This window comes from Nocardiopsis sp. CNR-923, assembly GCF_001942255.1.
Lineage (GTDB): Bacteria > Actinomycetota > Actinomycetes > Streptosporangiales > Streptosporangiaceae > Nocardiopsis.
In genome coordinates this window covers 1-57671 of the sequence record NZ_MKKC01000073.1, presented here as the reverse complement: position 1 = coordinate 57671, position 57671 = coordinate 1, and the positions used below count along the sequence as shown (strand labels likewise).

Annotated in this window: 33 protein-coding genes and 15 pseudogenes (1 of these 48 running past the window's edge); 23 read left to right on the top strand and 25 right to left on the bottom strand. The window is 73.1% G+C overall.

Annotated features, from left to right (window positions below; genetic code table 11):
• Positions 1–287 (bottom strand): annotated as a pseudogene (locus BJF83_RS09865) (substrate-binding domain-containing protein) (it extends 1470 nt beyond the left edge of the window).
• Positions 288–623: 336 nt separating this feature from the next.
• The gene (locus BJF83_RS09860; RefSeq protein WP_075926050.1) at positions 624–2360 is read right to left on the bottom strand and encodes a substrate-binding domain-containing protein; all 1737 of its coding nucleotides are present in this window, start codon (positions 2358–2360) and stop codon (positions 624–626) included.
• Between the two features lie 418 nt (positions 2361–2778).
• Here BJF83_RS09860 and BJF83_RS09855 point away from each other — a divergent pair, with 418 nt between their 5' ends.
• From BJF83_RS09855 to BJF83_RS09835, 5 genes are all read left to right on the top strand, one after another.
• Positions 2779–3309 (top strand): hypothetical protein, encoded by a 531-nt coding sequence (locus BJF83_RS09855; RefSeq protein ID WP_075926049.1) that lies wholly within the window; start codon positions 2779–2781, stop codon positions 3307–3309.
• A 161-nt stretch (positions 3310–3470) separates the two neighbouring features.
• Positions 3471–4289, top strand: coding sequence for an RNA methyltransferase (locus BJF83_RS09850; protein ID WP_075926048.1), 819 nt, complete (start codon positions 3471–3473; stop codon positions 4287–4289).
• Between the two features lie 252 nt (positions 4290–4541).
• On the top strand, positions 4542–5462 hold the full coding sequence (locus BJF83_RS09845; RefSeq protein WP_075926047.1) for a 2-hydroxyacid dehydrogenase: 921 nt from the start codon (positions 4542–4544) through the stop codon (positions 5460–5462).
• A gap of 48 nt (positions 5463–5510) precedes the next feature.
• Positions 5511–7181, top strand: a complete 1671-nt coding sequence (locus BJF83_RS09840; protein ID WP_075926046.1) for a bifunctional 3'-5' exonuclease/DNA polymerase — start codon at positions 5511–5513, stop codon at positions 7179–7181.
• Between the two features lie 164 nt (positions 7182–7345).
• Positions 7346–8506, top strand: a complete 1161-nt coding sequence (locus BJF83_RS09835; RefSeq protein WP_075926045.1) for a C40 family peptidase — start codon at positions 7346–7348, stop codon at positions 8504–8506.
• 456 nt (positions 8507–8962) lie between these two features.
• On the opposite strand, the pseudogene BJF83_RS09830 reads toward BJF83_RS09835, so the two are convergent.
• The 3 genes and pseudogenes from BJF83_RS09830 to BJF83_RS09820 all read right to left on the bottom strand — a co-directional run bounded on the left by BJF83_RS09830 (position 8963) and on the right by BJF83_RS09820 (position 12739).
• Positions 8963–10761, bottom strand: a pseudogene (locus BJF83_RS09830) (gamma-glutamyltransferase family protein).
• Between the two features lie 501 nt (positions 10762–11262).
• Entirely contained in the window at positions 11263–11880 is a 618-nt protein-coding gene (locus BJF83_RS09825; protein WP_075926044.1) for a hypothetical protein, read from the bottom strand.
• A gap of 145 nt (positions 11881–12025) precedes the next feature.
• The gene (locus tag BJF83_RS09820) at positions 12026–12739 is read right to left on the bottom strand and encodes a hypothetical protein (RefSeq protein WP_075926043.1); all 714 of its coding nucleotides are present in this window, start codon (positions 12737–12739) and stop codon (positions 12026–12028) included.
• 257 nt (positions 12740–12996) lie between these two features.
• On the opposite strand from BJF83_RS09820, the pseudogene BJF83_RS09815 reads away from it, so the two are divergent.
• The 5 genes and pseudogenes from BJF83_RS09815 (at position 12997) to BJF83_RS09795 (ending at position 18614) form a co-directional block, all read left to right on the top strand.
• A pseudogene (locus BJF83_RS09815) lies at positions 12997–13964 on the top strand (glycerophosphodiester phosphodiesterase).
• A gap of 189 nt (positions 13965–14153) precedes the next feature.
• Positions 14154–15398 carry an alanine racemase gene (locus BJF83_RS09810; protein ID WP_075926042.1) on the top strand — a complete coding sequence of 415 codons (1245 nt, stop codon included), beginning with the start codon at positions 14154–14156 and terminating at the stop codon, positions 15396–15398.
• A gap of 673 nt (positions 15399–16071) precedes the next feature.
• Positions 16072–16962 carry a DMT family transporter gene (locus tag BJF83_RS09805; RefSeq protein WP_187347121.1) on the top strand — a complete coding sequence of 297 codons (891 nt, stop codon included), beginning with the start codon at positions 16072–16074 and terminating at the stop codon, positions 16960–16962.
• A 10-nt stretch (positions 16963–16972) separates the two neighbouring features.
• The gene (locus BJF83_RS09800) at positions 16973–18196 is read left to right on the top strand and encodes a glycosyltransferase (RefSeq protein WP_075926040.1); all 1224 of its coding nucleotides are present in this window, start codon (positions 16973–16975) and stop codon (positions 18194–18196) included.
• A 97-nt stretch (positions 18197–18293) separates the two neighbouring features.
• Positions 18294–18614, top strand: a complete 321-nt coding sequence (locus BJF83_RS09795) for a hypothetical protein (protein ID WP_075926039.1) — start codon at positions 18294–18296, stop codon at positions 18612–18614.
• Positions 18615–18756: 142 nt separating this feature from the next.
• Here BJF83_RS09795 and BJF83_RS09790 read toward each other — a convergent pair whose 3' ends face one another.
• A complete protein-coding gene (locus BJF83_RS09790; RefSeq protein ID WP_075926038.1) occupies positions 18757–19719 on the bottom strand; it encodes a LysR family transcriptional regulator in 963 nt (320 codons plus the stop codon).
• Between the two features lie 132 nt (positions 19720–19851).
• On the opposite strand from BJF83_RS09790, the gene BJF83_RS09785 reads away from it, so the two are divergent.
• Positions 19852–21177 carry a pyridoxal phosphate-dependent aminotransferase gene (locus BJF83_RS09785; RefSeq protein ID WP_075926037.1) on the top strand — a complete coding sequence of 442 codons (1326 nt, stop codon included), beginning with the start codon at positions 19852–19854 and terminating at the stop codon, positions 21175–21177.
• A 149-nt stretch (positions 21178–21326) separates the two neighbouring features.
• On the opposite strand, the gene BJF83_RS28860 is transcribed toward BJF83_RS09785, so the two are convergent.
• Positions 21327–21635: a glycosyltransferase gene (locus BJF83_RS28860; RefSeq protein WP_075926036.1), complete on the bottom strand. Its 309-nt coding sequence runs from the start codon at positions 21633–21635 to the stop codon at positions 21327–21329.
• 106 nt (positions 21636–21741) lie between these two features.
• Positions 21742–21924 (bottom strand): annotated as a pseudogene (locus tag BJF83_RS30990) (glycosyltransferase family 1 protein); the annotation flags it as partial.
• A 228-nt stretch (positions 21925–22152) separates the two neighbouring features.
• Here BJF83_RS30990 and BJF83_RS09770 point away from each other — a divergent pair.
• Both BJF83_RS09770 and BJF83_RS09765 read left to right on the top strand, forming a co-directional pair.
• Entirely contained in the window at positions 22153–22407 is a 255-nt protein-coding gene (locus tag BJF83_RS09770) for a DUF6457 domain-containing protein (protein WP_075926034.1), read from the top strand.
• Positions 22408–22601: 194 nt separating this feature from the next.
• Positions 22602–24018, top strand: a pseudogene (locus tag BJF83_RS09765) (alanine/glycine:cation symporter family protein).
• 108 nt (positions 24019–24126) lie between these two features.
• Here the strand turns inward: BJF83_RS09765 and thiD are convergent.
• The 3 genes from thiD to BJF83_RS09750 form a co-directional block, all read right to left on the bottom strand.
• The gene (gene thiD, locus BJF83_RS09760; protein WP_075926033.1) at positions 24127–24930 is read right to left on the bottom strand and encodes a bifunctional hydroxymethylpyrimidine kinase/phosphomethylpyrimidine kinase; all 804 of its coding nucleotides are present in this window, start codon (positions 24928–24930) and stop codon (positions 24127–24129) included.
• A 185-nt stretch (positions 24931–25115) separates the two neighbouring features.
• Entirely contained in the window at positions 25116–26045 is a 930-nt protein-coding gene (locus BJF83_RS09755; protein ID WP_075926032.1) for a DUF368 domain-containing protein, read from the bottom strand.
• Positions 26046–26437: 392 nt separating this feature from the next.
• Positions 26438–28120 (bottom strand): acyl-CoA synthetase, encoded by a 1683-nt coding sequence (locus tag BJF83_RS09750; RefSeq protein WP_075926031.1) that lies wholly within the window; start codon positions 28118–28120, stop codon positions 26438–26440.
• 373 nt (positions 28121–28493) lie between these two features.
• Here BJF83_RS09750 and rocD point away from each other — a divergent pair, with 373 nt between their 5' ends.
• Complete coding sequence (gene rocD, locus BJF83_RS09745) at positions 28494–29768, top strand: ornithine--oxo-acid transaminase (RefSeq protein WP_075926030.1); 1275 nt, start codon at positions 28494–28496, stop codon at positions 29766–29768.
• A gap of 83 nt (positions 29769–29851) precedes the next feature.
• Here rocD and BJF83_RS09740 read toward each other — a convergent pair.
• Both BJF83_RS09740 and BJF83_RS09735 read right to left on the bottom strand, forming a co-directional pair.
• Positions 29852–31143: pseudogene (locus tag BJF83_RS09740) on the bottom strand (SGNH/GDSL hydrolase family protein).
• A gap of 46 nt (positions 31144–31189) precedes the next feature.
• The gene (locus BJF83_RS09735) at positions 31190–32446 is read right to left on the bottom strand and encodes an 8-amino-7-oxononanoate synthase (RefSeq protein ID WP_075926029.1); all 1257 of its coding nucleotides are present in this window, start codon (positions 32444–32446) and stop codon (positions 31190–31192) included.
• Positions 32447–32825: 379 nt separating this feature from the next.
• On the opposite strand from BJF83_RS09735, the pseudogene BJF83_RS09730 reads away from it, so the two are divergent.
• The 3 genes and pseudogenes from BJF83_RS09730 (at position 32826) to BJF83_RS09720 (ending at position 35678) form a co-directional block, all read left to right on the top strand.
• A pseudogene (locus tag BJF83_RS09730) lies at positions 32826–34162 on the top strand (adenosylmethionine--8-amino-7-oxononanoate transaminase).
• A pseudogene (gene bioD, locus BJF83_RS09725) lies at positions 34159–34886 on the top strand (dethiobiotin synthase). The pseudogenes BJF83_RS09730 and bioD overlap by 4 nt, the downstream one beginning before the upstream one ends.
• A gap of 51 nt (positions 34887–34937) precedes the next feature.
• The gene (locus BJF83_RS09720; RefSeq protein ID WP_075926028.1) at positions 34938–35678 is read left to right on the top strand and encodes a bifunctional 2-polyprenyl-6-hydroxyphenol methylase/3-demethylubiquinol 3-O-methyltransferase UbiG; all 741 of its coding nucleotides are present in this window, start codon (positions 34938–34940) and stop codon (positions 35676–35678) included.
• 54 nt (positions 35679–35732) lie between these two features.
• Here the strand turns inward: BJF83_RS09720 and BJF83_RS09715 are convergent, their stop codons facing one another.
• The 3 genes from BJF83_RS09715 to BJF83_RS09705 all read right to left on the bottom strand — a co-directional run bounded on the left by BJF83_RS09715 (position 35733) and on the right by BJF83_RS09705 (position 36788).
• Positions 35733–36002, bottom strand: coding sequence for a type II toxin-antitoxin system RelE/ParE family toxin (locus BJF83_RS09715; protein WP_075926027.1), 270 nt, complete (start codon positions 36000–36002; stop codon positions 35733–35735).
• Positions 35999–36202: a hypothetical protein gene (locus tag BJF83_RS09710; RefSeq protein ID WP_075926026.1), complete on the bottom strand. Its 204-nt coding sequence runs from the start codon at positions 36200–36202 to the stop codon at positions 35999–36001. Before BJF83_RS09710 ends, BJF83_RS09715 begins: the two co-directional genes overlap by 4 nt.
• Positions 36203–36311: 109 nt before the next feature.
• Positions 36312–36788 (bottom strand): DUF3291 domain-containing protein, encoded by a 477-nt coding sequence (locus tag BJF83_RS09705; protein ID WP_075926025.1) that lies wholly within the window; start codon positions 36786–36788, stop codon positions 36312–36314.
• A gap of 121 nt (positions 36789–36909) precedes the next feature.
• Here BJF83_RS09705 and BJF83_RS09700 point away from each other — a divergent pair, with 121 nt between their 5' ends.
• Positions 36910–38385: a PLP-dependent aminotransferase family protein gene (locus BJF83_RS09700; RefSeq protein ID WP_083678473.1), complete on the top strand. Its 1476-nt coding sequence runs from the start codon at positions 36910–36912 to the stop codon at positions 38383–38385.
• A gap of 171 nt (positions 38386–38556) precedes the next feature.
• Here BJF83_RS09700 and BJF83_RS09695 read toward each other — a convergent pair whose 3' ends face one another.
• Entirely contained in the window at positions 38557–39168 is a 612-nt protein-coding gene (locus BJF83_RS09695; protein ID WP_075926023.1) for a superoxide dismutase, read from the bottom strand.
• Positions 39169–39657: 489 nt separating this feature from the next.
• Here BJF83_RS09695 and BJF83_RS27845 point away from each other — a divergent pair, with 489 nt between their 5' ends.
• From BJF83_RS27845 to BJF83_RS09675, 4 genes and pseudogenes are all read left to right on the top strand, one after another.
• Positions 39658–39987 carry a hypothetical protein gene (locus BJF83_RS27845; RefSeq protein ID WP_075926022.1) on the top strand — a complete coding sequence of 110 codons (330 nt, stop codon included), beginning with the start codon at positions 39658–39660 and terminating at the stop codon, positions 39985–39987.
• A 273-nt stretch (positions 39988–40260) separates the two neighbouring features.
• A complete protein-coding gene (locus tag BJF83_RS09685; RefSeq protein ID WP_075926055.1) occupies positions 40261–41289 on the top strand; it encodes an O-methyltransferase in 1029 nt (342 codons plus the stop codon).
• 67 nt (positions 41290–41356) lie between these two features.
• A pseudogene (locus BJF83_RS09680) lies at positions 41357–43370 on the top strand (glycosyltransferase).
• Positions 43367–45022: pseudogene (locus BJF83_RS09675) on the top strand (glycosyltransferase). The pseudogenes BJF83_RS09680 and BJF83_RS09675 overlap by 4 nt, the downstream one beginning before the upstream one ends.
• A gap of 53 nt (positions 45023–45075) precedes the next feature.
• Here BJF83_RS09675 and BJF83_RS09670 read toward each other — a convergent pair.
• The 4 genes and pseudogenes from BJF83_RS09670 to BJF83_RS09655 all read right to left on the bottom strand — a co-directional run bounded on the left by BJF83_RS09670 (position 45076) and on the right by BJF83_RS09655 (position 49572).
• Entirely contained in the window at positions 45076–45531 is a 456-nt protein-coding gene (locus tag BJF83_RS09670; RefSeq protein WP_075926021.1) for a MaoC family dehydratase, read from the bottom strand.
• Between the two features lie 75 nt (positions 45532–45606).
• Positions 45607–46796: pseudogene (locus BJF83_RS09665) on the bottom strand (enolase C-terminal domain-like protein).
• A gap of 237 nt (positions 46797–47033) precedes the next feature.
• Positions 47034–48155, bottom strand: a complete 1122-nt coding sequence (ald, locus tag BJF83_RS09660) for an alanine dehydrogenase (protein WP_075926020.1) — start codon at positions 48153–48155, stop codon at positions 47034–47036.
• Positions 48156–48312: 157 nt separating this feature from the next.
• The gene (locus BJF83_RS09655; RefSeq protein WP_075926019.1) at positions 48313–49572 is read right to left on the bottom strand and encodes an amidohydrolase family protein; all 1260 of its coding nucleotides are present in this window, start codon (positions 49570–49572) and stop codon (positions 48313–48315) included.
• Positions 49573–49939: 367 nt separating this feature from the next.
• Here BJF83_RS09655 and BJF83_RS09650 point away from each other — a divergent pair.
• Positions 49940–52087 (top strand): annotated as a pseudogene (locus BJF83_RS09650) (cytochrome c oxidase assembly protein); the annotation flags it as partial.
• A 150-nt stretch (positions 52088–52237) separates the two neighbouring features.
• Here the strand turns inward: BJF83_RS09650 and BJF83_RS28855 are convergent.
• From BJF83_RS28855 to BJF83_RS09630, 4 genes and pseudogenes are all read right to left on the bottom strand, one after another.
• On the bottom strand, positions 52238–52666 hold the full coding sequence (locus BJF83_RS28855; protein ID WP_075926018.1) for a hypothetical protein: 429 nt from the start codon (positions 52664–52666) through the stop codon (positions 52238–52240).
• Positions 52667–52713: 47 nt separating this feature from the next.
• Positions 52714–55693 (bottom strand): annotated as a pseudogene (locus tag BJF83_RS09640) (AAA family ATPase).
• A pseudogene (locus BJF83_RS09635) lies at positions 55693–56849 on the bottom strand (exonuclease SbcCD subunit D). The pseudogenes BJF83_RS09640 and BJF83_RS09635 overlap by 1 nt, the downstream one beginning before the upstream one ends.
• Before the next feature lie 58 nt (positions 56850–56907).
• A pseudogene (locus BJF83_RS09630) lies at positions 56908–57566 on the bottom strand (O-methyltransferase).
• Between the last annotated feature and the right edge of the window lie 105 nt (positions 57567–57671).

Here is a 57671-nt window from a genome sequence, read left to right as displayed (position 1 = left end):
ATCTCGGCGCTCACGCACCGCCCGTCCACGGTGTTCACCTGGGCGTTGAAGTCCGCGGCCAGGGTGTCCAGGGCGGGGGCGAGTTCGGGGCTGACCGCCACGTCGAGCTCGATGTCCGAACCACGGCAGCCGTCGGCCTGTTCGAACATGTACACGCCCGCCACGGCCAGGCCGACCACGATCACCAGTGCGGCGGCCAGGGCGGCGAAGGCTCCGCCGCGCCCGCGACGGCGCCGGTTCCTGCGGCGGTCGGGCTCTTCTGCGTATCTTCCGCGGTGACGTCCCACAGCTTTCCTCACGGGGGTGGTGTACGGACGGGCGTCGGGGCCGGCGACTGGTACGGCTCGCACACGCCCGGTGTCCGATGTGTCGGGATCGGCCGGGTGTTACTGGTCGGAACAGTACTCAACCGGTCGGGGCGGGCGGGGGCCGCCTCGGTTGGGCCGATGGGGTTCCGATGGTGTCTGTTCGGTGTGATCGGGGTCGCTATTCGGGTCATGCTGGAGGAATTCGGGCGGATCGGTTGGGTTGACGTGCCCGGGTTCGGCTGGACCGAAAAGCCCATCCGATACCGAATCGCAACCGGCCCGCGTCTGTTCGGAACCAGGACGCGGGCCGGATGGTCAGTTGTCGCAGTTGGGAACGCACAGCCGCCGGGAGATCGAACTCAGGAAGATGTCTCCGATCTCGTCGGGGTCGTCGGTCACGAACAGGGAGCCGCTCGTGGCGGCGGCGATCTGGCGCAGCTCGGCCTCCTCGGACTGAGCCCCGAAGGCGATGATGAACATGCTGACCGGGCGCTCCGGGTCGAACCGGTCCTGCAACGCGGCGACGAGCTCCGCGTGCGAGATATCGCTCGAACCGCCGTCCCGCCCGGCGGTGAGCAGGATGACGCTGTTGATCTTGTCCTCGTGGAAGTTGTCCCGCACCAGGTCGTAGGCGTCCAGGATGTTGTCGTACAGCCGGGACCCGCCGCCGCGCACCGTGATCCCCTCGGCGACTTCGATGAGCTCCTGGCGCCGGGTGGTCTCGTCCTCCCCGTCCGACTCGCCCAGCAGGAGCATCTCGGCGGCCTCGTCGCGGCCCTGGTCGTCGTACTCGTCCGACATCAGCCACAGGCCCATGTCGGTCTCGTCGGGGAACAGGGACAGTCCCAGCAGGGCCGCTCGTTGGGCGACCTCCATCCGGCTGGGTCCGCCGTCGAGGTCCGCGGTCATGTTCTCGGAGGTGTCGGCCAGCACCAGGGAGCGACTGGGCATCGACAGCCGGTTCCAGTCCGTGACGGAGGCGAGCAGGGCGTCCCCGGTCAGGTCGCCGTGCGTCGTCGGCTCCTCGGGGACGTCCCAGGGCTGCGCGGCCAGGGCGGGCGGGGCGTTGCCCCCCGGACCGCGGAAGCCCAGGTCGAGCAGGCGCGTGCGGTGTCCCTCCTCGCCCAGCACCTCGTACAGGTCGGCGGACGCCGACCGGAGCGCGGGGTCGTCGGTGGCGGTGACGTAGGGGTAGTCGAGGCTGACCGTGCCCTCGTCCGGGTAGAGTGCCGCCAACTCAGGAGCCGAGGCGGAGCGTTCGTCGTTGTAGGACGCGACCGCCTGTTCGGGGACCACGATCACCGGGTCCACGCGCTGGCCCGCGGCGGGCGAGCCGGTGAAGAACGTCCCCAGGTCGATCTCGCCGAAGGCGCTGTCGAGCTGTACGTCGCGGACGAAGTCGGTCATCGCGGTGTCGGCGGCGTCGTCGGCGCCCAGGATGCGGCGGACCGCGTGCATGACGGTCATGCCGTCGGCGCCGCGGTTGGGGTCGACCATGACCAGGGGGCGGTCCGGTTCGCGCCCGCCGGGAAGGACGAGCTCCCAACTGGCCGCCCCGGGCTCCGGCAGCCCCTCGGCGCCCGCGGGGGCGGCGAGGACCACGGGCGAACTGGCCAGGGAGGGCGGGTCGGTCCCGATGGTGTGTGTGCCGCCCGCCGAGACCCGTGCGAGCTCGACCCACACGGAGGACTCGGGGACCCATACGTGCGGGGCGATGGTGGAGCTGTCCCGCTGACCTCCGGCCAGCGCGGACATGATGCGGTGCGGTGCGATCTCGTCGACCTGCGCGTACACGCAGTCGCCCCCGTATCCGGGCTCCCGGTCGTTGAACTCGGTGGCCGCCTCGCGCAGGACGGGAGCGATGCTCTGGGTCGCGGACACGCGCAGGTACCGGACGTCGCCGCAGCCGAGCGCGTCCAGACCGAAGGGGATCGCGATCGCGGCGATCACGATGAGCGCGACGGCGATGACGGTGAACCCCAGCGGAGACCGGGCCGCCCGGCTGGCGGTGGCCTCGGCCGACGCGGGGAATCGGTGACGTCCACTGGGCAACGGGCTTCTCCGGGGAGTGTCGGTGCGCTGCTCGCCGACGGGGGCCGTCGGCGAGCCCGGCGGGGTTCGGCACGGAGCCGTGCCGTCGGGGCTCCCGTGTGAGGGGTGCGAACCATCGCGGTGCGGGCGGCGTCTCACGGGGTGAGTCTCAAACGACCAGCCGAATGTGACGGACCTTTCTTCGTCAGGACCTTACTCGTTGGTAACGGGGGTGCGAAAGAGGTCGACCGCCGACCGCGGGACGACCATCGACGTGATGCGCCCGCTCGGCCGAGGGTGACCCCTTTGTTACCGTGCTCTCCGAAGCAGTACTCCGTTCCCACGGATAGGCTGGGGACTCTCCCGTATCCCCGCGGCGGCCCTTCCCGCATCCGTGTCGCGGACGTCCGTGTGACCACCGACCCCCGAGGGTTATGGCATGTCCCAGAAGCACCGAGACCACCGGAGCCGAGGCACGCTCGGCACCGCCCTGCTCGCCGGCGCCTGCTGCGCGGGTGCGGTGGCCTACGCCCTGCTCGCGGGTCCCGCGCTGCTGCCCGCGGAGGACGTGCAGGCGACGGCGGCCATGACCCCTGACCTGGCCGGTCCGATCGCGCAGGACGCCGAGGAGGCGGTCGAGACCGGTCCGGTCGGGCAGCTGCGCGTCCAGGTCAGCGACCGCGACCGCGCGTGGGTGCGGACCCTCGACTGCACCGGGGACCCGGACGGGGACCCCGAGGCCTGCTCCGCGCTGGCCCAGGTCGAGGCGGGGCTGGACGACGTCTCCGAGGGATTGTTCACCGAGGTGCGTGAGGGAACGGTGTGCACCGACCAGGTGTACGGTCCGCAGCATGCCACGATCGTGGGCACCTGGGAGGGGCAGGAGGTCGAGACGAGGCTGTCGCGGACCGGCTCCTGTGAGGAGGCGCGCTGGCAGCGGCTGCGTCCCCTCACCGAACGGATCGGCTGAGGCGCGGTCTCGCCGGTCTCCGGCGCGCTCTGCGGTCCTCTCCGGGGGACACACTCCCGCGCCGGCCGCGCACTCCGTCCAGGCCCGACGGTCGGCGTCCGCCGACCCCGCGCCCGCCGCCCGTCCAGGGGGAGCCGGGATAGCCGGGATAATGGTGGCTCATGAGCGCCATCAGGGTCTCCGACCCCGCCGATCCCCGTCTGGCCGACTACACCCGGTTGCGCGACGTCAACCTGCGCCGCCACCTGGAGGCCGAGCACGGGCTCTTCATGGCCGAGGGCGAGAAGGTGATCCGCCGCGCGGCCCGCGCCGGTTTCGAGCCCCGCAGCTTCCTGCTCACCGAGCGGCGGGCCGAAGCGCTCGATGACGTGGTGGCCGACAGCAACGCCCCGCTCTACGTGGTCAGTGAGGACACCGCCCACCGGCTCGTCGGGTTCGACCTGCACAGGGGGGCGCTCGCCGCCTTCCACCGGCGCCCGCTGCCCGACCTCGACGACGTCCTGGCCTGGGCGCGCACCATCGTCGTGCTGGAGGACCTGGTGGACCACACCAACGTGGGCGCCGTCTTCCGCAGCGCCGCCGGTCTGGGCGTCGACGCGGTGGTCCTCGCGCCGCGCTGCGCCGACCCCCTCTACCGGAGGTCCGTCAAGGTGTCGATGGGTGCGGTCTTCACCCTTCCGTACACACGGCTGGACGACTGGTACGGCGGTCCGGACACGCTGCGGAAGGCCGGTTTCCACCTCATGGCACTCACCCCAGGGGAGGGCTCCCTGCCGCTGCGCGACGCGATGTCCGCACTGGTGCGGTCGGACCGGGTCGGGCTGCTCCTGGGGACCGAGGGGGTGGGGCTCTCGGCACGCTGGCTCGACCGGGCCACGGCACGCGTGCACATCCCGATGGCCGACCGGGACGTGGACTCGCTCAACGTCACCGCCGCGGCCGCCATCGCCTGCTACGAACTGGTGCGGTCCCTGAGGTGACCGGCGCCGCACGGGCCGGGCCAGGGCGTGTGCCGTGGATGCCGCCCGCCGCGAGGCCGAAGTAGGGAACGAGGGCGGGGGTCCTTGCGATGGATGGAACGGGCGGTAGTCGTGCCGGGGCGCCGAGCAGCGGGGGACGCGTCCGCGGAACACGCCTTAGGCTGGTGCCTGACAAGGACCCCAACGCGTGTTCCCAGGTGCGCGTCCCCACCGCTTCCGGGGGCGCGCCAGCAGAGCGGAGGGAACAGCCACATGGGCGGTCGAGCACTCGTGCAGTGGGAGCAGAACCGGGCCAACGCCCCCGATCCACGCGCCGTGGACCTGTACGGGGGAGGCGCGGCGCCCGAGTCCGCACTGGAGGAGGTGGCCTTCTACCAGGTGCCGTACACCCCCTCCACCCAGGGCGCCGACGCGCGTCTGGACATCATCGCGCGGATGCCCGCTCTGGAGGTCGTCCAACTCCTGTCCTCGGGGTACGAGCACGTCCTGTCCCACGTTCCGGAGCACGTGACGCTGTGCAACGGGCGCGGACTGCACGACGCCAGCACCGCCGAACACGCCCTCGCCCTGATGCTGGCGGCCCAGCGCGACCTGCCCCGGTGGGCCCTCGACCAGAGGGACCACCGCTGGGGGCCGGTTCCGCAGCGCTCGCTGGCCGACTCCCGGGTGATGGTCATCGGCTACGGCAGCATCGGCGAGGCGGTGGAGTGCCGCCTGCTCCCGTTCGAGACGGAGGTCGTGCGGGTGGCCAGCCGCGCCCGCCCCGATGAGGGCGTGCACGGCGTCGACGAACTGCACGCCCTGCTGCCCGGCGCGGACGTCGTCGTTCTCGTCACGCCGCTCACCGAGCGCACGCGCGGCCTGTTCGGCGCGCGGGAGTTCGCCCTCCTGAGGGACGACGCTCTCGTGGTCAACGTGGGGCGCGGCCCGGTCCTCGACACCGAGGCACTGCTGGCGCAGAACGGTCGTGTCCGGGCGGCCCTGGACGTCACCGACCCGGAGCCGCTTCCGGCCGACCACCCGTTGTGGGACGCGCCGGGTGTCCTCGTCACGCCGCACGTCGCGGGCGGGTCGTCGGCTTTCTACCCCCGAGCGCGTGCCTTCCTGGCCCGGCAGTTGGCCCGCTGGGCCACGGGCGAGCCACTCGCCAACGTCGTCCGCCCGGCGCGTTGACCATCCCGCTATGGGCGGAATGTCGGTATCGCGGGTCACACTGGAAGCATGCGGATAGCGTTGGTCGCCGACGGCGAGGGCGGCGGTTGGCTCCAGGAGCTCGGTGAGGCCTCCGGTCAGGTCCGCCGTGTCACCGACCTCGCCGACGCCGTCCGCCGAGCCGAGCTCGCCCACCCCGAGCGACCGCGCTGGGTGTGGTCCGCGAGCGAGGACGTCTACCCCGACCTGGTCGGCGCCGGGGTGCGCGTGGCGCGCTGCCACGACGTCGCTCTGACCGAGGCGCTCCTCCTCGGATACCGCGGGCGCCACGACGAGGCGCACTCCCTGGGCGCGGCCTGGGCCCGGTTGCACGGCCGTCCCGTCCCCGACGATCCGGTGCGCCCCCCGGGGGAGGGCGCCGCCGCCCAGCCCGCCCTGTTCGAGGCCGACCGCTCCACCCTCCCACCGGGCACCGACCGCCTGGCCGCACTGGTCGAGGTCCACGAGGACCAGCTGCGCCGCACCGCCGAACTACCGGATTCGTCGCGGATGAGGCTGCTGACGGCGGTGGAGTCGGCGGGCGGTCTGGCCGCGGCGGAGATGAGCCACGACGGGCTGCCCTGGCGACCCGACGTCCACGACGAGATCCTCACCGTCCTGCTCGGACCCCGGCCCCCGGCCGGGCAGCGGCCCCGCGTCCTCGCCGAGCTGGCCGCGCGCATCAGCGACACCGTCGGCCGCGACGTCAATCCGGACTCCCCGGCACAGGTGCTCAGGGCGATGGCGGGGATCGGACACCCCGTCGAGTCGACCCGCTCCTGGGTGCTGGAACGCGTCGACCACCCCGTGGTTCCCCTGCTCCTGCGCTACAAGGAGCTCTCCCGCCTGCACTCCGCCAACGGGTGGGGCTGGTTGGACACCTGGGTGCGTGAGCGCCTCGGGCCGCACGGCGAACGGCTCGGCCGCTTCCACCCCGACTACGTGGTCGGCGGGGTCGTCTCCGGCCGGTGGGCCACCCGTGGCGGCGGCGCCCTCCAGATCCCCAAGGCCGTGCGCGGGGCGGTGCGGGCCGATCCGGGCTGGGTGCTCGTGCGCGCCGACGCCGGTCAGCTCGAACCCCGTGTCCTGGCGGCCGTGTCCGGGGACGACGCCCTGGCGGCCGCGGCGGCGGAGGACGACCTCTACGCCCGGCTGGCCTCCCACGTCGGCGGTGACCGCGAGCGCGCCAAGATCGGCATGCTCGCGGCCATGTACGGCCAGACCTCCGGTGACGCCGCCCCGTTGCTGAGCACCATGCGCCGCCTCTACCCCCGGGCCCTGGAGTACGTGGACCGGGCGGCCCGGACCGGCGAGGAGGGCGGGACCGTCCGTTCGTGGCTGGGGCGCACCTCGCCCGCGCCGCCGTCGTGGCCGACCGTCGTGGCCGATCCCGGCGGTGACCGCCGCCGTCGCGCCCACGGCCGTTTCACCCGCAACTTCGTCGTGCAGGCCACGGCCGCGGAGTGGGCGCTCGTCCTGTTGGCGGCGCTCCGGCAACGCCTGCCGTCGCTGCCGGAAGGCGCCGGGATCGTCTTCTTCGTGCACGACGAGGTCGTCCTCCACGTTCCCTGCTCCATGGCGCGGGAGACCCTGCGAGCCATCGCCGACGCCGAAACCCGCACCCGGATCACCCTGTTCGGGGACACTCCGGTCCGATTCCCCATGGACACGGTCGTCACTGACGATTACGCACGACACTGACCGAAACAGGACAGGCGGCGTCGTGTGTCCGCTACCGGACGGCGTGGACTTCTTGCAAACTTGCCCGGCTACGCCCATTCTTGGACCCGGACGTATCGTCAGCCCGCTGCCCCAGGGGTGCCCCATCCCCGTCCGGCGGTACTCAGAAAGGGTGAGATCCCCCCGTGCGGAGCCGTTTCAGATCATGTGCGGGAACCACCGCCGCGTTCGCGGTCGCCTTCACCGCCCTCGGGGCGACCCCCGCGTGGGCGGAGCCGGTCGTCGAGGACCGGCCGCCCGTCACCGACCGACTCGCCGCCGACCAGAGCCCCAGCGGAGTCGCCCCTGACGAGGGCGCCCCCGACGTCGCCGACGCCGACGCGCTGCGACGTGACGCACGCGTCGCCCCCTTCCGGGAGGCACGCAGCGTCGAGTACTTCGCCGTCGCCCCGGAGAGCCTGCCCCGCGAGGCGGTCAGGGCGGTCCGCGGCATCGAAGGCGTCGAACACGTCGTGACCGTGGACGCGGCGCGCGTCGGGATCGACGGAGAACCCACCTCCGTGCTCGGCGTCGACCCCTCGACCTTCCGCAACCACGCCCCCGCCCCCTCCGCGGAGTCGGACGAGATCTGGCAGGGCGTCGCCGAGGGCCGCATCGCCCTGTCGAACACGGTCGGCACCGAGCGCGACCTCGCGTTGGGCAGCGAGGTGAGCGTCGCGGGCGGCCGGGGCCAGGTGGACCTGGAGGTCTGGACGCACGCCACCTCCGGCATCGCCGGGATCGACGCCCTCGTCTCCCGCGACCGCGCCGCCGAACTGGGGATGCCCGAGGGCAACGCGCTGCTCGTGTCCGCCCCCGACGCGGACCTGTGGGCGCTGTTCGACGCTCTGTCGGACACCCTGGGCGAGGACGTCTCCCTCCAGTTGGTCGCCGACGCCGACGCGCCGGCCGAGCCCGGCCAGACCGTTCCCCCCTCGGTCATCGAGCGCGTCATCGCCCACGCTGAGAGTCAGATCGGCGTGCCCTACGTGTGGGGCGGCCAGACCCCCGAGGGCGGCTTCGACTGCTCGGGACTGCTGCAGTGGGCCTTCCGCGAGGCGGGCGTGGACATCCCCCGCGTCACGCACGACCAGTGGAACGCTGGTGAACGCGTCGACTTCGAGGACGCCGAGCGCGGCGACCTGCTCTTCTGGCGCTCGGACCCGACCGCGCCCGACTACATCTCGCACGTGGCCATCTACCTGGGCGACGGCATGATGCTGGAGGCACCGCGCACCGGTCTGGACGTGCGCGTGACCGAGGTGCGGACGGCGAGCTTCGCGGGCGTGGTGCGCGTGCGGACCTGACCCCGCGCGGCTCCCCTCCTCGCCGGAACAAGAGCGGGCCGTGGTGTCACCGCGTCGGTGGCACCACGGCCCGCTCGTCTCTCCTTGTCCGAAGAACCCAGCCGGGAGGGGAAGGCAGGCCTCGGTTCAGGAGGGGGGACAGGGTCGTCGCTGAGGGAGGGGGAGACAGCGCACGCACCCTGTATTCGGTGGTATTGAGTTCTGAGGGGACGCACGACCGGTCGATACCGGGGGTCCCGTCGCACAGGGTCTACATAAGCAGTGCCCGGACGATTTGGCAAGAGGATCCGATCAGCCGGGACCGTGTGCGCGACAGGCCCTGACGACGCGGCGTTCGGGCATGGTCCGGGTTGTTCGGAGCCGTTCCCCGCGTGTTCGACCCCACCCGCGGCGTTCGACTCCGCGGGGGCCGACACGGTCGGCGGCCATCGCCTCCGGCGTTCGATCCCGCGCCGTTCAGCGCCCGGCCGCATACCCCTGCGAGGCGCGGGCGTCGGCGGCGGCCCGTAGCTCGCCCGAGTCCGGGTCGCGGGCCACGGCGGCCAACCGGCCGAGCGTCCAGGGGCGGGCGACCTCGACGCGGTGTCCGCGGCGGAGCAGTTCGGCGACGACGTCCTCGCCGACGCCCCGTTCGACGATCAGGTGGCCCGGGACGGTCTCCCGCGGGTGGAAGGAACTCGGGAAGGAGCTGGTGTGGAACATCGGGGTGTCCAGGGCCTCCTGGAGGTCGTCGACACCGTGGAGGATCCGCAGCAGGGCGGTGAACGTCCACTGGTCCTGCTGGTCACCGCCGGGGGTGCCGATCGCCAGGACCGCCTGCCCGTCCTGCCGGGTGACGAGCGTGGGGGACAGGGTGGTGCGCGGGCGCTTGCGGGGCGCGAGCGCGTTGGGCGAGGAGGGGTCGAGCCAGAACATCTGTGCCCGGGTGCCGAGCGGGAAGCCCAGAGTGGGGATGACCGGGGAGCTGGAGAGCCAGCCGCCGCTGGGCGTGGCCGAGATCATGTTGCCGTGCGCGTCGACCACGTCCACGTGGCAGGTGTCACCGCGCAGGTCGGCGGGGGTGGCGCCGGTGGGGCCGACCGTGGGCTCGCCGGTGGTCCGGTCGGCGGGAACCGTGCCGGGTGTGTGCACGGGCGGTTCGAAGGGGGTGCGCCCCTCGACCGGCCCGGGGCGCGGCGCGAGGTTGGCCCGGGTGTCGTCGACGAGCCGCGCGAGCCCTGCGGCGTGGTCGGCGCCCAGGAGTTCCTTGAGCGGGACGTCGACGTGGTCGGGGTCGCCGTACCAGGCCTCACGGTCGGCGAAGGCGAGCTTGGCGCCCTCGGTGACCCGGTGCACGAACTCGGCGCTGACGCCCTCCCGCACGTCGTGGGCCGTGCCCAGCGCCTCGGCGATCTGCAACTGTTGGAGTAGGACCGGCCCCTGCCCCCAAGGGCCTGTCTTGTGCACGGTGTGCACACCGTGCGCGACGCTCACCGGATCCTCGTAGGAGGCACTCCAGTCGGCCATGTCCTGCGCGGTCAGCAGGGCGCGCCGGGGCACGCCGGAGCCGTCGGGCACGGGCGCGAGAGGAAGTCGCCCACGGCCTCGGCGACGAACCCCCGCGACCACGCGCGCCGGGCCGTCTCGATCTGGGCCTCCCGGTCGGCCCCGGCGTGCTCGGCCTCGGTGACGACACGGCGGTAGGTGGCGGCCAGGGCGGGGTTGCGCAGACGGGAACCGGGTCTGGGCGCGGTGCCGCGGGAGAGGTAGACCTCCGCGGATCCGGGCCAGTGCCGGGAGAAGACGGGGGCGAGGGCGGCGACGGTCTCGCCGATGCGCTCCAGGACGGGGTAGCCGCGTTCGGCGAGGCCGATGGCGTGGTCGAGGACGTCGCGCACGGTCATGGTGCCGTGGTCGCGCAGGAGCAGCATCCAGGCGTCGAAGGAGCCGGGGACGGTGGCGGCCAGCACGCCGTCGCCCGGGATGAGGTCCATGCCCGCGAAGGCCTCGACGGTGGCGGCGGCGGGCGCTACGCCCTGTCCGCACAGCACGCGCGGTGAGCCCCCGGCGGCCTGGAAGATCACCGGGACCTCGCCGCCGGGGCCGTTGAGGTGGGGTTCGACGACCTGGAGGGTGAAACCCGCGGCGACCGCCGCGTCGAAGGCGTTGCCGCCCCGTTCGAGTACCGACATGCCGGTGGCGCTGGCGAGCCAGTGCGTGGAGGCGACCATCCCGAAGTCGCCGCGCAGTTGGGGGCGCGTGGTGAAACCTGGCATGGCACTCCTCGCGGGTCGCGGGCGGTGATCGGACGGGGGCGGCGTCCGGACGGGGGCGCGTGCGGCTCTGGTGCGGCCGGGGCCGACCGTCGCTGCGACCGTATCCCACGAGCGCGCCCCGCCGAGCGTCGCCCACGGGTCGAAGCGCACGGTGACCGGTCGTCCACAGGCAGATGCCCCGGGGGTGGCGTCACTCCCCATCCCGGGCCACCATTGATTCGGGGGGTCCCGGCCCCCCGACGACTTCGTGCTGCCGGCCGGAACGCCTCCCACTCCGTCCGACCGGCCACACGCGTCGGGCGACCGCCTCACGGGGCGGCCTTCACGGTCACGTCGCGCGGTCACGTCCCCGGGGAGACCCGGGACACGTCCCATGGGTGCGTCCGAGGGTCGGGCTCCGCGGTCACCCCACTGCTCGTCTCGCGCGGTGGCGTCCTCCTACACCCCGCGGGGACGCTCGCACACCCCACGGGGACCCCTCATCAGGTCACGTCGGGCGCGTCACGGGACCTTGATCTCGAAGGACCAGGGCAGGGAGCTCCACAGCTCCTCCCACTCCTCGTCGTCCACGGTCTCCAGGCCGCCCGCCCCGCCCAGCCCGGGAGTGAGCGTCTGGTTGGAGACGGTCACCTGGTCCATGCCCTCGGTGGCGTTCTCCTCGGCATCCCGCACGAGCTGGGCGATCAGGTCGGCGATCTGGGTGAGCACGGACTCCACGTCGGTGCGCTCCACACCGAGGCTGTCGGCGCAGAGGTCGATCGCCGCCTCCTTCTCGTCATCGGTGCCGTGGTACCAGACGGTGGCGAGCAGCTGGTCCCGCTCCTGGTCGGTCAGCTGTTCGCGGGTCAGCGGACGCTCAACGCCCTCGCCCGGCGCTCGGCCGGTCCCCTCCCGGTCCGCGTCGTCGTACTCGAAGACCACGAACTCGTCGATCAGGCACTGTTTGACGCGCCGAGCGCTGACCCCCTCGGGCAGTTCGGACTCCGTGCCCGCCGCTCCGGCGGTCTCGCCCTCGGCCGTCCCGGTGTCCTGCCCGGCGCTCTCCTCGGCCGCCTCCGACGTGTCATCGGCGTCCTCGGCCGCCTCCTCGGGTGCGCCCCCGATCGACGTCTGGGTCACCTCGACCCCGTCGAACGCGCCGCTCTCCGGAGCCTGATCAGCGGTTTGGTCGTCCTGCGCGGGCCCCTGTGCCTCGGCGGCCCCGCCAGTGGCGCCCTCGACCGTCCCTGCGTCCTGCTCGGCGGCCTCCTCGGCCCCCTGGGTCTCACCGGTCTCCTCCGCCGCGGTGTCCGCGCACCCGGGGCCTCCACCACGGGCGACTCGCCCTCCTCGGCGGCCTCGTTCTCCCCGGTCTCTCCGGCCTCGTCGGCCTCCTCCTGGGCGGCGCCCTCGGCGCCCTCCTCCTGCTCCTCCTCGCGTCCGTGTCCGTCAGCTCGACCACTGACTCGGCCATCCGCCGGAGCTCGTCGCCGTCCCAGCGCTCGGGCCGCAGGTGGGTGGCGACCGCCACCCCCGGTTCCACCAACCAGAACATGTCGCCCGTGGCCTCGGAGACGTAGGCGTCGCGCTGGAGGTCACCCATCGCGTCCACGCGTTCCAGGCCCCGCTCGGGCAGGTGGGCGTACCGCAGTTCCCGCAGGTCCTCCAGATTCTGGATCTGCTCCGAGCGCAGGACCATCACCCGCCCGTAGAGCTCGTCGGGTCCCTGCACCCACGAGATCTGCGACTGGCTGTTGCCCCGCCGGTCCAAGAGCGAGGAGGCGTTGATCCCGTATCGGTCCAACCCGGGCGGCAGGTACCCGATCTCGAACCCGTCGAGCCTGTACGAGGAGACCGCCTGCTCGACCATCGGCCAGTCCATCACCCGCGGGTCCTTGTCGTCCGCCGCCACCGCCGGCCCCGCGAGGCCTGTCAGCCCGGTGGTCGAGAGCGTGGCGGCGCCCAGGAGCGCGACCCACCTCGTGTGGTGCTTGCGCATCGTCGTTCCTTCCCATCGACTACTTCTAGTGATGGTTTCAGGACTCTATGTGATTCACAGGGGGCTCTCCAGTCAAAACCGGCACATGACGTAATTCATGCGCTTCTTTGGGTGAAAGCGCGGGAAGGGTGTGACCTGTCTTGCACCAGAAGATGGCACGCCCATTACCCGACGCTCCGCGCACGGTCACCGAACGGTCACCGGACGCACTCAACCTGAGGGGCAGTCGGTCAGTCCACGCGAACTTGGGAGGTCCGGTGCGCCGCATCGGAATCGTCGTCGGAGCCACTTCACTTCTCCTCACCGCGGGAGCCGGAGTCTCGGTCGGGGCGCCCGCCCCCGACATCACGGGTCTGAGAACCGCCGAGCCCGTCGCCGTTCAACACCCCGTCTTCGAACGCCCGCTGATCGCCGTCGCCCATCGCGGCGCGTCGGGGCACGCCCCGGAGAACACCCTCGCCGCCATCGACCGCGCCCGTGAACTGGGCGCCGTGACCGTCGAGATCGACGTCCAGCTCACCGCGGACGGCGAACCCGTGGTCGTGCACGACACGACCCTGGAGCGGACCACCGACGCGAGGAGGTCTTCCCCGACCGCGCGCCCTACCGGGTCGCGGACTTCACCCTGGAGGAGATCCGCCGCCTCGACGCCGGATCCTGGTACGACGCCGAGTTCGAGGGCGAGCCCGTGCCCACCCTGGGCGAGGCGCTCGACCGTTTGGAGGAGCACGGCCTCAACCTCCTGCTCGAACTCAAGCAGCCCGCGCTCTATCCCGGCCTGGAGCGCGCGGTCGCCGACGAGCTGGCCGACCGTCGCGGTCACTGGTTCCGGCGCGCCCGTCCCTGGCGGCCCCGCCGTCTGGTCGTCCAGAGCTTCGACTGGGAGTCCGTCCGCGAGTCCAAGGACCTCCTGCCCTCGGTGCCGCACGGCCTGCTGGGCGTGGTCCCCGAGGACCGGATCGCCGAGTACGGCTGGGCCCACATGATCAACCCCAACCACCGGCACGTCGACGCAGACTACGTGGAGCGCGTCCACGACGCCGGGATGGAGATCATGCCGTACACGATCAACGACCGCGCCGTCATGGACGCCACTCTGGAGCTGGGCGTCGACGGGTTCATCACCGACTTCCCGGAGGTCGGCCGCCAGGCCATCGACGAGTTCGAGCGCCGCGAGCGCATCACCATCGCGCCGCCCGTGTTCCCGCTCGTCACCGGCGGCTGACACCCTCCCGCCCGCGCGCGGACGCCGGCGGTCGAACCAGGCCGTGGACACCACCCCCGGTCCACCCTCCCGCCCGCGCGCGGACGCCGGTGGGAGGATCGGACCGACCGACACCCGGCCCCGCCCCGGACCCGGCCCCGGGCCGCGTTCCGGCGCGGGGCCCAGACGCGCAGGAGGCGTGGACCGACCGTGACCGACCGGCTCGACATTCCCCGTGAACTCATCGACTGGCGGACCAAGGGACTGTGGTGGACGGGCGCCCCCGTCACCCTGGAGGAGTTCGCCGACCGGCGGTTCCACCTCTTCACCGGCCCGTTCACCTGGCCGCTCATGGTCCTGCGCTCCTCGGCGCTGGACCGCAACATCGCCGCGCTCGCCGCGTTCTCCGAACGGCACGGCCTCCCGCTGGCCCCGCACGGAAAGACGTCCATGGCACCGGCCCTGATCCAGCGCCAGTTGGACGCGGGCGCCTGGGGGGTCACCGCCGCCACCGCCAACCAGGTCCTGGACTACCGCCGGTTCGGAGTCAGCCGGATCATCCTCGCCAACGAACTCCTCCACAGCAGGGTGCTGCGCTGGGTCGCCGACGAACTCGACCGCGCCCCCGACTTCGACTTCCTCTTCTACGCCGACTCCGCCGAGGGCGTGACCGCGGCTGCCGGGGCCCTCGCCGGCCGCCCGACCGGCCGCCCCCTGCGCGTGCTGGTCGAGCGCGGCGTCCCCGGCGGACGCACCGGCTGCCGGAACCGAGGGGATCTGCTCGCCGTGGCCCGCGCCGTCGTCGCGGCCCCGGGCCTGGACCTGGCGGGCGTGGCGGGCTACGAGGGGCCTTTGGGGGACGACGCTGACGCCGTGCGCTCGTTCCTGCGCGACCTGAGCGGCGACGCGGCGGCCCTGGCCGCCGAACACGGCCTGGAGCGGCCGGTGCTGACGGTGGGCGGTAGTGCGTGGTTCGACCTGGTCGCCGAGGAGATCGGCGGCCGGGAGGACGTCCTGCCGATCCTGCGCAGCGGCGCCTACGTCGCGCACGACGACGGCCTCTACCGGCGCACCACCCCCTACCGCCGCCTCCCCGAGGGCCCCGGCTCCCTGGTGGGCGCCCTGGAGCTGTGGGCACAGGTGGTCTCCGCGCCGGAGCGGGGACGGGCCGTCGCCGCCCTGGGCCGCCGCGAGGCCAACTACGACCAGGGCCTCCCGATCCCCCGCGTGTTGCGGCGTGCCGACGGCACGAGCGCGCGGGCCTCGGGCGTGGAGGTCACCGCCCTCAACGACCACCACGCCTACCTGCGGGTCCCGCCGGAACTGGGTGTGCGCCCCGGCGACCTGGTCTCCTTCGGGATCTCCCACCCGTGCACGGCCTTCGACCGCTGGCGGGTGATTCCCGTCGTGGACGACCGGGACACGGTCGTGGACGTGGTCGCCACCTACTTCTGACCGGCGCCTCTCACCGGCCCCGGACACCGGGCCGCCTCTGCCACGGACGCGGCCCTCCAACGGCCGGTACTCCACCCCGGCCCCGTCCAGCCGCTCCAGATGCCGCCGCGGACTCGGGGGCGGCGGGCACCCTCGTGGCCGTGGTGAGCGTGAGTCCGGGGGAGTCACCCGCGACGGCCTGGTCGGGGCGGGGGACGATCGACCGGTCGCCGAGGCGGGGGGAGGAGGCGTCGGGCACGGGAGGGGGCTCCCATCCGGTCCGGACCAAGGGCGGACATCCTGCCATGAACGGATCCCGGGACGCACCCCGGTCCGGGACGACGACGCGACGCGCCCGGTCCGCGGCCGTGTCCTGGACCCTCCGATACGCAGTCTTGACCGGTCCGACCCCTTAGGGCTCCCCGCCGTGCGGCACACGTAGGAACAGGTGCCCCGACCAGGCTCGCGACGACGACGGCGGCGGGCGAGGGAGGTCGTACGGGCCCCAGGACCGGGGTGGGACGGGCACCACCGCCGGATCGGGAGCTGTCAGTATCGCCAGCCCCGGTCGCCCTTCCGTAGCGTGAGGGCCACATCCGGAGACGGCGAAGGGATGGGACCGAGTGTCAGGGGATGCGACGATGCGGACACGGCGCCAGACGTCGGCGCGGGTCACCCGGCGGCGGTGGTGCTGATGCCGTGGTCCGTCCTCATCGCCGTGGTGGGGGCCTTCACCCTCGCACTCGGCTCGGCGCTCCAGGAGCGCGACGCCGTCCGGGCGCCGGGGGAGAAGGTCGCCAAGGCCGGTTTCCTCCTCCACCTGCTGCGCCAGCCCCGGTGGCTGATCGGCAGCGGCGCGGCGGTTCTCGGCGCCTCCCTGCACCTCGTGGCGCTCAGCGGGGCCCCGCTCACCCTCATCCAGCCGATCGGCGTCACCGGACTCCTCTTCGCGATCGTTCTGTCGGCCCTGTTCAACCACCAGCGGGTCAGCGCCTGGCAGATCATCGCCGGGATGGCCGTCATGGTCGGCCTGGTCGGCCTCCTGTGGGTCTTCCCGCACGGCGCCGAGACGCCCGTCATGCGGACGGGGACGGCGCTGGCGCTGGCGGGCGCCACCCTCGGGCTCGGCCTGGCCGTGTACCTCACCGCGCACTGGACGCCCAGCGGCGCCCGCGCCCTGCTGCTGGCCCTGGCGGGCGGAGCGGCCATGGGCACCACGTCCGGTCTGGCCCGCGTGATCGCCGCCAACGCCGTCGACGACTGGACGAACCTGTTCGGCTGGCTGACCCCGCTCGCCGCGCTCACCGCGGTCTTCGGCGCACTGCTCATGCAGAACGCCTATCGGACCGGCCACTTCGCGGCGGCCTACGCGACTCTGCTGATCACCGACCCCGTCGTCGGCGTGGGGATCGGCGCGCTCCTGCTGGGGGAGGGGGTCCCCGAGACCACCGTCGCCCAGGCGGGGGCCGCGGCCTTCGCCGCCCTGGCGATCGCCGGAACCATCGCCCTGGCCCGAACCCGCCACCGCAACCCCGAGGCCCGGGAGGCCGGGGAGCGGTGTGGCGCCCCTACTCGCACCCGTTGAAGGAGTATCCATGACCAGGACCGACCGTGTGCTGCGCGTGCTCATCGCCACGGACACGTACCCGCCCGACGTCAACGGCGCCGGGTACTTCACCCACCGGTTGGCCGAGGGGCTGGCGGGGCGCGGACACCGCGTCCACGTGATCTGCCCCTCCGACCACGGCGACCCGTACGTGGCCGTCAACAACGGAGTGACCGAGCACCGGCTGCGGTCGGCCCCCATCCCGCTCCAGGAGTCGATGCGGATGGCGGTCCCTTTGGGCATCGGCGGGCACACGGCGCGGCTGGTGGCGCGCCTGGACCCGGACGTGGTCCACGTGCAGAGCCATTTCCCGGTCAGCCGGACCGCGCTCCGCAGGGGCCGCGCGGCGGGCGTGCCGGTCGTGTTCACCAACCACTTCATGCCGGAGAATCTGTACGCCCACGCCCACCTGCCACAGGGGGCGCACACGGTGGCCGGTTCGATCGCCTGGCGCGACATGGTGCGCGTGGCCGCCGCAGCGGACCACGTGACCGCGCCGACTCCGCGCGCGGCCCGGCTGCTGCGGGAGAAGGGCTTCGCCCGGGTGGTGGAGGCCATCTCCTGCGGGATCGACCTGGAGCGCTTCCACCCCCGTGAGGGGGAGAGGGCGACCGCGCGCGCCCGGTTCGGTCTGCCCGACCGCGACACCATCGTCTTCGTGGGGCGGCTCGACGTGGAGAAGCGCATCGACGACACGATCCGCGCCCTTGCGCGTGTGGCGCCGGAGCACGACGCGCAGTTGGTCCTGGCGGGAACCGGCCAGCGGGAGCGGGAGCTGCGCGCGCTCGCCGCCGAACTGGGGATCGCCGACCGCGTGAGCTTCCTCGGCTTCGTTCCGGACGAGGACCTGCCGCTGGTCTTCGCCACCGGAGACGTCTTCGCCATCGCGGGAGTGGCCGAACTCCAGAGCATCGCCACGCTGGAGGCGATGTCCAGCGGGCTGCCGGTCCTGGCCGCCGACGCGATGGCCCTGCCACACCTGGTCGAGGAAGGGCGCAACGGGTTCCTCTTCCCTCCTGGCGGCGTGGACGTGCTGGCCGACCGCCTGCGGACGGTCCTGGGGCCCGGCGACCGCCGCCGCGCGATGGGTGAGGCGAGCCGCGAGATGGCGCTGCGGCACGACCACCACCGCTCCCTGGAGCGGTTCGAGTCCGTCTACGCGAGTCTGGGCGCGCCCGCGCCGCTGCGCCTGGAGCGGGTGGTCGCCGCCTGATCAGCTGACGTCAACGATTGATGTCCGTTATGTCACTTTCCGTATTCTTTGCGCGGTAGCTCGTGAACTCGGGTCTCATCAGGAAATACCTGACGATGTGTGGTTCGAGGGCATCAGCGGACGGGTCGGGGTCGGCCGACTCGTTCGCGTCGGCGACGCGACGGAAGGCCTCACCGATCGGCTGATCAGGGCTGAACGGGAGGCCCACACCCACGAGCGCGACATGTCCGAGTTCGAGCGAGAACGCATCGACCTGGAACACCGGGTGGTCCGGATGGAGGCCGAACTCGAAGCCCTGCGCCGGAGGAGACTCGAAGCCTACGCGCGCTGGTGGCACGCCCGCGACGACCGCGACCGGGCCCTCCACGTCTGCCGGAGGCTGCGGCGGCGCATGAACCGGACGCGGCGCCGGGGGTAGCGCCCCACGACCGCGTCCCGGCCCCGCGCCGGAGCGCTGACCCGCCGGGCGGTGAGACTCGCGCGGCCCGGTGTCCGCCGAAAGCCGGACGGCGGCGCCCGCGTGTTCCGCCGCGGCCGTCCGTGCCCGGCCAGGCGCGAGGTCATACGCCCCCCACGGGCCCCCGAACGGCCGATCCCCCTCCCGACAGGTGCTCGCCGACCTCGGCGGCCGCGTCCCGCAGCGCGGCCAGGGTGACCTGTACGGCCGGGCGGCGCAGAGTCGCCGGGCGCAGCACCGCGTACACGTGCCGCACGGGCGCCGAGTCGGACAGGTGCCGGTAGACCAGACCCGCCGGGGCGCCCACCATGGCCAGCGCCGGCACGGCCGCGATGCCGACACCCCGGGAGACCAGGCTCAGAACCGTCCCCAGCCCCTCGAACTCCCAGGCCGCGCCCGGAAGTCCGCCCACCTCCGCCAGCAGCCGGTCCGTGCCGTAGCGCGAGCGCTCCCCCTCGGGGGCCACGATCCACGACTCACCGAGCAGGCGCTCCAGCTCCAGGGGCACGTCCGGGTCCGCCAACCTGTGGCCCTCGGGTACCGCCAGCACCAGCGGGTCGCGCAACAGGTGGACGTGGCGCAGTCCGCTCTCCGGACCGCGCCCGGGGTGCTGCCCCGTCCAGTCGTCGACCAGGGCGACGTCCACCTCGCGTGACCGCACTTTCTGTGTGCCCGTCGACTGCGTCGTCTGCCGCAGCACCAGCTGCATGTTCTCGTGCGCGCGCAGGGCGGGGGCGAGCAGCGGGGCGAACGCCACGGCCGCCGTCGGGAACGCCGTCACGGTCACCACGCCGATCGCGACGTCGGCCTGCTCGGCCAGGACCGCCTCGGTGGCCTCCACCAGTGCCAGGATCTCCTCGGCCTGGGTCACCAGGAGCCGCCCGGCGTCGGTCAGCTCGGCGCCCCGGGGTGAACGGTCGAGGAGCGCCACCCCCGTCTCCCGTTCGAGGGTCGCCAGTTGCTGTGACACGGCCGAGGGGGTGTAACCGAGGGCCGTTGCCGTGGCCGCGATCGTGCCGCGTGCGCTGAACTCACGGAGGATGTGGAGCCGTCGAAGGTCGAGCATAAGTTCATCTTACGCTCACCATCGAAAAGACTCGCTTGTGCTGATGGAAGTACACAGGCATGCTGAGGACTGACAGACCGTCACCCGATGGTGCGGTCAAGCGCCAGATCATGAGCCGGAGATGAGTCATCGATGACCGTCACTGTTTCCGCGACCCTCGCCGTCAACGAAGCCCTCGCCGAGAGGCGCCGCCAGGGCCTCAGCGTCCTGCCACTCGGCTTCGGTGAGGCAGGTCTCCCGGTTCACCCGGTGATGAGGGACCAACTCTCCGCCGGGAACGGCGCCAACGCCTACGGGCCGGTCGCCGGAACCGCCGCCCTGCGCGAGGCGGCCGCCGGGTACTGGGCGCGGCGGGGGCTGGCGACCGACCCCGGGTTGGTCATCGCCGGTCCCGGCAGCAAGCCGCTGCTGTACAGCCTCCTGTTGGAGATCGGCGGCGACACGGCCATCGCGGCCCCCAGTTGGGTGAGCTACGCGGCGCAGAGCCGCCTGGTCGGCCAGCGGCCGCTCATGGTCCCCACGGCCACGGGGGAGGGCGGTGTCCCCCAGCCCGATCTGCTGCACGCCGCCGTCACCGGAGCACGCGAACAGGGCCGCACCGTCAACGCCGTCATCGTGACCCTGCCCGACAACCCCACCGGCACCGTGGCCGGGCCGGACACGGTACGCCGCCTGGCGCAGGTGGCCCGCGAACTCGACCTCGTCATCATCTCCGACGAGATCTACCGCGACCTCGTCCACCCCGCCCCAGGCAAGACGCGGACCGAGGTGCGCAGCCCCGCCGAGTTCGCGCCCGAGCGCACCGTCGTCTCCACCGGGCTGAGCAAGAACCTGGCCCTGGGCGGCTGGCGGATCGGCGTCCTGCGCCTGCCCGACTCCGAGATCGGCCACCGGCTGCGGGGCGGCCTGCTCGGCCTGGCCAGCGAGATCTGGTCGAGTCCCTCCGCGCCCGTCCAGGCGGCCGCCGCCCACGCCTTCACCGAACCCGCCGAACTCGTCGACCACATCGGCCGCAGCCGACGCCTGCACGGCCTCGTCGCCCGCGCCGTCACGGACGCGTTCGTCCGCGCGGGAGCCGCGGTCGCCGCCCCGCGCGCGGCGTTCTACCTCTACCCGGACTTCGAACCGCACCGCGAACGGCTGGCCGCCGTGCACGGGGTGACCACCGGTCCGGAGCTGACCGGTCTGCTCCTGGACCGGTACGGCATGGGCGTCCTGCCCGCCGTCGAGTTCGGCGAGGGCGCCGAGGCCCTGCGGATGCGGGTCGCCACCAGCCTGCTCTACGGCGACTCCGAGGAGCGTCGCTACGCCGCGCTGGCCGCCACCGACCCGCTGGCCCTGCCCTGGATCCGCGCGCACCTGGACCGGCTGGAGGAGGTGCTGGGGTCGTTGGTCGGCGGCGAGCCGACCGCGGCCGAGTCCGAACGCCAGGACGGCGCCGAGCCCCTGTACTGCTGAGGACCCGGACCGCGCCCGTCACGCGAAGGGGGCGAGACGGCCGCGTCCCACCGGCCTCCCCCGGGCCCGTTCCGGGGGAGGCCTTCTCCTGGGCGCCTCGGGGCTCCCGGCGACACCGGCCGGCCGCCGCTGGGTCCCAGCGGCTCGCCTCAGGCGGAGCCGGGGGCGGTGCCCGACAGGGGGCCGTGCCGCAGCCCCCGCGGGTCGGCCTGGCGGGCCAGCTCCCGGCTCGGAGCGATCACCGACCGGTAGTGCTCGACCAACTCAGCGCCCACCGCCTCCCACGTGCGGTGCGCCACCGAGGGGCGCGCCGCGGCCGCCATCCGTTCCCGCGCCCGGCGGTTGTGCGCCAGACGTCCCACCGCCACCCGCAGCTCGCGCACGGAGTCGGGGTCGTACAGCAGGCCGTTGCGCTCGGGGGCGACCAGGTCCACGGGGCCGCCGGAGCCCGGGGCCACGGCCGGAACCCCCGACGCAGTTCCCGTCACGGTGCTCGGGGGAGAAACGCGCGGTGTCCACCCCGCGCGGCCACAGGTCCAGTCGCGGGAAGCCGTGGTCGGCCAGGGACTCCATGGTGGCCGTGGACGGCACCAGCGTGCGGTCGACGGCGGAGTGCACCCGGCGCAGCGACGACCACACGGCCCCGCCCGCGGGCAGCCCGTACCGGCCGGCGAACCCGGCCAGGTCGGTCTGGAACACGGCCACGGTCGGCAGCGCCCACCGACGCGCGGCCTCGACTCGGGGCATCGGTCGGGGACATGGGCAGGGCTCCCAACACCAGGGGGATGTCTGCCTCCGACGCTAGGTTGGCGGGATGAACCGTGATCGGGCCCCCGAAGAACCGAAGCCGAAGGTCAGGGGTGGTTTCGCCGAGCGCGCGGTGACGCCGATCGTGCGACCGCGTGGCCAACCGGTGGCCCGACGGTGGATAGGATCGCCTTGCGTATGCGCAGCACAACCCTAGGGAGTCGTTCGGTGACCCTCGCGGAATGGGCGGAGATGGTCCGCGCCGAGCTGGACCTGACCGGGGACGGGCCCGTCGAGAAGGCGGACGTCGACCGGGTCCTCGACCTGGCCAGGGACGCCGCCCACTCCGTGGCGCGACCCGCGGCGCCACTCACCACGTACCTGCTCGGCGTCGCGGTGGGGCGCGGAGCGGACCCCGACGCCGCCGCGGCGGCTCTCAGCGCACTCGCCCTGGCCCAGTCCGACGGCGCCGCGGACACGTGAGAGGGCCAGTCCCGTGCCGCCGCAACGGTTGCGACGGTCGACCGTGACGCCATCGTGACGAACCGCTGCAAACCTGACACCACCTCTCTGGGTGTCCCGGCCCGGTGGGCACCGATCCCTCGGGAAGGTCGCCCCGCCGACCGCGGGCACACGGCCATCCCCCAGTACCTGATCGTGAATAGGGAGATCCCCGCATGGATCAATTCCTCGACATGTCCGCGCAGGTCAGCAGCATCATCTGGGGGCCGTACGTCCTCATCCCGCTGCTCCTCGGCGTCGGCGTCTTCCTGACCGTCCGGCTGCGGCTGCTTCAGCTCCTCCGGCTGCCCCACGCCCTGTGGTTGGCGTTCGTCCGCCGTAAGGAGGACGACTCCGTCGAGGGCGACATCTCCCACTACCAGGCCCTGAGCACCGCGCTCGCCGCCACCGTCGGTGTCGGCAACATCGCCGGCGCCGCGCTCGCCATCGGCCTGGGCGGCCCCGGCGCGCTGTTCTGGATGTGGATCGTCGGCTTCTTCGGCATGGCCACCAAGTACAGCGAGGCGCTGCTCGGCGTCATGTTCCGCCGCACCGACGCCAAGGGCGAACAGAGCGGCGGCCCGATGTTCTACCTCAAGTACGGCCTGCCGGGCGGGCTCGGTGCCACGCTGGGCATGGCCTTCGCGGTGTTCGGTGCCGTCGCCGCCTTCGGCATCGGCAACGGCACCCAGGCCAACGCCGTCTCGCAGCAGATCACCAACATCACGCCGCTGGAGCCGTGGATGGTGGGCCTGGTGCTGATGGTGCTCGCGGGCGCCGTCATCCTCGGCGGCATCAAGAGCATCGGCCGCGTCGCCTCCGCCCTCGTCCCGCTGATGATCATCGCCTACATCGGCATCGCCCTGCTGATCCTCATCGTCAACTGGGCGAACATCGTCCCGGCGCTCGTGCTCGTGGTCACCGACGCCTTCACCGGGACCGCCCCGGTCGGCGGGTTCGCCGGAGCGGGCGTCATGATGGCCATCCAGCTGGGATTCGCCCGCGGCATCTTCTCCAACGAGTCGGGCCTGGGCACCGGCGCCATCGCCGCTGCGGCCGCCAGACCCGGCAGCCGGTCCGGCAGGCGATGGTGTCCATGACCCAGACGTTCATCGACACGATCATCGTCGTCACGATGACGTGCCTGGTCATCATCACGACCGGGGTCTGGCAGGGCGAGAACAGCAGCGACGGCTCGCTGCTGACCACGGACGCCATGACCACGGGGCTCGGCATGATCAGCCCCGGACTGGCCCCGGTGGGCAGTTACGTCGTGGCGATCTCGGTCGCGGTGTTCGCGTTCACCACACTGCTCGGCTGGGCGTACTACGGCGAGCGGTGCGTGGAGTTCCTCGGCGGACGCGACTCGTCCTCCCGTACCGGCTGGTGTTCATCGCGGTCATCTACGTCGGCTCGGTCGCCGCACTGGACTCGGTGTGGCTCTTCAGCGACATCGCCAACGGCCTCATGGCGCTGCCCAACCTCATCGGTCTCCTGCTGCTGTCGCCGGTCGTGGTGGCGGAGACCCGCAAGTTCTTCTCCCACCCGGACTGGAAGAACCCGGACTCCGTCATGGAGGACGTGCGCGCGTAGCGCTCACCCTCCGGGGAAGGACGTGACGAAGGGGACCGCGCCCCGCGCGGTCCCCTCTCGTGCGCCGGGCGGCGCCGGTGACGGCACGCGCCACCGGTGACCGTGCCGCTACCACCACCGGTGGAAGTGGTGCACCGGTCCCTGGCCGCCGCCCGCGTCGATCTCGCCGGCGCGCCGGATCGCCTCGGTCAGGTACGCCTTGGCGTCCGCGACCGCGCTGGCCGTGTCGGGGCGCTGCGGCAGGAGCGCGGCGATCGACGAGGAGAGTGTGCAGCCCGTGCCGTGTGTGTTGCGGGTGGCCACCCGCGGGGCCCGGAACTCGACCGGCCCGGCGTCCCGGGAGACGAGGACGTCGACGCTCTCGTCCCCGGCCAGGTGGCCGCCCTTGAGCAGGACCCGGCGCGGGCCCAGTTCCAACAGGCGCTGGGCCTGGGCCCGCATCGTCGCCAGGTCGGCGGCCTCCGCCTCGCCCAACAGGTCGGCGGCCTCGGGCAGGTTCGGCGTGATCAGGTCCGCGCGCGGCAGCAGGCGCGTGCGCAGCGCCTTGACCGCGGAGGTCGCCAGCAGCCGGTCACCGCTCTTGGCGACCATCACCGGGTCCACCACCACGTTCGGCAGTTCGTGGCGGACGATCGCGTCCGCCACCGCCTCGGCGATCTCGGCGGTGGCGAGCATCCCCACCTTGACCGCGTGGATCGTGGCGTCGTCGAACAGTGTGTCCATCTGTCGGACCACGAACTCCACCGGGACCTCGTGGACGCCCGTCACCCCGCGCGTGGACTGCGCGGTCAACGCGGTGATCACGGTCATCCCGAAGGTGCCGTGCGCGGAGAACGCCTTGAGGTCAGCCTGGACTCCGGCGCCGCCGCTGGGGTCGCTTCCGGCGATGGACACGACGTTGTACGCACTCATCTGATGTCTGGGGCGGATGCCCCGCCTTCCGGCGGGAGGGCAAGCCCCTGCCTCCTTCTGCGTGGTGTGGGCACGACCGTCCGCACGTTGGACCGTCGCGAGGACCGCGTCCTCACTCCCTCCTCGGCCTGGGGACCGCCGCGGCGGACACGCCGCTCGCGACGGGCGGCAGCCACGGGACACGCCTAGTGGACCGGGGTGGAGTGGTGCTCGTGGGCGATCCCGATCCGGGCCTTCTTGCGGTTCTCGTAGACGATGGCGGCCAGGACCACGAGGAAGCCGACCACCATGAGGGTCACCGTCAGGGGGACCTCGGTGGGGGGCAGGATCTCGCGGTCCTCGGTCTGCCACGGCCACAGGGCGCGCAGTGACCCCGCCATGAGCCCGGTCAGGACGACGAGGGTGATGTGGTGGTAGGTCTCCAGGAGGAACTGGAGGAGCTTCACGAACAGGGAGAGGCCGGTGATCGCGCCCAGGACGAAGGCCCCGATGTAGACCAGGTCGAGGTTCTCCAGCGCGTCCTTGGTGGGCACGTACAGGCCGACCGTGACCAGGATGAACGAACCCGACACCCCCGGCAGCACGAGGGCGCAGATCGCCACGGCGGCGACGAGGAAGACGACCGCGGGGTGGGCGGGCAGGTTCGCGCCGGGCAGTCCCGTCAGGGCGAAGGCCACGGCCGCGAAGACCAGCGCGACGAGGTAGTGCCAGGCCCGCCACGGCTTGCCGGATCCGGAGTAGGGCACCCACAGGCAGGCGAGCACCAGCCCGAAGAAGACCGCGTAGGCGTACTGCGTGTGTTCCTCGACCAGTGGAGCGATGAGGAGCAGGGCCAGCAGGAGGGCGCCGGCCATGCCGATGAGCGCCGGGATCAGCACGCTCCAGTCGACGAGGCGGAACTGCTCCCGGGCGCGTTCCCCGCCGCGGCCGCGCGGGACGTCGGTGACGTAGCGCTTGATGCCGCTGACCATGTGGCCGGCGCCGCCGATCAGCTTGTCGTAGAGGCCGACGATGAGCGCGACCGTGCCGCCGCTGATCCCGGGCAGGGCCTCCGAGGTGCCCACGGCCCCGCCGCGCACGGCGTTGAAGATGAAGGAGCCTACTGACTTGGCCATATGGGTTGTGGGGCGCGTGCCGGATGCTCCGGGAGGGGGCGCGCCGTCCTCCGTTCTGATGCTGTCACCGTACCCACCTCGACCGGGCGGAGGTGGCGTGAAGGGACTGTCTCGCGGGTTCCTGGACCCGACGGGGTGCCCGGTCCGGCGCGCGGTCCCCGGGAGGGTGCGCCGGGTGGTCCGGAACCGGGGACGGGGGGCTCAGGCCGTCCGGGCGTGGTCAGTCTAGCGGCGCGGGTGGCGGGCCGGACCGCCTGTGACACGGCGCAAACGGGGTTTCGGCTGGGTTTGACTGCTTTGACTCGGTGGCCGAAATGAGGTGTGCCCGCACGCCGGGTGCGGAGGACCGCACCAGGGGGGCGCTGCCCCTCTCCCTGCCTCCCGCGGACCGGTCAGTGCACCGCGTGTTCGGGAGCGGCGCCGGACGCGCTGACGTCCCCCTCCGCGCCGCCGCGCGCGACCGAGGCCGCCCACCGGTAGTCCTGCTTGCCGACCGCCGTTCGCCGGACCCTGTCCACGACGTGGACGCTGCGCGGCACCTTGAATCCCGCCAACCGTCCCCGGCAGTGCGAGCGCAGCTGGTCGGCACTTGTCTCGGCGCCGTCGGCGAGCGACACCAGGGCGGTCACCCGCTGGCCGAGCCGTTCGTCCGGGGCGGGCACGACGATCGCGTCCTCCACCAGGGGATGCGCCTTGAGCACTGCCTCGACCTCCTCCGGGTAGACCTTCTCCCCGGCGGTGTTGATGACGACGCTGCCCCTGCCCAGGAGCATCACCGACCCGTCCCGCGCACGGGTGCCGTAGTCGCCGGACAGGGCCCAACGCCGGCCCTCGGAGTCGACGGGGAAGGTCCGCGCGGTGGCGATCGGGTCGTTGTAGTAGCCGAGCGGGATGCGTCCGGTCCGCGCGATGCGCCCGATGCGCCGCGATCCCGGGCTCAGCGGGCGCAGGGCCTCGTCCAGCACGGCGATGCTGCCGCCCATGGTGAAGCTGCGGCCGTCGCCGGCCCCGCCGGAGTCCTCCTCGGGCGGGGACGCCGAACCGCACACGCCGGTCTCCGACCCCCCGTAGGCGTCGGCCAGGGCGACGTCCGCGCGCCAGGCCCGCCAGAGAGCGCGCACGGACGGGGTGAGCGGGGTGCCCCCGGAGCGCACCGAGGCCAGCTCGGGGCACATCCCAGGCTCGGTGAGCAGGTGCCGTGCGAGCGGGCGGGCCATCGCGTCCCCGACCAGCTGCACCACGTGGACGCCCTCGCGGTGTGCCAGCTCCACCACGCGGTCGGGGCGCAAGCTGCGGTCGGTGGACAGGACCACGCGCTTGCCGCACAGCATCATGCTCAACGCGTTCCACTGCCCGGCGGCGTGCATCAGCGGCCCCAGCACGAGCATCCGCTGGGGGAAGCAGCGCCGGGCGCGCTCGGCGACGTCCTCGGCGGTCCGGGCGCGCGGCTCGCCCGGGGCCCGGCGCTCCAGGGCGGCGCGGAAGATGTCCGCCTGCCGCCACAGCACGCCCTTCGGGTAGCCGGTGGTGCCGCCCGTGTAGAGGAGGTAGTGGTCGTCGCCGGAGGTCGGCGGTGGGGTGGCGGCGTCCGGGGACGTGCAGGCCAACGCCCGTTCGTAGTCGGTTCCGTCGAGGTCGGCGTCGCGCACGCCGCCGTCCTCGATCAGCAGGACGTGGCGCAGACGGGGCAGGTCGGGGCGGACGGCGGTGACTTTCGCGGCAAGGGAGTCCTCCGCGATGAGCGCGACCGCGTGGGAGTCCGACAGCACGTGCCGCAACTCGCCCGAGACGTAGCGGTAGTTCACGTTCACCGGGACCGCGCCCGCGCGCATGACCCCGAGGAAGGACTCCACCCACTCGGCCCGGTTGAACGCCAGGATCGCCACGTGCTCCCCGGGGCGCACACCCGCCTCCACCAGGTGCGCGGCCAAGCGCAGGGAGCGGTCGTGCAGGGTCCGGTAGGTGAGGCGTCGGGGTCCCGCGACGAGCGCGACGCGTTCGGGCACCGCCTCGGTCACGGCGGTGAGCAGGCGGGGGAGGGAGAAGGGGGCGTCGGGGGACGCTGGGCTGGGCACGCCGGACCTCCCTGGAACGGATCTCGGGCCGACCTCGGCCGGGCGTCCACGCGACGCCGACCGCCGCGGCGGGGTGGCTGATGAGCCGACCGTACCCCGCGGGAAGGGGGGCGATCGCGGTCGGGGCTGTGGAGCGCGTCACCTGGGAACTCGGTCCAGGTCACGTCGCGTGTCGAGGCCCCCGCTCAGCGGGCTCGGCGCGCGACGTGTGCCCGGGTTTCGGGCCCGGTGCCCGAACTGTGATCTGCCTTACCTCTTGTGTGCTCACCGGATGATCTGCTCAACTCTTGGGGACTTCCGCCTCAGGGCTCTACCGGGCCCGATGGTGGGTATCTACTGTCTGACATCGGTCAATGGTGATCGGAGCGGCTAGATGAGCGACACCCGCAACATGGGTCAGCAGGACTCCGCAGGAAACCCCGGCGGACAGGCACTCTCCAGTGAGGAGCACATCGCCCTCGCGCGGGCACGGTCCGCGCACAACTACTCACCCCTGCCCGTGGTGATCGCCGAGGGCCGCGGAGCCTGGGTGACCGACGTGGAGGGACGCCGGTACCTGGACTGTCTGGCCGGGTATTCGGCCATGAACTTCGGTCACCACCACCCCGACCTGCTCGCCGCCGCCCACCGGCAGCTCGACCGGGTGACGCTGACCAGCCGGGCCTTCTACAACGACCAGTTCGGCCCCTGGGTGAGCGCCCTGGCCGACATGGTCGGCAAGGAGAAGGTCCTGCCGATGAACACCGGCGCCGAGGCGGTGGAGACCGGTATCAAGGTCGCCCGCAAGTGGGCCTACGAAGTCAAGGGCGTTCCCGAGAACCAGGCCACCATCGTCGTGGCGGGCGCCAACTTCCACGGGCGTACCACCACCATCGTCTCCTTCTCCTCCGACCCCGAGGCCAGGACGGGCTTCGGGCCGTACACCCCGGGCTTCCGGTCGGTGCCGTACGGCGACGCGAAGGCGATCGAGGACGCGATCGACGAGACCACCGCGGCCGTGCTCATCGAACCGGTGCAGGGCGAGGCCGGTGTGATCGTCCCCCCGCAGGACTACCTGCCGCGCGTCCGGGAGATCTGCGACCGCGACCGGGTGCTGTTCATCGCCGACGAGGTCCAGGCGGGTCTGGGCCGGACCGGCACGATCCGGGCGTGCGAGCACACCGGTGTGGTGCCGGACGCCTACCTGTTCGGCAAGGCGCTGGGCGGCGGGATCCTGCCGGTCTCGGCCATGGTCGCCGACGAGGACGTGCTCGGCGTCATCCAGCCGGGCCAGCACGGGAGCACGTTCGGGGGCAACCCGCTCGCGGGCGCGGTAGGCGGCACCGTCGTCAGGATGTTGACCGAGGGGCCGTACCTGGAGAACGCGCGCCGACTGGGCGAGGTGCTCAGCCGCCGCCTGAAGGAGTTCGTGGGCGACGGCGTGGTCTCGGCGCGCAGCATCGGCCTGTGGGCGGGGATCGACGTCGACCCGGCGCTGGGCAGCGGCAGGGAGCTGTGCCAGCGGCTGGCCGAGCACGGCGTCCTGGTCAAGGACACCCACGGGTCCACGGTACGGATGTCGCCCCCGCTGGTGATCACCGAGGAGGACCTCAACTGGGGTCTGGACCGGTTCGGTGACGTCCTCGCCGAACTCAGAACGCGCGCGTGACGGCCCGCCCGGCGGTGTAGGGCGACCGGCGGGGACGGCGCACCGGCACCGGGTGCGCCGTCCCCGCCGCCGGGTCCGGGGCGCTACTCCTCGACCCGCGCCTCGGCTTCCCCGACGGACTCCCCGTCCTCGGGCGAGGCCGAGGCGTCGGGGCGGTCCAGCGGCCCGCCGAGTTCGGTGGCGAGAAGGTCCTCGTTGACGTTGTCGAGAGTCTCCCGCGCCACGTACAGCGCCCGTTCGGGGCCCTCCTCGATCTGCAGGCGCACGCGTTCGGCGATGGACAGCTGCCCCTGCGCGGTGGGGTGGAAGCTGGCGCGGTCCACCCGGATCCCCTCGCCGAGTTGGCCGAGGACGATCCCGTTCAGCCACGCGTCCTCGGCGCTGACCTCGAACCCGTTCAACGAGGAGAAGACGTTGACGTACTCGACGCTGCCCACGTCACGGCCGCCGTAGACCCGGCCGTCGACCTCGTAGGCGACGTCGCGGATCCGTTCGTTGAACCGTTCGCCGACCGAGTTCAGCCAGGCCTGGTCGTCCGTGGTCAGGGTGTAGTACATGCTCGGCGGATCCTCGGGGAACAGCCGCGGGTAGCCGAGCACGAGGATCCGCGCGTTGGGGGCGCGGTCGCGGATCTCGGAGAGGATCTCGGTCAGGGTCTCCTCGAACCGGTCCATCCGCCCGGCGATGTCCTCCTCCTGCGCCGCGCACACACCGTTCTCCAGGAGCGGCATCCGCACGATGCAGGTGCGCAGGACGGGGATGAACCCCAGATCGTTGCCGCCGATGCCGAGGGTGACCAGCGACGTGTGCTCGGTGACCCGTTCGATCTGCGACTCGGGGGTGCCGATCTCGGAGAGCATGTCGGCGCCCTTGTGGCTGCTGCACGCGTAGAAGGCGAGCGCCCCGGCGAAGGAGAACTCCTCCTCGACCACCCTGGGGTAGCGTGCGCGGAGCGCCAGCATCCGCCCGGTTCGGCCGTGGCGGGGTCGTAGTCCCCGGCGCCGTCGCCGGAGGAGTAGGAGTCGCCCAGCGCCACGTAGTTGCCCCACAGGGCTGCCTCGCGGGGCTCCATCCGGAGCCGCCAGTCGATCTCCTCGTCCTCGGTGATCGGCGGCAGTTCCTCGGTCGGGCACACCCCGTCGGTGACCTCGCACCACAAACGGAGCAGACCGTCCCGCCCCGCCGGGACGACCAGGGTGACCACCAGGGCCACGACCAGGACGGCGGCGGTGGCGAGGACGAGCCGCGCGCGGCGTCGGCGCCGGGTGCCGCTCGGCCGTGCCGCGTCGGGTGCGGGGCTCGTGGGATCGGGGGGACGGGTGGAGTCGGTCTCCGGGGGAACGGGGGTCGACGGGTCGTCTTCGGGGGCTGACAAGGCCGCTTCCGCCTCCCATCTCCGGACGGGTCGTGTGTAGGCCAGACTACCCGGGGCGGTTCGCCGAGATGACGTCCACGACGTGTCGCACCTGCGCGTCGCTGAGGGTGGCCCGTGCGGTCAGCCGCAGCCGTGACCGGCCGTCCGGCACCGACGGCGGACGGAAGCACCCCACGCGCACGCCCGCCTCCAGACAGGCGTCGCGCCAGGCCACGGCCGCCTCCGGCGACGGCGCCAGGACCGACACGACGGCCGCGTCCGGCGTGCTGGCCTTCAGCCCCCGCTCGCACAGCCCCTCGGCCAGGTCCAGGGCGCGGGCGCGCACCGCCTCGGTCCGGTCGGGCTCGTCGCGCAGCACCCGCAGCGCCGCCAGGGCCGCGCCCACGGAGGTGGGGGCGAGCCCGGTGTCGAAGACGAACGTGCGCGCGGTCTCCATGAGGTGGCGGACCACCCTCGACGATCCCAGCACCGCACCGCCCTGCGCGCCGAGGGACTTGGACAGCGTCACGGACACCGCCACGTCCTCCGCGCCCTCCAGACCGGCGAGGGCGGCGGCGCCGCGGCCGCCGGGCCCCACGACCCCGAGCCCGTGCGCGTCGTCCAGCAGCAGTGCGGCGCCGTGCGCGCGGGCGGTACGGGCCAGCGCGGCGACGTCGGTGAGGTCGCCGTCCACCGAGAACACGGTGTCGCTCAGGATCAGCGCGCGCCCGTGCGCGCCGGCGAGCGCCGTGGCGGCGTGACCGGGGGATCCGTGTTCGAACAGCGCGACGCGCGCCCCGCAGGCACGGGCCAGCCGGGTGGCGTCGATGAGCGAGGCGTGGTTGTGGCGGTCGCACACCACCAGGGGAGCGGGGCCGCCGCCGGGGTCGGGGGCGGCCAGCGCGGTGACCATCGCGAGGTTGGCCGCGTAGCCGGAGGAGAAGACCAGCGCCGCCTCGGTCCCGTAGAAGTCGGCGAGTTCGCGTTCCAGCTCCCCATGGAGCTCGGTGTCCCCCGTGACCAGGCGTGATCCACCCGCTCCGGCCCCCCAGAGGTAAGCGGCCTCGGCGGCTGCCCCCACCACCTCGGGGTGCAGCATCAACCCCAGGTAGTCGTTGCCCGCCAGGTCGAGGAGGTCGTCGCGCAGGGTCCTCGGCACCGTGCGGCGGGTCAGACCGGCCTCGGCCCTGTGCCTGGCCGCGCCGTCCAGCCACGCGAAGGGGTCGTTCTCGTGCGGAGCCCGGCCGGACCGCCTCGGGTCGGTGGCGCGCAGGGGCCAGGGGCGCGGGGGGACTGCGACGGTGGGGTTGGCGAGGCGTTCCATACGTGCGGGGGTTCTCCTCTGGTCGGTGCCGGCGCCCGGGAACCGGGGCCGGGGACCGTTCGGGTGCGCCCGGCGCGGCACCTCACGCCGGTGGCGGACTGCCCTCGCCCGGGCGGATCGACACCTGGCTGGACCGACCCAGCGGCGGCCAATCCCGCTGGGTCGGTCCGGTCAGTGCGTGCCAGGAAGGCGCCCTTAGACTCTGCCGGTCGCGCGGTGGCCGCGTCACCCGTGGAAGCCCACAAACTTCGGCGTGGAATCCTGGTAGGACCACACGGGCCCCGCCGTTCCCTGCCGTGAACAATGGGTCCGCGCGACGGTTTGACGCCCACACCCACGTAGGGAGGAAGGGGCCCGCCCCCGGCCCCGAGACGCATCCATGACCTCCACCGATCACACACGACCCCGGCTCCCGGCCGGGCCCGGCCGGGTCAGCGCCCTGGACGGCGCCCACCTGTGGCACCCCTACACCACCGTGCCGGCGGCCGACCGGCCGTACGTGGTCACGGACGCCGAGGGGGTGCGGCTGACGCTGTGGTCGGAGGACGGCACCCATGAGGTCGTCGACGGGATGTCCTCGTGGTGGTCGGCGATCCACGGGTACCGTCACCCGCGACTGGACGCCGCCGCGCGCGACCAGCTGTCGTCGTTCAGCCACGTGATGTTCGGCGGGCTGACGCACGCCCCGGCCGCCGAACTGGGGGAGGCGCTGGTCCGGATCACCCCCGAGGCGCTGGACCGCGTGTTCCTGGCCGACTCGGGCTCGGTGTCGGTCGAGGTCGCCATGAAGATGTGCCTCCAGTACCACCGTTCGACCGGGCGCCCGCGGCGGCGCCGGTTCCTCACCTGGCGCGGCGGCTACCACGGGGACACCTTCCACGCGATGAGCGCCTGCGACCCCGAGGGCGGGATGCACGCCCTGTGGGGTGACGTGCTCCCCGCGCAGGTGTTCGCACCCGCTCCGCCGGCGGGGTTCGACGTCGAACCCGATCCCGCGTACGTGTCCGGGTTCGAGGCCCTGGCCCGTGAGCACGCCGACGAACTCGCCGCCATCATCGTGGAACCCGTGGTCCAGGGCGCGGGAGGGATGCGCTTCCACCACCCCGGCTACCTGCGGGAACTGCGCCGGATCGCCGACGAGTTCGGACTGCTCCTGTCTTCGACGAGATCGCCACGGGCCTCGGTCGCACGGGAGAGCTGTTCGCGGCCGACCACGCGGGTGTGACGCCCGACGTCATGTGTCTGGGCAAGGCGTTGACCGGGGGCTACATGACGCTGGCCGCGACACTGTGCACGACGCGGGTCGCGCGGGGGATCGCGGCGGGCGAGGTCCCGGTGCTCGCGCACGGGCCCACGTTCATGGGCAATCCGCTGGCCTGCGCCACCGCGCTGGCGTCGGTGGAGCTCCTGACCGAGGGGGACTGGAGGGGCGACGTGGCGCGCGTGGAGGCGGGCCTGCGGGAGGGCCTGGCCCCGGCGACGCGGCTTCCCGGCGTGCGCGAGGTACGGGTGTTGGGGGCGATCGGAGTGATCGAACTGGACGCGCCGGTGCGCGTGCGGGAGGCGACCCGGGCGGCGGTGGCGGCGGGGGTGTGGTTGCGGCCGTTCCGCGACCACGTGTACGCCATGCCGCCCTACGTGAGCACGGCGGACGACGTGGCCCGGATCGCCGCCGGGATGGTCGCCGCAGCCGAGGCGTCCCTGGGGGAGCGATGAGTCTCCTGGTGGTGACCGGTACCGGCACCGAGGTCGGCAAGACGGTCGTCACGGCCGCCGTCGCCGCGCTGGCGCGGGAAGCCGGACAGCGCGTGGCCGTGGTCAAGCCCGCCCAGACCGGGGTGGGTCCCGGCGAGCCCGCGGACGCGGACGAGGTCGTGCGGCTCGCACCGGGGGTGACCGCCGTGGAGCTGGCGCGCTACCCCGATCCGCTCGCCCCGGCGACCGCCGCCGCGCGGTGCGGCGCGGCGCCCCTGGACGCGGATCGGGTGGCCGACACCGTGAGGGAGCTGGACCGCGACCACGACCTGGTGCTGGTGGAGGGCGCGGGCGGGCTGCTGGTGCGGCTCAACGCCGAGGGGTGGACGCTGGCCGACGTGGCGACGGATGTGTCCGCACCGGTGCTCGTGGTGGCCAGTCCCGGTCTCGGCACGCTCAACGCGACGGCGCTGACGGCCGAGGCCCTGCGCGCGCGGGGGCTGGCCCCGGCCGGGGTGGTTGTGGGCGCGTGGCCGCTCCACCCCGACCTCGCCACGCGGTGCAACCTCACCGATCTGCCGACGAGGGGGCGGGCGGCCTGGTGGGCGCCCTGCCGGAGGGGAGCGGGCGGTTGGCCGCGCCGGAGTTCGCGGCCGTGGCCCGTCGGAGCCTGGCGCCGCGCCTGGGCGGGTCGTGGGACGCGGACGCGGAGGTGGCCCGGTGGTCCGCGGACGCACCGGCCTGAGCGCGGGAAAACGGATGGCCGATCGGCCCGGCAGCGTCTACCGTCGGCCGCATGGCTGACGAGTGCTTCGGACATCCGCGGCTCGCCGCGATCTACGACCTCCTCGACCCCGATCGCGGTGACCTCGACCCCTACGTCCGGTTGGCGGTCGAGTCCGGGGCGCGCCGGGTCCTCGACGTCGGCTGCGGGACGGGCGTCCTCGCACTCCTGTTGGCCGATCGCGGCGTGGAGGTCGTGGGCGTCGATCCGGCCCGGGCGTCGGTCGACGTCGCCCGGGCCAAACCGGGCGCCGGACGGGTGCGGTGGATCCACGGCGACGTGACGGCGCTGCCCCCGCTGACGGTCGACCTCGTGACGATGACCGCGAACGTCGCCCAGGCCGTCGTCGACCCGGGGACGTGGCGGACGACCCTGAGTGGGGCCCGCGACGCGCTGGCTCCCGGCGGGCGGCTGGTGTTCGAGACCCGTGATCCGGCCGCGCGCGCCTGGGAGGGGTGGAACCGCGCCGCCACGCGCCGGGTGACGATGCTCCCCGGGACCGGCGTCGTGGAGAGCTGGGTCGAGCTGGTGGACGTCCGGCTGCCCCTGGTGACGTTCCGGTGGACCTACGTGTTCGCCTCGGACGGGGAGGTGCTGACGTCGGACTCGACGCTGCGGTTCCGGGAGCGGAGCGAGGTCGAGGCGGATCTGGCCGCCCACGGCTTCGTGGTGGAGGACGTCCGTGACGCGCCCGACCGGCCGGGGAGGGAGCTGGTGTTCCTGGCCCGGTGTGCGGAGGCGCCACGGGACTGAGCCGGGACGGCTCCGGGGTCCGCGGGGTGACGGACGACCAAGCGGATGGATGGGCTACAGGTCGTCGTAGACCTGCCCAGGCGGCCCTGCCTTCAGTACCAGGACGAGGAGTATCCCGTCCTGGACCTCGTACCGGATACGGTACGCGCCGACGCGGATACGGTACAAGTTCAGCTTGCCCGGCTTGAGCTTGACGCATCCGTCCGGGCGAGGGTCATCGGCGAGCGCCTCGATCGCGGCTAGTACGCGCTCGCGGATCGGGCGGTCAAGCTTCTTGATCTGCTTGATGGCCTCGTTGTCGATCTCGACCCGGTATCGGCTCACCACTCCACCTCGGACAGCGGCGTGGTCTGCCGCACTCCGGCCCGGATCTCGTCGGCGATCCGGGCCGCTTCGGCGTCGTCCCGTTCCTCGATCAGTTCTTCGTAGTGCTTGACCCACGCGGCGGGGACGAGTACGTATCCGTCCAGGTTTCGGCCGACTCCGGGGCCGTCCTCGGGCGGCTCGACGGGCTGTGCGGTCATCTCTTCCCCCAGCATGGTGACTGCTACGCGTTGATTCCGGCCTGTGCTCTGATCATAGATGCGCGACGGCGGCCTGGGAGGGCTTTCACCGCGCGTTCGGACGCGGCGGTCAGGCCGGGGCGGGCACCGGGGAGCGCAGGGTGAAGGCCCGTCGGCCGGGGCCGTGCTTCCGCAGGTGGGCGGCGCGCCGCTCGGCGTCGTCGGCGGTCACGCCCGCGGCCCCCTCAGCGGACCACCACAGCGTCCGTTCCACGGTGGGGAACACCCCGGCCGTCGCGCGGAAGGACAGCAGGTCCGGGTGCGCGGCGTGCACGAAGGAGCGCAGGTCGGTGGGGGACCGCCAGAGCGCCACCACCCCGCGGTGTCCGTCCGGGCGGTCGACGTGGACCTCGCCCAGGTAGCCCGGACTGCCCTGGGCGCGGTCCCGCAGGGCCGCGACGAGCGTGTCCAGGCCCCGGTCACCGCCTGACGGCACCCCCAGGAGGAGGCTCTCCACCAGGACCGGGGCCCCGGGAACGCGGATCCGGCGGGCGTCGGACGCTCGGGTGCGCTGGTGCGGGATCGTGTGCGAGACGGCGGACGGCATCGGAACTCCCTCTGTGAATGGACTTGAAGTAAAGGGTCCATTTTGGCTCTGGTGGCCTGATGGGCTGTGGTGCCAGTATCGAGGGCGCGGGAGGCCCCCGATAGATCCAATGGAGTGGAAAATGGACTCTTCTCGTCAGGTGGACACGCTCGTGGACCGGCTCGGCGCCTGGGCCTCCGAACCCGGTCCCCTCTACGAGCGGCTCGCGGGCGCGCTGCGCGACCTCGTCACCGAGGGCACGCTCGTCGCGGGGGAGCGGCTGCCCTCCGAACGGGCGCTGGCCACCGCCCTGCGGATCAGCCGCACCACGGTCGTGTCGGCCTACGACGCCCTGCGCTCGGAGAACGTCCTGGACAGCAGGCAGGGCAGCGGCACCAGGGTCAGCGCCAGCGTCGGCCCCGTGCGCTCGGACGGGTGGGCGTCCGGCACGGTCGCCAATCCCATGTACCAGAACCTCCTGCGCGACACTCCGCGCGTCATCTCCGTGGCCTGCCTGCGCACCCCGGCGCTGGAGGTCGTGGAGGAGGCCGTCCGCGAGGTCGTCGACCGCGACCTGCCCGCGCTGATGGCCGAGGACACCTACCACCCCCGCGGACTCCCGGTGCTGCGCCAGGCGCTCGCCGACCGCTACACCGACCAGGGGCTGCCGACCACACCTGACCAGATCGTGGTCACCACCGGGGCCCACCAGGCCGTCGCCCTCGTCGCCCAGCTCTACCTGCGCGAAGGCTCACCGGTGGTCGCCGAGGACCCCGGTTTCGCGGGCTGCCTCGACCTCATGCGCGACCGGGGCGCCCACTTCCTCCCCGTCCGCGTCGACGACCACGGCATCGAACCGTTGCGCGTGCGCCGCGCGATCACCGAGCACGCCCCGCACCTGATCTACGTCATGCCCTCCTACCACAACCCCACCGGCACGCTCATGTCCGCGGCCCGCCGCCGTGAGCTGGGGGAGATGGTCGCCCGGTACGGCGTCCCCCTCCTGGAGGACAGCGCCTACACCGGGATCCGAGCCGAGGACGAGCCGCCGCCGATCGCCGCCTTCGCGCCGCGCGGGGCCGAGATCATCACCGTCGACTCGCTGAGCAAGGTCGGGTGGGCGGGGCTCCGGCTCGGCTGGCTGCGAGCGCCCACCGAGATCGCCATGCGGCTCAGCCGTCGCAAGGTTCTCGCGGACCTCGGCAGCCCCCTCCTGGATCAGGCGGTGGCCGTGCGTCTGCTGCCCCACTACGACCGCCTCGCCGCGGAGCGCTCCGCCCAACTGGTCAGGGCGCTGGACCGCATGGAGGGACTGCTGCGCGAGTCCATGCCCACGTGGGAGTGGCGGCGTCCCGCCGGCGGAGCCGCCCTGTGGGTGCGCCTGCCCGGCGTCAACGCGCGTGAGTTCGCCCAGGTCGCGCTCTGCCACGACGTGGAGCTGGTTCCCGGGCCGATGATGTCCTCCAGCGAGGACGACCGTTTCTCCGAGTACTTCCGCCTGCCCTTCGCCTACGACGATGCCACGAGCGAGGAGCTGGTCTGGCGGCTCAGCCAGGCGTGGCGCGAGCTGGACCGCCACGGGCCCGTCGTGGACGACCCGGTCCGCCTCGTGGTCTGAGCCCGCAGCGGCGGCCCGGGCCGCCGCTGCGGAACGGAGCGAGGGCGGCACCCCTGGTCGGGATGGTGCCGCCCCCCGCTGCGCCCGCGGCGCATGGTCCTGCTCGGACCCAGGTCGTGTGCCGCGGACGCATACCCTGCCGCGCGACCGGCAGCATCCACGGAACGCGTCCTAGAAGGACACCTCGCGGGCCCTGGCGAGGCGCTGCTGGACGTCGGCCCAGTTGACGACGTTCCAGAAGGCCTTCACGTAGTCGGCCTTCACGTTCTTGTACTGCAGGTAGAAGGCGTGCTCCCACATGTCCAGCATCAGCAGCGGGGTGGTGCTGTGCGGGATGTTGGCCTGCTGGTCGTACAGCTGCTCGATGATGAGGCGCTGGCCGAGCGGCTCGTAGGCGAGGATCGCCCAGCCCGAGCCCTGGATGCTGTTGGCCGCCGCGCCGAAGTGGGCGCGGAAGGCGTCGAAGGAGCCGAACTGGTCGTCGATCGCGGCGCCCAGTTCGCCCTCGGGCTTGTCGCCGCCGTCGGCGGACAGGTTCTGCCAGAAGATCGAGTGGTTGACGTGCCCGCCGAGGTGGAAGGCGAGGTTCTTCTCCAGCATGGGGATGGTGCCGAAGTTGCCGGACTCCCGGGCCTCCGCCATCTGCTCCAGCGCGGTGTTCGCACCGGCCACGTAGGCGGCGTGGTGCTTGGAGTGGTGGAGCTCCATGATCTGGCCCGAGATCCACGGCTCCAGGGCCGCGTAGTCGTAGGAGAGTTCGGGCAGCGTGTATGGCGCAGACATCTCTGACGCACCTTTCCAAAGACGCGATTCGTCGTGTTCACCAGCGATGGGATCGCTAGGCAGCAAGCTATCAGCCAGGGCGCCGGGGGCCCGATGTCGCTCTGTCTACACACCGGTACGGGAATAAACCCCGCCCTGGGGATGCGGGCGGCCGACCGTCGCTGACCGTGGGTGTCCGGTCGCCGTGACGTGTGGCGGCGGTCGGTGCTCCGCGAGCGGAGCCGCCGAGAGCGCGGTACCCCGCGGACGCGTGGTCGAATCATCACATCCTGGGTTGATTTCGCCCGTACGCCCGTGGTCATCTCCGTCCCGATCGCGGCACGGCCCCGCGGCGAAAACGGGACCCAGGGTTGGCTCCGCGTTCTCCGGCCATTCATCGGAGCGGTGTCACGGACAGCGACAATGCCACGTCGAAACCGCGTTTTTCGAACCCGACGCGTGCCCCGTTCGGTTGATGTCTCCCACGTGTGCTCAAGGGTCCTCTCACCCATGTCTGTCACCGTTCCCGGGGTCTTTGCCGCCGTGCCCCCGGTCGCCTCCCTCGCCACCCGGTCCGCCGTGCGCGCGGGTGCCGCGTTCCGTCCCGAGATCGAGGGTCTGCGCGCCGTCGCGGTGGTCCCCGTGGCCGTCCACCACGTCTGCTCGGCCGGGTCTCCGGCGGCGTCGACGTCTTCCTTGTCGTGGGCCCGCGCGACCCGCCGCGCCGCGACTTCGCGGGCGCCGAGTGCGTCGGGCACCGCTCTCCCGGCGAGCGCCGCCTACGCCCGCACCCTCGCGCCGATGATGGAGGAGGGACTGCTGGAGGCCACCGAATGGTGATACCGGGCGATGCCGGAGAATTCCAGACATCGGTTGAGCGGGATTTCGGTGATTGTCGGGTGAACAAACGGAGAATTGCTCGTTCTTCGCGTTTCGATTCGCCTTCAGACGGGCCCGGCATTCCGCCGAACCATTAGTGTCACAACCGCCGTCCGCCCTTTTTCCGCCTAAACTGGGAGAACGATCGGCGCCGGTCGTCCCGCGCGGCGCCGCGCCCTCGCGGACCCCCGTCCATCCCCCAGACCGTGTCAGAAACCCGTGGAGGTCGACACCATGCGCCTGCTCCGCCGCCGTTCGATCCGGATCCTCGCCGCCGTGTCCGCCGTGGCGGCGACGGCCACCCTGGCGGCGCTGGGGGCGCTCGGGCTCGTCACCGTGGCGGACGCGGTCCTCCTCACCGCGATGGCCGGGCTCGGGGGCCTGGTCTGCGTCCTGGGCCTCGGACTGATCCGCCTGCGCCGTTCCGTGCTGGCGCTGCCCGCGGCGGTGGCGGCGCACACGCACACGGTCACCGAGGCGCTGGGCAGGGACCGGCTGGAGCTCACCGCCGCCCTGGACGAGATCCGCGCGCGGGTCGACCGCGTGCACGCGCACGCCCTGCCCAAGGTCTCCAGGGAGATCCGCCACGCCGTCACCGTCCAGGGGCGCAACGACTACGAGCAGCAGGTCGCCTGGACCGAGCTGCGCGAGAACCTCGACACCGCCGCGTTCATGCCGCCGCTGCGCGGTTGGGCGGCCTCTCCGGACGTCCTGCGCGTGCTGGTCCGGCAGATCGACCTCCTGCGCCCCGGCCTCGTCGTGGAGTTCGGCAGCGGCGCCTCCAGCGTCTGGCTCGGGTACGCGCTGCGGCGGGCGGGCGGCGGCCGGCTCGTGGCCATCGAACACGACGCCCGATACGCCGAGCTCAGCCGCGAGCTGGTCGCCGCGCACGGCCTCGACGACATGATCGAGATCCGCCACGCCCCCCTCACCGAGGTCGAGTCCGTGCGGGTCCTGGTCGGGGACGAGACCGTCCGGACCGCCGACCGGTGGTACGACGCCTCGGTCCTGGCCGACCTGGACGGGATCGGCCTGGTCTTCGTCGACGGTCCGCCACAGGCCACCGGCCGCCACGCCCGCTACCCGGCCGTGCCCGCGGTGCTCCCTCACTGCACCGAGGACGCGGTCATCGTCCTGGACGACGCCGACCGCCCGGACGAGCGGGCCATCGGCGACCGCTGGCTCGCCGAACACCCCGAACTCCAGCGCAGCGAGGAGCACACGGAGAAGGGCACGCACGTGTTCACCCGCAAGGGCGCCTGACTCCGCCCCCGCCACCCGCGGAGGATCCCCCCTTTCCCGCCGCCGTTCACCGATCCGAGGTCAGCCGATGATCACCACCGCTCTCCGGAGAGCTCTGCGCATGCGCGGCCGCGAACCCGCCGTGCTGTGCCACACGGGCGCGCACGAGACCGCGCTCCCTCCGCTCGCCCGACTGCCGCTCGGGCCCGGGGACCGCCTCGTGGACCTGGACGCGCATCCGATGGGCGTGCGGGTCCGCGAGGGCGACCCGGAACGGGAGGTCGGGCTGGTCGCCGTCGTCGCGGCCACCCCCACCGACCTGAACCGGTCGCTCACGGTGAGCACCCACCTGCCGCGCGCCGTGCACGTGGTCGTCGCGCTCATGACCACCCCGGGGCACCAGGACCCGCCGCTCCCGGCCTCCCCGGGCATGGGCCAGTGGCGCGACCTCCAGGAGATGCGAATCCGCCGGTTCGACCGGCGCGGATGGCTCTGCGAGCTGTTCTTCCCCAACGCCGTCGACACCGCGCAGGTGCTCGACGCCCTCATGCAGGGGACCCGCGGGCGGCGCCGCGGACCGGCCCTCGCCCCCGTGGCCGTCCTCAACGGTCCCGAGGGCGCACTGTGGCGCCCGGGTGACACGGGCGCCAGCGGGGTGGAGGCGGCCGGGCCCGTCCCGCTGCGCCGGGTGACCCCCTACGGCGACGTCGCGCTCCGTGTGTCCGCCGACGGCGTCCCCCGGTGGGAGGACGCCGACGTCCCGGTTCTGGACCGGGACGTCACCGGCGCCGACGCGTGGTCGACGATCGTCGGGGACTCCGGACACGGCCGCGCCCGGCGGGTCAACGCGGTCGCCGCGGCTCCGTCGCAGGCGCGCGTGCACGCCGTCGCGCCGATCGACGAGACCACCGTCAACCCCGTGGGGTTCACCAGGTCCGCGAACGGACCCCTGGGCGACCTCACCGTGCACGGCGGCCGCGCAGTCGTCCGCGAGGAGGGGAAGAACCTCGTCACGGTGGGCGCGGACGGGACGGTCACCGACGTCGACCTGTCCCGGCTGCGGCACCTGCGCGGCGTCCGCGTGGACTGGTCGGGGCACGCCGGGCCCAGCGCGGCCGTGCGTGCCGTCGCCTCGCTCGCCGCCGGCGGAGTCCCCCTGGTCAGCGGCCCCGTTCCGACCTGGGCAGCCGGACTGGGCGACCCGCTGACCGACCTCGTGACCGAGGCCGCGGAGGCGGACCTGGCCGACCAGCTGCGGCGCGAGGAGTACAGCGTCCGGCTGCGCCGCGCGGCGTTGCGCACGCACGGCCACCGCGCCCGGTGGCGCGCGCTGGCCGTCCAGGCGAGCGTCCCGCTGCCCCCGGAGCCGACGGTCTCGGTCATCCTGTGCACACGGCGTCCGGAGATGGTCGGCTTCGCGCTCGCCCAGGTCGCCCGGCAGCGCGGGGTGGACGTCGAGGTCGTGCTGACCCTGCACGGCTTCCCGGCGTCCCGGGTCGCCTCGGCGGTGGCCGACTTCAGGGCCACCGGCACCCCCCTCATCGTGCACGAGGCCGACGCGACCAGATCTTCGGCACCGTGCTCAACGACGCCGTCGCCCGGACCTCCGGCGACCTCGTCTCCAAGTGGGACGACGACGACTGGTACGGCCCCGACCATCTGGCCGACCTGGTCCTGGCGCGTACCTACTCCGGCGCCGAGCTGGTCGCGTCGGACAGGACTTCGTGTACCTCCAGGAGCTGGACGTGACGGTCTGGCGCAGTCGCACATCCGAGGCCAACACCCGCTTCATCGCCGGGGGCACCATCCTCACCGACCGCGCGGTCCTGGAGGAGACCGGTGGCTTCCGGCCGCTGCCCCGGGCGATCGACACCCAACTCCTCATCGCCGTCATCCGAGGCGGCGGACGCGTCTACCGCGCCCACGGACTCGGGTACGTCCTCCGCCGCACCGGCGGCGGGCACACGTGGTCCGAGGACATGGGTTTCTTCCTGCACGACCACACACGACAGTGGTTCGGCTGGCGTCCGAGCGCCCTCCTGGAGGGCGAACCGTCTCCTCTCGGCCAGCCCGCCACCGAGTACACGGGGGGACTCCGTTGAGCACACTGGACACCGGCCTGGGGCCGGACGCCGACGCATCCGGATCCGGGGACGGCCTGCCGCGCGGCGGACCCGACCCCGCGCACCAGCCGCGCCTGACGCGCAATGACTACTCGGCGCTCGCGCCGCCGGCTCTGGGCGCGTGGACGCCGACGCTGTCGGTGAGCGTCGTGATTCCCGCGCACGGTGGTCCGGAGAAGCTGGCGCTGGTGTTGGCCGCCTTGGCGGGGCAGAGCTATCCGGCGCGCTGACGGAGGTGGTGGTTGTCGACGACGGCAGTCCGGAGCCGCTCGTCCTGCCCGAGCTGCGCCCGGAGAACACGCGGCTGATCAGGTCGGCCGTGGGGGGGTGGGGGTCGGCGCACGCGGTCAACACCGGTGTGGCCGCCTCTTCCGGTCAGGTCATCCTCCGGTTGGACGCGGACATGGTGGTGTACCGCGAGCACGTGGAGTCGCAGATGCGCTGGCACCACCTGCTGGACTACGGGGTGGCCATGGGGCACAAGCTCTTCGTCGACTTCGACCCAACGGCCATGACGCCCGAGCACGTCCACGGACAGGTGCGCCAGGGGCGTGCCGACACCCTGTTCGACCGCGCGAGCGCCGATCCGCACTGGGTGGAGAAGCCGATCGCCGACCACGACCGGCTGCGCGAGGCCGACCACCAGGCCTACCGGGTCTTCACCGGCGCGACGGGGTCGCTGCACCGGAGCCTGTTCGAGGCGGCCGGGGGTATGGACGCCGACCTGGTGCTGGGCGGTGACACCGAGTTCGCCTACCGGGTGTCCCAGCAGGGGGCCGTGTTCATCCCGGACCTGGACACGAGCAGCTGGCACCTGGGCCGCTCGCAGATGCAGACCCGCCGCGACGCGGGTATGCGGTTCCGGTCGCCGTACGTCGCCAACCGGGTGCCCGACTTCCGACTGCGCCGCAAGCGTCCCGACCGCGTGTGGGAGGTGCCCTTCGCCGACGTGGTCCTGGACGTGGACGGCCACACCCTGGAGGACGTCGACACCACCGCCTCGTCCCTGCTCGACGGGACCACGCCCGACGTCCGCCTGTGGCTGCGCGGACCCTGGAGCGTGCTGACCGGTGAACGGCGCTCACCGCTGGACGAGGAGCGCCTGGACCTGCGCCTGGTCCGGGAGACGTTCCGAGGCGACCCCCGCGTCCGCTTCGTGGAGCGCGCGCCCGAACCCGACCACCGGGTTCCGTTCGCCCTGCGGGTTCCGGTCGGGCCGAAGCTGACGTCGACCGCCGTGGCCGACCTGGTGGAGACCCTGAACAAGCGCCGGGCCGGACTCTGGGCGTGCCGCTTCCCGGCGCGACCCGGGTCGACGACGGAGTGCTGCGGTTGGAACGCGCCACCGCCTTCTCCCGGGCACGGCACCTGGACCCCGAAGCGACCGGGAAGGAGCTGGACCGCCTGGTCGAGCAGGTGCACGGCACGCACTGGATGCCCGGCGAGGAGTTCGTCGTCCCCGTCGGCGACGAGTCGCCGACGCCTGGGCGACCGGAGAAGCTCCGCGCCGAACTGGACCGGGCGCTGGCGGACGTCGACCGGCTGCGGGCACGGGCCAAACGCGCCGAACGCAGCTGCGCTGGTTCACTCCGGGTCTGACCGGCCGCGTTCTGCGCCGGATCGCGCGGTGAGATCGCCTGACCACGCCAAGCGCAGGGCCCGCCGCGCGCGCCGTCCGGCGGCCCTACGCGACCCACAGGCCCAGGGAGTCGGCCACGAGCGCGGGCCGCTCCGCACCCTCGATCTCCACGGTGTGGGCCAGGGTGACGAGCACGCCCTTGGGCGTCTGGCGCACATCGGACAGGACGACCCCGTCCCGGATGCGCGAGCCCACGGTGACGGGTTGGAGGAAACGCACCCGGTCCAGCCCGTAGTTGATGGACATGGTCGGCTTGCGCGTCACCGAGATGACGCGAGGGGCGAAGTAGGCGAGCATGGACAGCGACAGGTATCCGTGGGCGATGGTGGCGCCGAACGGACCCGCCGCGGCGCGCTCCGGGTCGACGTGGATCCACTGGTGGTCGCCGGTCGCGTCGGCGAACAGGTCGACGCGGTCCTGGTCGATCTCGATCCAGTCGGTGTGGCCGAGGTGCTCGCCCGCGGCGGCGGCCACCTCGTCGATGTCGGCGAAAACGCGCACGGCGCCTCCTGGCGGTCGGGTCCGGTGATCGGGGGGAGGCCGGACGGTGCGCCCACTCTACCTAACGCTGTTCGGTTAAGGGTTGGCGGCATCCGAACGGCCGGGCCCGCGCGGCCGCTCCGCCCGGCGCGCCCCGCGCCCCTCACGGCGGTCCACCGTGAGCTCGCGCACCCCCCGGGCGTCCACCACCACCGCGTGCGTCGTTCGTTCGGCCACCGTCGCCCGGTCCACGCCGTGCCCCAGACCGCTCTCCGTCAACGGCACCGGGAGCACTCCGTCGTGCGCCCGAACCGGAGGAAATACCAGGTCACGCCCTCGGGACCCGGCGGGAGGAGCTTCCACCGGAAGGGCGGCGCCCGACAGCGACGCCAGCGCGACGGTCGCCGCGCGGCCGACACCCGTCACCGCGGAGGAACCGCACCAGACCCGCCAACCGGCGTCCACGGCCCGGTCCACGGCACGGCGGGCGGGCGTCAGGCCGCCCAGTCGGGACGGGTCCACGTTCACCGCTCCACCGGCTTCCGCGCGGATCGCCTCGCTGAGGTCCTCCACCGAACCCAGCGAACGGTACAGCGCCACCGGGGTCCGGGCCGTCGCCGCGAACCGCGCGTGGGCGCGCAGGTCGTCGGGGGCGAAGGGATCCTCGATGGCGAGCAGGTCCAGGTCGTCCAACACGCGCAGGGCGTCGAGGTCGGCGGGGTCCTCGGTGTAGCGTCCGCCCGCGTCCACCTGGAGCACCAGGAACGGGAACGCGGCGCGCACGGCGTGCACCACGTCTGAGTCCCATCCGGGGCCGACCGAGAGTCTGATCCGGCGAAAGCCGCCCCCACCTGCCGGTTCACCTCGGTCACCAGGGACTCCACGGTGGCCTGGGGCGGCAGCGTCACCCCGGCGGTCAGCGCGGTCCGCTCCCCGCCCAGGGCGTGCGCCAACGGCGTTCCCCGCTGGTGGCTCCACAGGTCCCAGCACGCGGTGTCCAGGGCGCCGACCACCGCGGGGTCCCACGGCAGGTCGGCCCAGGCCTCGCCCACCTCGGTCGGGCGTCGCCACAGGTGGTCGAGCAGGGCCGGGGCGAAGGACCCGGCCAGACCGTCCCACTGCGCGGGGGTCGCGCACGGGATCTCGCCCCAGCCGCTGATCCCCTCGCCGTCGGCCACGCGTACCAGGACCGGACCACCGGCGCCGCGCCCCCCGGACGGGGCGCGCAGCCGGACCAGTTCGACTTCGACGATCCTGGTCACGGTCGCCGATCCGGTGTGTGCCACGCTCTCCCACCTCGGTGTCTGGTCTCCCGCCGGGCCGGGAAGCTTCGGTCGGCCCTGGTCTGTCGATTCGACGGTACCCGCGCCCGACCGGACCGACCACCCCGACCGGCGCGGCGAGTACCTCCTGATCGGCCCGGTGGTCGCCCCCGGCACACGCCGAGGGGCCGACCGCCCCGACGCGCGCCGGGGCGGTCGGCCCCTGGGGCCCCTACCGGACGGGGCCCGTGGCGGGCCCGGTCAGCTCTGGGACAGGACGTCGTCCAGTTCGACGTTCTTGAGCCCGTGCGCCTCGGCGACCGGCGCGTAGACGACCTCACCGTCGAAGGTGTTCAGGCCGCCGGCCAGCGCGGCGTCGTCGCGCAGCGCCTGACGCCAGCCCCTGTCCGCCAGCGCCACGGCGTAGCGGAGGGTGTCCTTGGTGAGGGCGTGCGTCGAGGTGTTCGGCACGGCGCCCGGCATGTTCGCCACGCAGTAGAACACGGTGCCGTGCACGGTGAAGGTCGGGTCGGCGTGCGTGGTGGGGCGCGAGTCCTCGAAGCAGCCACCCTGGTCGATCGCGATGTCCACCAGGACCGCGCCCGGACGCATACGCGAGACGAGCTCGTTCGAGATGAGCTTGGGGGCCTTGGCGCCCGGCACCAGGACGGCGCCGATCACCATGTCCGACTCCAGGACCGACCGCTCCAGCTCGAAGGCGTTGGACACGACGGTCTTGACTTGGCCCCGGTACAGCGCGTCGACGTGACGCAGCTTGTTGACGTTGAGGTCCAGGACGGTCACGTCCGCGCCCATGCCCACGGCGATCTGGGTCGCGTTCAGACCGGACACGCCCGCGCCGATCACGGTGACGCGCGCAGGACGCACACCGGGGACGCCGCCCATGAGGACGCCGCGGCCCCCGTTGGGGCGCTGGAGCGTCACGGAGCCGACCTGCGGCGCCAGGCGGCCCGCGACCTCGGACATCGGGGCCAGCAGGGGCAGCGAGCTGTCGGGGAGCTGCACGGTCTCGTAGGCGATACCGGTGACCCCGCGCTCCAGGAGTGCGTCGGTGCACGCGCGCGACGCGGCCAGGTGCAGGTAGGTGAAGAGGGTCTGGCCCGCCCGCATGCGGTGGTACTCGGCCGGGATCGGCTCCTTGACCTTGAGGATCAGGTCGCCGTAGCCCCACACCTCGTCGGCGGTGTCGAGGATGGCGGCTCCCGCGGCCAGGTACTCCTCGTCGGTGATGGAGGAGCCCACGCCCGCGTCGCGCTCCACGGCCACGTCGTGGCCCCGGCGGACCAGCTCGTGTACTCCTGCGGGGGTGATGGCCACCCGGTACTCGTGGTTCTTGATCTCGCGGGGCACGCCGATGCGCACGGTTCCTCCAACTGGTATCTCCGTTGATATCCCCACTGTGACCTGGGACGGCACCGATTCGCCATCGGCAACATGCATGGCCGTGGGCGGCCTTGTTGACACCGTGTAAGGACAGTGTGTGGGGTGGGACACGGGCGCACGCGTGGGAGGGTCACGCTCAGACCGTCGGCTCTCCCCCGAAAACCGCCTCGGTGCGGGGCACGCGCCGGCCCAAGACCCACACCGGACCCACGGACCCCGTCAGCTCCCGGCCCGCGTACGGCCCAGGGTCCGTCGACGGCACGGCGACCCGGCGGCCGGGGTCGAAGGCGACCATGTCGGCGTCGCACCCCACCGCGATCCGCCCCTTGCCCACCAGCCCCAGCAACTCGGCCGGAGCGCCCGCCGTCCACCGGGCCAGGTCCGCCAACCCGCGGCCCCGCCCGCGTGCGGCCGTCCACAGCGCCGACAGGCTCCACTCCAGCGTGAACAGGCCGTGTGAGGGAAGGTGCCCCGACCCCACCGTGGTGATCGCCGACCCCCACGGTGAGGCCCCTTCGGCCAGCAGGGCGCTCCACAGGGCCTTGCGGTTGGCGGCCGACCGCAGCGGCGGGCGGCACACGTGCGACCACGGCTCCGCGCCCGGGGTCTCCGCCGACAGGCACAGGTAGTGCGGACAGGTCTGCGCGGTCAGTCCGACCCCGACCGACCCCGCCGCGGCCAGCAGCGCCGCGCACTCGGCCGCGGTGAAGGGGGACACGTGCGTGCGCGCCCCCGCCAGCCGCGCCGCCGCGACGACCCGCTCCATCCCGCGCCGCTCCGCCGTGGCCGGGCGCTGCTCCGCCGACACCGGGGGCGTGCCCAGTTCGGCGGCGTCCTCGGCGTGCACCACCAGCACGGTGTCCAGGGCGGCGAGCTCCACCATGGCCTTGCGCAGCTGGGAGTCGTTCAGGGCGGCCAGGTCCGGGGCGCCGCCGTCGGACAACGAACAGTGGAAGGCCACCGCCCCCGCCGCGCGCAGGTCGGCCAGGTCGAGGGGACCGCTGCCCTGGGTCACCCCGCCCAGGAAGTACACCGACACGCCCGAGCCCGCCGCCGCGCCCTGGTGCACTCGGAGAGAGTCCGCGCAGTTCACCGGGGGCCGTGCCGGTGCGGGAGCGGCGACCAGGGTGGTGACCCCGCCGCGCAGCGCGGCCCGGCCCGCCGCCCGGTAGCACGCGGCCAGGTCCCGGCCGGGCTCGTGGACGCCGGCGCCCACGTCGACCGCCCCCGGCACAAGGGCGACATCCTCCAGGTCGGTGGTCCCGCGCGCCCGCATCGGCGCGGCGTAATCGTCCACGGCCTCGATCCGGCCGTCGCGGATCCCGACGCTGAGCGCACCGACCCCCTCCGGCGTGACGACGCGCCTGGACCGGACCACACTGTCGAACTCGATCATGCTCGTCCCTTCGAAGGCTCGCGATCAGAGGGGCTGCGGGTCGCGGGCGCCGTGCGACGGCGGGGAACCGTGGGCACCCGGTGACGGAGGGACGTGGTTCCGCCTGGCCCCGAGCGTAGCGTGAAGAACCCCTCCGCAAGGGGAGAACGACGATTCCCCGCCTGGGAGGGCGCGGGCCGACGGCTGCCCGCGCGTCGCGGTTCCAGCTCGCACCACCCTGGGACGGCGCCGTGCGGGCGACGGTTTAACCTGGAGCGCGGTGTCCCCGTTCGGGCCCTTTCGGACCGCCCCCGGACAGCCGAGAGGCGGCCACCGCGGCCACCAGCGCTGGCCGGACATCAACGAGACGTCGACGACGGAGTGACGCGTGGCTCCTCCCGCACAGAACACGACCCCAGCCAGGGTCGACCGGGACGCACCCGGGACCCGACGCGTACCGCTCTTCGCCGGCGCGGCGGCGCTGCTGTGCGTCCTGGCCCTGATCCTGACCCTCATCCTTGGCGGAGCCGCCTTCCCCGTGCTCATCCCGGGGCTGCCCGACGCGGGCCAGGGCGTGCGCTGGGGCCTTCCCCTGGCCAAGGTGGTGATGGACGCCTCCGGGGTCCTGACCATCGGTCTCCTGCTGCTCGCCACGGTCCTGTTGCCCTCCGACAGGGGACGTCTGTCGGAGCAGGCGCAGTTCTACGTGCGGGGCGCCACGTGGGCGGCGCTGGCGTGGGCGGTCGCCGCCGTGTTCACCATGTACTTCCAGGCGTCGGAGTTCCTGGCCGTGTCCTTCGGCCAGGTCAGCGTCGACGAGGTCACCGCCTACGCGGGATCGGTCTCCGGCGGCGTCGCGCTGATGTTCGTCATCCTCATCACGACCGGCATCGCGCTGTTCGGCCGCACGGTCACCTCGGCCACCGGCGGCATCTGGCTGACCGTCGCCGCCCTGGCGGCCGTCACGCCCCCGGGCCTGACCGGCCACTCCGCCTCCTCGGGGGCGCACGAGCTGGCCGTGACGGCACTGGCCATGCACGTCATCGCCATCTCCGCGTGGGTCGGCGGTCTGGCCGCCGTGACCTACCACGTGATGCGCGTGGACGGACAGGACCCGGTGGTGGCGGTCGCCCGGTTCAGCCGACTGGCGCTGTGGCTGTTCACGGGCGTGGCGATCAGCGGCGTCGGCAGCGCTCTGGCCCGGCTCAACACCCTCGACGAGCTCGTCCTCACCGAGTACGGACTCATCATGGTCGTCAAGTTCACGCTCTTCTGCGTCCTCGGCGCGTTCGGGTACATGAACCGGCGGTACGCGCTCCGGAGGATCCACGCGGCGTCCGGCGGGCCCGGGGGAGCCTCGTTCCAGCGGTCGATGTTCCTGCTGGTGTCGGGGGTCGAGATCCTCATCATGGCCGCGGTCGTCGGCATCTCGGTCGGGCTCGGGCGGACCGCGCCCCCGCCGCCGCTGGAGAGCGAGGTCGACCCGGCCGCCGCGGTCCTCGGCTTCCCCGTGCCGCCGCCCATGGACGTGTGGAACCTGCTCACGCTGTGGCGCCCGGACCTGTTCTTCATCATGTTCGTCGCGGTCGCGGGCGGTCTGTACGGGGCGGCCGTGGTCCGGCTGCGGCGGCGCGGCGACACCTGGCCGGCCGGTCGCACCGTCTTCTTCGGACTGGGACTGCTGTCCATCGTCGTCACCCAGCTCAGCGGTTTCGCCACCTACGCCGCGGTGCTGTTCTCCTCGCACATGATCCAGCACATGATGCTGGCCATGCTCGCGCCGATCCTGCTGGTGCTGGGCGCTCCGGCCACCCTGGCGCTGCGCGCGCTCAAACCGGCCGCGCGCAGGGGGGACCGGGGGCCGCGCGAGTGGCTGGCCCTGTTCCTCAACAGCCGCTTCTCCAAGGTGGTGACGCACCCCGCGTTCGCCGCGCCGATGTTCGTGCTCAGCCCGTACGCGCTCTACTTCACACCGCTGTTCGGCGCGCTGATGAACGACCATCTCGGCCACATGTTCATGAGCGTGCACTTCCTGCTCTCGGGTTTCCTGTTCTACTGGATCATCGCGGGCGTGGACCCCGCGCCCCGGAAGGTCCCCTACCTGCTGCGCTTCCTGTTGCTGCTGCTGGTCATGGGCTTCCACGCGTTCTTCGGCATCGCGATCATGGAGCAGACCAGTCCCGTCGCCCCGGAGTTCTACGACCAGATCGAGATTCCCTGGCTGGAGAGCCGCCTGGAGGACCAGTACATGGGAGGTGGCGTGGCCTGGGCGCTGGGCGAGATCCCGACGCTGCTGGTCACCGTCGCCATGGTCCGGCAGTGGTTCCAGGACGACATGAAGCAGGAGCGGCGGCGTCAGCGGCACAGCGCCCGCGGCGGCTCCGACGACGCCGACATGGACGCCTACAACGCCTACCTCGCCGAACTGGACCGACGTTCGCGCGGTGCGACCGCGACGGTGAGCACGGGCGCGCCGCCCGGAGCGCGAAGCGGTACGGACGGCTCGCGCCCGCGGGGCCCGCCGGCGCCGAGAGGCGCGCCGCCGACCCGGACGAGGGCCCGGGGACCGACGGACGGAACTGACCGGCCGCGGCGTCCGGGATCGCCGCCGGGCCGGACGGGGCTGGGAGCGGGTCGGCCCTCAGACGCCGGTGGGGGGCGGGCCCCGCCCCCACCGGGGTTCGAGCTACACGGTCAGGGCCGCCACACCCGCACCCAGCAGTCCCACGGCCAGGCAGATCACCAGGCCCACGGCGACCACCGGCAGGGACGGCCGCAGGGCGGCGAGGGCGCCGGCCCCGCCCGCCGATGCCCCGCGGCGCACCGCCAGGGGCAGCAGGGTCATGTTCACGGCGCACACCACCACGGCCACGCAGACCGCCGTGGCGAACGCCGTCCAGAACCCCGCGCCGGCGGCGAGGACATTGGCCGCGGCGAGCGTCGGCAGCAGCACGAGCAGCACCACCGAGGCGGCGCCGAAGACCGTGCGCACACGCGATGAGGCGCCGTTGCCGCTGCCGGCGACGACGAGGAGAAGACCGATGAGGGCCGTCGTGACGACGGCGCCCCCGATTCCGAACACGGCGATGTTGACCAGCGAATTCACGCTGGCCATTGTCGCACCGCCGCCGGGGCGGGCCCAGCCGGGGTGGGCGCGCGCCCTCAGCCGACGTGCTCCACGCGCGATCCAGACGCGCCCTTGACCACCCGAAGCCGTGTGCTGACCCGATGCCGCAGGTCGGCGACGTGACTGACGACGCCCACCGCGCGGCCCCCGTCGCGCAGCCGGTCGAGCATGTCCAGCACCTCCTCCAGGGTGTCCTCGTCCAGCGTTCCGAAGCCCTCGTCCACGAACAGGGTGTCGATGTCGGTGCCGCCCGCCTCCGCGCTCGCCACGTCCCCCAGGCCCAGAGCGAGCGCCAGAGAGCTGAAGAAGGTCTCACCGCCGGACAGGGTGGCGGGGTCGCGCTCCACACCCGTCCAGGCGTCCACGACCCGCATGCCCAGCCCGCCAGCCGAACGCGCCCGCCCGTCGCCCGCCGCCTTGTCCACCGTGTACCGCAGCTCGTACCGGCCGTCCGACATCGTGCGCAGGCGGTCGTTGGCCGCCGCCACCACCCGTTCGAGCCGTGCGGCCAGGACGTAGGCGGACAGGCGGACGCCGTCGGCGTTGTCGGCTGAGGTCCCCGCGGTGAGGGACCGCATGCCCTCGGCCACGGCGTAGCGGCGCAGGACCGGCTCGCACCCGGCCAGCGCCCGGTCGAGGTCGTCGCGCAGGGCGGCCAGTCGGCGGGCGCGCTCCTCCAGCATGCTCCGCCAGGCCACGGCGTGGTCGGCGGCGGCCGAGGCGTGCTCGGCCGCACCGGACAGGGACTCCAGGTCGGGTGTGGGGGCGGCACCGGCCGCGACCAGGTCGGGGTCGGCCAGGGCCGCCGCCACCGCAGCCCGGTCGTCGTCGTGGGAACGCGCGCGTTCGCGCAGCTCGCGCCGCAGGGGTTCGTCGAGCGCGGACTCCCAGACCTGGGCCTCGGTGGCGAAGCGGGCGTCCGCTCGGTGCCGTTCGGCCTCGGACTCTGCCCTCCGCAACTCCTCGCCCGCGCGGTCGCGGGCCCGCACCGCGTCCGCCGCGGACCGCACCAGGTCCGCCTCGCGGGTCAGGCGGACGATCCGCTCGTCGATGCCCGCGTCCTCGCCGCGCGCGGCGTCCAGCAGCTCCGTCAGCCGGGCGTGCTCGGCGACCGCGTTGGCCCGGTCCGTCTCGACCTCGGTCACCAGCCGGGCGAGTTCGCCCTCCCTGGCCCTGGACCGGTCGAGGTCGGCGCTGAGCTGCTCCAGGGTCTCCTCCAGCCGGTGCGCCTCCGCGGCGGCGCGCCCGCGTCCTCCAGGGCGCGGGTGCGGTCGACGACCTCCCTCCGGGCGGCCTCGACCGTGCGCCCCTCTGCGCGCTCCAGTGCGGCGGAACTCCGCTCCCGCAGCGCGGTGACGGTGTTCGCGGCCTCGCCGCGGCGGGCGTCGGCGTCGGCGGCGGCGGCCTGGGCGGCCTTCTCCTCCTCGGCGGAGACCAACCCCCGCGCGCTGGGCCGCGCGGGCGCGGGGTGCTCCAGCGACCCGCACACCGCGCACGGGCTCCCGTCGGCGAGCTGGCCCGCCAGTTCGGCCGCCATGTACCTGATCCGCCGTTCGCGCAGGGCGAGCGCGTGGTCGTGGGCGCTTTGGGCGGTGTCGACGGCCGCGCGGAGACGGTCCTCGGCCTCGACGAGCCGTCCGCCCAGGAGCTCGTACAGGTCAGCGGCGTCCCGGCGCCGCTCGGCCGCGGCCAACGCCGTCTCGGCGGCCTCCACCCGGTTCGCCAGGTCCCGCACCTGGCGCAGTTCACCGGTCACGTTCTCCACCTGGGGCGGCAGGGACGTGATCCGTTCCCGGACGTCGTCGAGTTCACCCCGCACACCGTCGAGGCGGTCGGTGAACGCGGTGATGGACCGACCGAGCGAGGCACGGCGCTCGGCGTCGCCGCGCAGCAGGTCCAGGCGGGCGCGTTCGTCGCGGCGCTCGCGCTCGGCGCGGTCCAGGACGGGCAGCGGGTCCGGGCCCGGGCCCCCGACACCGGGCAGCCCGGCCACCAGGGAGGTCCGTTCGGCGACGGCGAGCCCGGCCTTGTCGAGTTCGGCGCGGCGCTGCTCGCGAACGCGCAGGACGGGGAGCACCGACGCGGCCCGTTCGGCGGCGGCCAGCCTGACCTCGATCCGCGCGCGCTCCTCGGCGCCCCCGGCGAGTTCCTCCTGGCGGCGTCGGGCGGCGGCCAACCGGTCCTGGCGCGCGGCGACCGCCCGGCCCGCGTCCAGGCGTCCTGCGCCCGGTCGCGGAGGCCGACGGTCCCGGCGGCCACGGCGGCGGCGTCCCGGGCGGTCGCCGCGGTGACCGAAGCGAGCTCGGCCGCCCACGCCGAGAGTTCCTCCGGCGGTTCCGGTGCGGGGGACCTGCCGACCTCGCTGATCCGCCCGGCCACGGCGCGCACCCGTTCGTTGGCGGACTCCACCTCCAGACGAAGGCGGTTGGCGTGCCCCCTGAACCATTCCTCGACGTCCCGGAAGACACGGGTGCTGAAGATGCGCTCCAGGGACTCGCGGCGGTCCTCGGCCCTGGCGCGCAGGAACCGCGCGAAGTCCCCCTGGGGCAACAGGGCGACCTGGCAGAACTGGTCGAGGGTGAGGCCGAGGAGGTCGCCGACGAACTGCCCGGCCTCGTCGGGGCGGGTGGTGACGCCCTCCCAGCGGCCGTCGACGCGTTCGGTCACCACCACCTTGGCGTTCTCGGTCCGGGTCCCGGTGCCGCGCTTCTTTGGCCGTTCCCAGCGCGGACGCCGCTCGATCCGCACGCGTCTGCCCCGGATCGTGCACTCCAGGGCGACCTCGGGGACGCGGTCGACCGGGGCATGGTCGCTCTTGGGGGAGCGGTCGTCGCGACGCGCTCCGGGCACCCTGCCGTAGAGGGCGAAGCACACGGCGTCCAGAACGGAGGTCTTGCCCGCGCCCGTGGGCCCGTGGATGAGGAACAGGCCGCCCGCGCTGAGGCGGTCGAAGTCGACGTGTTCGGTTCCCGCGAAGGGGCCGAACGCCTGGACCGAGAGCGCGTGCAGCCGCATCAGCGCGTCCCCTCCTGGATCCGGACCCGTTCGACCGCCGTGGTGACGAGCTCGGCCTCCTCCGGGGTGGCGGGGGCGCCGCGGACCCACTCCACGAAGTCGGTCACCACCTCCCGTTCGTCGCGGTCGCGACGGCGGCGGCCACGGGGCGGGTCCCGGGAGTGCCGCCCTCGGGGGCGAAGTCCAGCAGCAGGGTGTGCGGGAAGCGCTCGCGGAGCCGGTCCATCGGGTGGGCGGGGCGGCGGTGGTCGGTGAGGGTGACCTGGAGCCAGTGACCGGTGTAGGCGTCCCACTCGGGTCGGGACAGCAGGTCGTCGATGCGTCCCCGGATCCTGGCGAGCGGACGGGGGACCGGAGCGGGCACAAACTCGGCGCCGGCCAGGCCGTCGGCGTCCAGGTCGACCAGCCAGTAGCCCTTGACGTGCCGTTCCTCCGAGAAGGAGTAGGCGAGCGGGCTCCCCGAGTAGCGCACCGACGGGGTGATGGTCTGGCGGCCGTGCAGGTGGCCGAGGGCGACGTAGTCGACGCCGTCGTAGATCGACGCGGGAACGTGGGCGGCCCCGCCCACGGCGATGTCGCGCTCGCTGTCGGAGGGCTCGCCGCCGGTGACGAAGGCGTGCGCGAGGACGACCGAGCGGGTTCCGGGTCGCCCGGCGAGGTCGGCGCGGACCAGGTCCATGGCGTGCCCGATCGCCGCGGGGTGGCCGCGTTCGGGCAGGTTCCAGTGGTGGCGGGCGATCTCCGGCTCCAGGTAGGGGATGCCGTAGAAGGCGACGGGGCCATGGTCGTCGTCGATGACCACCGGGGCGCCGACTCCGTCCAGGGAGCTGCGCAGGTGGACGCCGGAGGCGTCGATGAGGTCCGTGGCGAAGGCCATGCGGGCCATCGAGTCGTGGTTGCCGCTGATGAGGACCGCGCGCGCTCCGGTCGCGCGGATCCGGCTGAGGGCCCGGTCGAACAGACGGACCGCGTCCACCGGGGGGAGCGCGCGGTCGTAGAGGTCGCCGGCGACCGCGACGACGTCCACGCGGTGCGAGGCGACGGTGTCGACGAGGTGGTCGAGGAAGACCGCCTGGGCGTCGATGAGGTTCTCCCGGTGGAACGAGCGTCCCAGGTGCCAGTCCGATGTGTGCAGCAGGCGCATGGAACTGGACATTACCGAAGGTGCGGGCGTGTCCGCCGGGAGAACCGGTCAACCCGTGGACGACGGGGCGTCAGCGCTTCCTGGCGAGAGTGAGGCCGTCGCCGATGGGCAGCAGGACCTGGCTGACGCGGTCGTCGGCGACGAGGTGGTCGTTGAAGTCGCGGATGCCCTGGACGGAGGCGTCGGTGTTGCCGGGGTCGACGACGCGTCCGTGGGAGAGCGTGTTGTCGGCAAGGAGGAGGCCTCCCGGGCGCATGCGGGGGACGAGCTCCTCCCAGTAGCCGACGTAGCCGGGCTTGTCGGCGTCCAGGAAGGCGACGTCGAACATCGGCTCCCGGGGCAGGGCGCGCAGGGTGTCCAGGGCCGGTCCCAGTTTGAGGGTGATCCGGTCGGCGACCTCGGCGCGCTCCCAGTAGCGGCGGGCCAGGGCCGTCCACTCCTCGCTGATGTCGCAGGCCAGGAGGGTGCCGTCGGCGGGGATGCCGCGGGCCAGGCAGATGGAGGAGTAGCCGGTGAAGGTGCCGACCTCCACGACGTCGCGCGCGCGACCGCCTGCGTGAGAAGGGTCATGAACGCGCCCTGTTCCGGGCCGATCTGCATGACCGAGAACCGGGGGAAGAGACGTTCGGTCTCCGCGGCCAGGTCGGTGAGGACGGCGTCGGCCGGCTCGCTGCGGGCGACGAGGTAGGAGTGTAGTTCCGGGGTGATGGTCTCCGTGGATCGAGTCACGGGAGCAACCCTAGACGAGTCTTTCCGAACACGTTCAGTGGTCGTAGGCGGTCAGTGAACGGCTGACCGCCTGGCCGGTCTGGAAGTTGCGCCAGATCGCGGCCG

Coding starts and splice junctions, on each gene's coding strand:
- BJF83_RS09855 (WP_075926049.1), top strand. CDS start 2,779: ATGTCCCAGAAGCACCGAGACCACCGGAGCCGAGGCACGCTCGGCACC.
- BJF83_RS09850 (WP_075926048.1), top strand. CDS start 3,471: ATGAGCGCCATCAGGGTCTCCGACCCCGCCGATCCCCGTCTGGCCGAC.
- BJF83_RS09845 (WP_075926047.1), top strand. CDS start 4,542: ATGGGCGGTCGAGCACTCGTGCAGTGGGAGCAGAACCGGGCCAACGCC.
- BJF83_RS09840 (WP_075926046.1), top strand. CDS start 5,511: ATGCGGATAGCGTTGGTCGCCGACGGCGAGGGCGGCGGTTGGCTCCAG.
- BJF83_RS09820 (WP_075926043.1), bottom strand. CDS start 12,739: ATGCGCAAGCACCACACGAGGTGGGTCGCGCTCCTGGGCGCCGCCACG.
- BJF83_RS09805 (WP_187347121.1), top strand. CDS start 16,072: ATGCCGTGGTCCGTCCTCATCGCCGTGGTGGGGGCCTTCACCCTCGCA.
- BJF83_RS09800 (WP_075926040.1), top strand. CDS start 16,973: ATGACCAGGACCGACCGTGTGCTGCGCGTGCTCATCGCCACGGACACG.
- BJF83_RS09790 (WP_075926038.1), bottom strand. CDS start 19,719: ATGCTCGACCTTCGACGGCTCCACATCCTCCGTGAGTTCAGCGCACGC.
- BJF83_RS09785 (WP_075926037.1), top strand. CDS start 19,852: ATGACCGTCACTGTTTCCGCGACCCTCGCCGTCAACGAAGCCCTCGCC.
- thiD (WP_075926033.1), bottom strand. CDS start 24,930: ATGAGTGCGTACAACGTCGTGTCCATCGCCGGAAGCGACCCCAGCGGC.
- BJF83_RS09755 (WP_075926032.1), bottom strand. CDS start 26,045: ATGGCCAAGTCAGTAGGCTCCTTCATCTTCAACGCCGTGCGCGGCGGG.
- rocD (WP_075926030.1), top strand. CDS start 28,494: ATGAGCGACACCCGCAACATGGGTCAGCAGGACTCCGCAGGAAACCCC.
- BJF83_RS09735 (WP_075926029.1), bottom strand. CDS start 32,446: ATGGAACGCCTCGCCAACCCCACCGTCGCAGTCCCCCCGCGCCCCTGG.
- BJF83_RS09720 (WP_075926028.1), top strand. CDS start 34,938: ATGGCTGACGAGTGCTTCGGACATCCGCGGCTCGCCGCGATCTACGAC.
- BJF83_RS09710 (WP_075926026.1), bottom strand. CDS start 36,202: ATGACCGCACAGCCCGTCGAGCCGCCCGAGGACGGCCCCGGAGTCGGC.
- BJF83_RS09705 (WP_075926025.1), bottom strand. CDS start 36,788: ATGCCGTCCGCCGTCTCGCACACGATCCCGCACCAGCGCACCCGAGCG.
- BJF83_RS09700 (WP_083678473.1), top strand. CDS start 36,910: ATGGACTCTTCTCGTCAGGTGGACACGCTCGTGGACCGGCTCGGCGCC.
- BJF83_RS09695 (WP_075926023.1), bottom strand. CDS start 39,168: ATGTCTGCGCCATACACGCTGCCCGAACTCTCCTACGACTACGCGGCC.
- BJF83_RS27845 (WP_075926022.1), top strand. CDS start 39,658: ATGTCTGTCACCGTTCCCGGGGTCTTTGCCGCCGTGCCCCCGGTCGCC.
- BJF83_RS09685 (WP_075926055.1), top strand. CDS start 40,261: ATGCGCCTGCTCCGCCGCCGTTCGATCCGGATCCTCGCCGCCGTGTCC.
- BJF83_RS09655 (WP_075926019.1), bottom strand. CDS start 49,572: ATGATCGAGTTCGACAGTGTGGTCCGGTCCAGGCGCGTCGTCACGCCG.
- BJF83_RS28855 (WP_075926018.1), bottom strand. CDS start 52,666: ATGGCCAGCGTGAATTCGCTGGTCAACATCGCCGTGTTCGGAATCGGG.